Genomic DNA, 57671 nt, shown 5'->3' with positions numbered 1-57671 from the left:
TTCTACGGATACCGGGTACACGGTCCCTACGATCCGGCCAACGGCATGCGGTGCGATCCGAGCAAATTGCTGCTCGACCCGTACGGCAAGGCTTTTCACGGCGAGTTCGACGGTGACGCATCGCTGTTCTCCTATCCGTTGCCCGGCACCGACCCCTCGACGACCGAGGAGATCCCCGTCTACGACCCCGGAACACCGGAGTCGGTGGACGCCGATCAGCCACCCGCCTCCGACGAGGCCGCGGAGGTCGGGGGACCGTTGAGCGTGGGCGACGAGGCGGACGTCGCGACTTCCGCAGGAGACGACGCGGGCGACGCCCCGGCCGAGACGCTGAGCACCACTGGCGACGACACCGATTCGGCTGCAACGGAAGTCGACGACCCGGCGGTCGACGGCAACACCGATGACGCGACAGACGACGACACCACCGCCGACGAGGTGACCGCGCCCGACGTGGTGATCGAGACGGTGGATCCACCGGTGGCACACGAGGAGATCGTCGAACCCGAGCCCGCCATCCCGCCGACGCCGGAATACCACGACCCCGAGCCGAGTCCATCGATGCCGCAACTCGATTCGCTCGGTCACACGATGCTGTCGGTGGTCATCAACCCGTTCTTCGACTGGCAGAACGATCGCGCGCCACGCCTGCCCTACCATCAGACCGTCATCTACGAAGCCCACGTCAAGGGGATGACGGCGACCCATCCGGGCATCCCGGAGAACCTCCGCGGCACCTACGCGGGCCTGTCACATCCGGTGATCATCGACCATCTCAAGTCGCTGGGTGTCACCGCCATCGAACTGATGCCGGTCCATCAGTTCATGCAGGACTTCGTGCTGCTCGATCAGGGGCTGCGAAACTACTGGGGGTACAACACCTTCGGGTTCTTCGCCCCGCATGCCGACTACGCCTCGAATCACGCACAGCCGGGCAGCGCGGTGACCGAGTTCAAGGCGATGGTACGGGCGTTCCACAAAGCCGGCATCGAGGTGATCCTCGACGTGGTGTACAACCACACCGCCGAAGGCAACCACCTCGGCCCCACCATCGCATTCCGCGGGATCGACAACGCCGCCTACTACCGCCTCGTCGACGGCAACGCCGAGATGTACATGGACTACACCGGAACCGGCAACAGCCTCAACGGACGTCATCCGCATACCCTGCAGCTGATCATGGACTCGCTGCGATACTGGGTGCTGGAGATGCACGTCGACGGTTTCCGCTTCGACCTGGCGTCGACACTGGCCCGAGAACTGCACGACGTCGACCGCCTGTCGGCGTTCTTCGATCTCGTGCAGCAGGATCCGGTGGTCAGTCAGGTCAAGCTCATCGCCGAGCCGTGGGACGTCGGGGAGGGCGGCTATCAGGTCGGCAACTTCCCACCGCTGTGGACCGAGTGGAACGGCAAGTACCGTGACACCGTCCGCGACTACTGGCGGGGTGAGCCGGCCACCCTGGGCGAGTTCGCCTCCCGCCTGACCGGATCATCGGATCTGTACGAGGCCACCGGACGCCGACCACTGGCCAGCATCAACTTCGTCATCGCCCACGACGGCTTCACGCTGCGGGACCTGGTGTCATACAACGAGAAACACAATGAGGCCAACGGTGAGGGCAATCGCGACGGAGAGAGCCACAACCGATCCTGGAACTGTGGTGTGGAGGGACCCACCGACGATCCGGAAATCCTCGAGTTGCGCGCCCGGCAGCAACGCAACATCCTGGCCACCCTGTTCCTGTCGCAGGGCACGCCGATGCTCGCCCACGGCGACGAGATCGGCCGAACCCAGTTGGGCAACAACAACGTCTACTGCCAGGACAGTGAATTGTCGTGGATGGACTGGAGTCTCGCGGAGGAGAACGCGGACCTGCTCGAATTCACCCGGCGGGCGATCGCGTTGCGGACGGCCCATCCGGTGTTCCGGCGCCGCCGGTTCTTCGCCGGCAAACCCATCCGCTGGGGTCATCAGTCGCTCGACATCGCTTGGCTGACGCCGTCGGGTCAGGAGATGACCACCGCCGACTGGGACAGCGGATTCGGCAAGAGTCTCGCAGTCTTCCTCAACGGCAACGGGATTGCAGAGAAGGACGAGCGGGGTGAGCGGATCCTCGATGACCACTTCGTGATCTGCCTCAACGCCCACTACGAGGACATCGAGTTCACCCTGCCTTCGATCCTGCGCCCCGGCTGGCACGGCGTACTCAACACCGCCAGCCCGACCGGCGTGTCGGATCTGGAGTCGGTCGGCGGCGGAAGCAGGTTCGCGGTGCGTGCCCGATCACTCGTCGTCCTGCGAAACAAACGCTGATCGATGGTCACGCGCCCGGAACCGATCGCCACCTACCGTGTCCAACTGACGCCCGATTTCGGGTTCGCCGACGTCGTCGGAATCCTCGAGCACATCGCCGACCTCGGCGTCAGTCACGTGTACCTGTCACCGATCGGCACGGCGATGCCCGGCTCGACGCACGGCTACGACTGGGTTCCACCACCCCAGGTGGCACCGGAACTCGGTGGGCGCGAGGGGCTTCGGGCACTACGGGCGGCCGCGTCGGTACTCGGGCTCGGAATCATCATCGATATCGTCCCCAATCACACCGGAGTTGCGGTGGCCCTGCGCAATCCGTGGTTCGCCGATCTGCTGCGCCACGGCCCGGGATCACGCTATGCGACGTACTTCGACGCCGATTTCTCCTCCGACAACGGCGCCGACGGGGCACTCGCACTTCCGGTGCTCGCCTCCGACGGCGACCTGACACCGCTGACCGTCGACGCCCACGGCATCCTGCGATATCACGACCACGCCTTCCCCACCGCCCCCGGCACCCTGGGCGGAACACCCGAAGAAGTGCATGCGCGCCAACACTATCGGCTCGTCCCGTGGGACTCGGGCCTCATCGGGTACCGACGGTTCTTCACCGTCAACGAACTCGCCGGTCTCCGCCAGGAGGACCCCGCGGTGTACGACGCCACGCATGCGTGGCTTCGGGATCTCCTCGATGCCGATCTGATCGACGGTGTCCGCGTCGATCATCCCGATGGCCTGTGGGATCCGATGGGTTACCTCGAACGCCTCCGCGGCGAGATCGGCGCCGATCGACTGCTCTACATCGAGAAGATCCTCGCCGCCGACGAGGCACTCGAGCCGACGCTGCCCGTCGACGGCACCACCGGCTACGACCAGTTGCGGGTCATCGAGGCGCTGTTCACCGCCCCGTCGGGCATCGTCGAACTCAGCGAGATCCACGAACACGTCACCGGGGTGGCCGGTGATGCCCGTTGGCTGCATGCGACCGAACGCAGTCGCAAGATCACCACCCTGCAGACCATGTTTCCCGCCGAGCACCGACGTCTCGTTCGTGCCCTCACCCATTCCGATCCGAGTGTCGATGCGGCGTCGGTGGCCGATGCGGTCGGCGAACTCATCGCCGACCTCGGCGTCTATCGCGCCGACTATCCGTCGTTGCGGTCCCGCCTGGTCACCGCGGCCGACGCGATCGTCGCCCGCCGCCCGGACCTCGCCGACTCGATGGCGCTGATCATCCGCACCACCGAAACCCCGGGTGCGGCGACGTCGAGGTTGGCCCAGACCTGTGGTGCGGTCACCGCCAAGAGCGTCGAGGACAGCCTGTTCTATCGCACCGCCCGGCTGGTGTCCGCACAGGAGGTGGGCGCCGATCCCGCCGATCCGGCGTTGTCCCTGCACGATTTCCACCGGCACAACGTGATCCGTGCGCGGCAGTGGCCCCGCGCCATGACCGCGAGCTCCACCCACGACACCAAGCGTGGCGAGGATGTCCGTGCACGCGTCGCGCTGCTGGCTCAGGTCCCGGAGCGATGGTCGATGACCATCCGCCGGATCTGGGCCGCGACCCCGCCTCCCGACGACTTCACCGGATACTTCCTGCTGCAGAACATCCTCGGCGTCTGGCCGACCGACGGCGCGGTGACCGATGAACTGCGGACCCGACTCGTCGACTACGCCCGCAAGGCGTCACGCGAGGCCGCTCTGAAAACCACCTGGACCGAGGTCGACGAGCAGTTCGAGTCGGCGCTGTCCACCTGGATCGACACGATCACCACCGGCGAGCCCGCCGAGGTGATCACCGGGCTGGTCTCCCGGCTGGCGCCGGCGTGGGAACAGGAGTCCTTGGCGCGCAAGGCCATCGCCCTTCTCGGCCCCGGAGTGCCGGACATCTATCAGGGCACCGAGTGGTTCGAGGACTCACTGGTCGACCCCGACAATCGACGCCCCGTGGACTACCGCCGCTCGACCGACCACCCCAAGGTCCGACTCGTACAGGCCGCGCTCGGTGTCCGGTCGACCCATGCCGCCGCGTTCGGACCGGATGGCGACTACCGGCCGATCCTGGCCGAGGGCCCGGCATCGGACCACGTGGTCGCGTTCGGCCGCGGTGTCACCGGGGAGGTCGACCCTCGCGTGATCGTCGCGACGAGTCGATTCACCCACAGTCTGCTGCCACCCGACGGCGCCAAGACGATGCTGACACTGCCGCCGGGCGACTGGCTCGATGCGGTGTCGGGCGCCACCCACTCCGGCTCGGTCAGCGTCGCAGATCTCCGTGCCGTCGCGCCGGTGGCGATCCTGACCCGCTGATCGTCCCTGACCCGTTGCTCGTCGCTGACCCCTTGCTCGTCGCTGACCCGTTACTCGCCGCTGACCCGTTGCTCGCCGGCCGCGGCGCGCCCTCTACCCGGCCGGGGTCGGGGCAGGCGTCTCGGTCGGGGCAGGTGCCGGTGCGCTCGAGCTCGGCGTGGATTGCCCCGGCAGGGACTGCGACGGATCGACGACGCCACTCTTCTCACTTCCGGGCGGCCCGCTGAAGTCCGACACCAGCCAATTGCCGTCGACCTTCTGGAGGTCGAGGATGAAGATCATCAGGCGGGTCTCGCCGTTCGGGATCTGCGCCGAGCGTGCGGTCACCTCGGCCATCACCGTGGTCTTGGCGCTGTCGGTGTCGAACGACGCCACCGACGACGACACGATTTTTGAGGTCGCCTCGATGGCGAGGGCCTGACTGTTCTGCTCGGTGGCGGCGCGATCCTGTTCCAATCGGGACCGCAGCGCCCCGGTCGACAACGGACCCAGGATCTCCTTGTATTTGTCGGTGTTGCCCGGGTTGATCGTCGTCACCAGCCGCGTCACGAACTGCTCGGACACCTGCTTGGACGCGTCAAAAGCCTTGAGTCGCTGTTGATCCGAGTAATACAACCACCCGAGTACCGCCACCCCCGCGATCAGGGCGACCACCACGATCGCCCCGAGCACGCGCAGCAGCGAGCGCGAGGACAAGGTAATCGAGAATTCCTTGCCCTTGCCCTTGCTCGTGTCCCGGTCGGCGGGCGCCGACGACGGGACCGTGTCGGCAATCGAGGTCTCGAGGTCATCGGCGGCAACGTCCTCATCGACGGCCTCGGCCGCCGCCTCGGCGCCCTCGGCGACCGGCGACGTCCGCTTGGCCTTGGCGGTCTTGGACCGCGGAACGGGTTTACCCTGCGCCTTCGTCAGGGATGCCGTCGCCTTCGAGACCTGCTGTGTCGACGAGCCGTCGGCGTCACCGGTGTCGGCGTCACTGGTGGTGGTGTCGATGGTGGGGTCCCCGTCGTTGTTCTCGCCGTCGTTCTTCTCGCCTGTCATGCACAGCTTTCCGTCCGCACGATGGATGTCACTCGTCTGCCAATTACTTGTCCAGCGGAACCGTGCGCGCATTCGGGTCGTAGTTCGGTGGCGGCCCGGCGGTGTCGTCACCCGGCGGTCGCGGTGCGTTCGCCGAGCCACGGATCTGCTGGTTGGGATCCTCGGTGACACAGTACAGATTCGTCGGAACGGTGAGTTCGAGGATCTTGGTCGGCCGCGTCGGCGTGATCGGGTAGTCGCAGTAGGGCCGCGGATAAATCGACCCGAATGCCCACCAGGCACCGTCGTGGAACATGGTCAGGCTCTTGATCGATGCGTCCCGGATCGAGGGCAGCAGATTGACGATCGCCGGCGCCCGCAGCGCACCCTGATGGGCGATGTCGCGGAACTGGCCGAGCAGATCGGTGAGCGGGTCCTGCATCTCGTTGAATGACCCGGTGAGACTGGTCAGTTGCTGCGGGCCCTTGCCCAGCAAGGTGCGGATCTCCCGGTCGGAGGCCACCGCGGCGTTGACGATCTCGCTGGCGGCGTTGACGGTGCCGGCGAGGTCCGGCTGGATCTGTGCCGTCGTCTGCAAGATCGTGCCGGTCTGTTGGATCAGCTTGGTGGTCTGGGGCAGCACCCGGTACAGGTCGGCGAAGATGGTGCCGCCCGCGTCGAAAAGCACACGCAGATCATTGGTCTCGCTGTCGGGGTTGAGGGCGACGTCGAGGTTGTCGACGACGGCGGTCAACTGTGCCGGGTCGATCTGGTCGATCACCCCCAGCGAGGTCTCCAGCAACCGCGGGAACGGCACCGTCGTCTGCGTCTGATTGACGTTGATGGTGTCCCCGTCGGCCAGATACGGGCCGTCGGCGGTGGCCGGCTGGAAGTCGACGTACTGCTCACCCGCGGCCGAGAGTCCCAGCGCCGCAACGATCGTGTTGCGGTTGATCTTCACGTCGTCATCGATGGACACCTTCACCTGCACCGAATCCGGTTGCACGTGAATGGATTCGATGTCACCGATCTCCACTCCGCGCAGGGTGACCCGCGAGGTGTCCTGCAGACCGCCGGAGACCGGGAAGTTGATCGTGAGGCCGTAGTGCCCCTGGAAAGGCTGCCACCGCAGAGCGCCGAAGGCCAGGTAGGACAGCCCCAGCAACATCACCCCGATGAGGGCGAGGTTGCCCAGCAGCACCGAGTGCTTACGGAGAAAACCGAAGATCCCGCTCATCCGCAGCACCCCTGTGTGGCGGTGAGCCGGGCGATCAGACGTTGCAGCGTCTGCTGCAGCGACTGACCGGCCGAGTCGAGATCGCCGAGTTCGGGAAGTCTACTGGCCGAATCGAATCCGGCGCCCGGATTGAGGTAGTACACCTTCGCCGACAGTGCCGCCGCACTGGAACTGGTCGCCTTCACCCACTTCGGGGTCAATGCCGCGAGGTTGTCGGCGAGACCGCCGAGCGTCGGTGCGGCGGTGTTCAACTGGGCCAGGACGTTGGCGAGATGATCGACCAATTCGATCAGGTTCTGACGATCGTTGGTGAGGAAGTCGTTGGTCGCCGCCGTGACGGTGTTGGTCTTGTCCAGCGTCGTCAGGATGAGCTGCATCTGATCGTTGATGACGTTGAAGGCCGGTGCCAACTTGTTGATCGACGCCATGATCTGGGCGCGGCCGTCGGCCAACTCGGTGGTGAGGACCCGCGTGTTGGCCATCGACCGGTCGACGGCCGCGGCGTTCTGGTTCAGCTTCACGATCGCGGTGGTCATCCCCTCGATGGCGCCGTTGAGCTCCTGCGGGTCATCGGGACTCGTCGAGACGGCCGCACTGAGCTCGGTGAGGATCTGTTGGGTCGACCCGAGCGATCCACTGTCGACGAGTCCACTGATGCTGATCAAGAGGTCCTCCACCGTCGCGGCCGCCGACCGTGGGCCGGTGAGGGTGTCCCCGTCGGCCATGTAGCGGCCCTGCGCCGCCGCGGGCGGCAGCAACGCGACGAAGACGTCACCGAGCGGAGTCGCCTGGCGCAGTTCGGCTCCGGTGCCGACCGGGACCTTGGCGCTGGTGCTCACCTCCATCGTCACGATGGCCTGGTAGTTGTCGGCGCGGATCCCGGTGACCTGACCGACGTCACTGCCGTAGAGCTTCACCTTGGCCCGGGTCGGCAGGTTGAGCGCGTTGTCGAAACTCGCGGTCAACTCGATGGTCTCGCCGAGGTTACCCGGTGCGGGCAGTGGGATCTGTTCGACGGTGAGGCCGGGAAGGACACCGCAACCCGACACCGCCAGCATCGCCGCGACGATGCCGGCGAGCAGGGAATTTCGGGCCCAGCGACGGGGACGCGCGACGTCGGGCGACCAGAGACGGCGGCTCATTTGCTCAACTCCAGAAGCCCGTTGAAGATCCCCAGGTCCGGACCGAAGTCCTGGAGCTGGCCGGTCTGACATCCGTTCTTCTGCAGATTGATGGCCCGGCAGAACTGGGACAGCAGCTGGGTGTCGATCAGCGACTTGTCCAACAGCACCTGGGCGCGCCAGGCCCCCTGCTCCGCCGACACCGAATTGCTCAGGTTCTGGAACAGCAGCGGCCCGAGGTCGATGGTCTCGACCACCTGTCGGGAGAAGTCGCTGAGGTTCTCGGCGAGTGCAGCCAACCGCGCCGACGATGCGCTGATGGTCCCGCTGTTGTTGCGCAGGAATTCCGAGGTGTTGAGCAGCGCCTGGTTGAGGTCGCCGAGGGTGGCCACGAGACCCGGCGACTGCCGACCCAGCATCTCGCTCACGTCGTTGATGGAACTCGAGAACGCCTTCATCTTGGGATAGTTCGCGACCAATGCGGCGGTGAGTGTCTGCACCGACTTGATGATGTCGACGAGGCCGTCACCGTTGCCGGAAACGATCTGCGAGGCACTCCCCAACTGGTCGATGGCCTCTTGCAGGCGTTGCCCGTTGCCCTCGGTGATGCCGGTGGTGATGTCCATCAGGTCGGCCACCGGGCCTTTGCCGGGGGCATCGCCGGACAGCGAGGTGACCAGCTTGTCGACGGCGTCGAACAGATCACCGGCCGAGACGGGGCTCAGGCCCTCCTTGCGCATCACCGCACCGTCGGCGAGTTTCGGGCCACCGGTGTAGGCGGGGGTGAGTTCGATGTGACGGGTCGTCACGATCGAGGTGTTGACGATCGCGGCCTGCGCATCGGCCGGGATCGGCACGTCCTTGTCGACGGTGAAGGTCACCTTGACGCGGCTGCCCTGCTGTTCGATCTTGGTGATCTGGCCGACCGGCATGCCCAGCACCGCAACGTCATTGCTGGTGTAGAGACCCGCTGTGTTGGGAAAGTAGGCGCTGATCTCGATGGCCTGATCGGCCGCGACGGTCCAGCTCGCCGGGATCAGCGAGCATCCCGACAGCGCGCCGACGGCGACGAGGATCATCGCGATCAGGGTCGCCGGGCGCCGACGTGCGGCGCCGTCCGCGCTCACGCCCGTCTGAACTGTGTCGGTCAGCATCCGTCCACCACCCGGGCCAGGCAGAGCCAGTTGTCCGGGAAGATGCCCCAGGGCAGATAGCCGTTGGCGTAGGGGCCGTCTCCGATCACGTTGTTGGTCAGGCGCGCGGTCACCGGCAACACCTCGAGCATCTTGCGCAGGTTGTCGCGGTTCTTCTCCAGGCCCTGCGAGATGGTGTTGAGGTTGGCCATGATGGGCGCGAACTGGTTGGCGTTGTCGGCGGCGACGAGTTGGGCCTGCTCGGTGATCTGGGCGATGCCGTCGAGCAGTTGGGTCACCAGCGCCTGCCGGGCCACGATCTTCTGCGCCAGCTGTGCCCCCTGCCCGACGATCACCGCGAGTTGGGTCTGGGAGTCCTCGACGATCGAGGTGACCGATTTGGTGTCGGCGACCAGCTGATTGATCTGGTCCTTGCGGTTGGTGATGATCTCCGACATCTGGGTGAGCGCATCGAGGGTGGGTTTGGTGACCGCCGGAGCACCCGCGAGTTGGGTGTTCAGCGTTTTGATGCTTTGCGCGAAGTCCTCGTCGTTCACCCCCTGCAGGATCGGGGTGCCCTCCTCGATGGTCTTGTTCAGGTCATAGGGCACGCGCGTTTCCGTGATCACCCCGTTCTGTGCGAGGTCCGGCGAATTACCCAGGGACACATCGATGTAGCGCTGCCCGAGGAGCGTGGACATCTTGATCTCGGCGGACCCGTTGGCGGTCACCACGACGTCGTTGTCGACCTTCATCACGATGTGGACGTGATTGCCGGCGAGTTCGGTGCTGGCGACCTCACCCTTGTCGATGCCGGCGACGCGAATCTTGTCACCGGGCCGGATTCCGCCGGCCTGGGCGAAATCTGCGGTGTAGGTCTTCTTCCCGAGGTCGGCCTCACCGATCCCGGTGATCGCAAGGATCACCACGACGATGACGATCGCACCGCCGAGGCCGTACCAGAGTCGGCGGTTGCGGTCGAAGCTGCGGCGCATGCGGCTTCTCATCGGCACACCACCGAGTGTTGGGTGCCGCCGATCTTGTTGATGATCCCGGGCGGGAACAGCACGTCGCCGATCGCGATGTCGAGGTCACAGGCGTAGATGTTCAGGTAGGCGCCCTCTCCGAGAACCAGCGGGAAGTGTCCGAGGAAGATCGGCAGGTTGGTGGCCAGTCCGTCGAGTTTGGCGCCCTCCCCGATCAGGGTGGCGGTCGCCTGATTGGCCGAGGTCGCCGCCGCCGCGAGGTTGCCACTGGTCTGCGTCAGCACATCGGCGAATCCGGATGCGGTCTGGCCGATCTGGGTGACCGCGGTGCCCAGTGCCGACGAGTTGGAATTGAGGTTGGCGATCACATTCTTGAGGCTGTCGATCAGCGTGCTGACCTGGTCACCTTGACGGGAGAGGTCACGCAGCACCCCGCTGAGATTGTCGATGATCGCGCCGATGACGACGTCACGGTTGGACATGTCCGAGGCGAACTTGCCGACCTGGGCCACGGTGTAGGACAGCGACACCGTGTCGCCCTGGAAGGCCTGGACCAGACCATTGGACAGGTCGTTGATCTGCTCGGGCGTCAGCGTCTCGAACACCGGCTGGAATCCGGCGAGGAGTTTGGTGACGTCGAAGGAGTCCTCCGACGGCTGCTTCAGTGTCGACCCCACCGGCAGCGGCTGTGCGTCCCCGTCGGCGAGACTGAGTGCGAGGTAGCGCTGGCCGATCAGGTTCTGGTAGCGGATGGCCGCCTTGGTGGTGGTGTACATCGGCTGATCGGTCTGGACCTCGAAGGTCACTTTGGCGCGGCCGTCGTCGAGGTCGATCGAACTGACCCGGCCCACCCGCACTCCGGCCATGCGCACGTCGTCACCACTGGCGAGGCCGGAGGCGTCGCGGAAGTAGGTGGTGTATCCGTGGGTGTCGCCGGGCACCGAGCGTTCCAGCGTCGAATAGATGATGTAGGTCAGCAGCAACGCGATGATCGCGAACAGCGAGAAGCCGATCAACGGTTTGCGGATGGTGGTAGCGCCCGCGCTCATCGCCCGCCTCCGGTCTCGGTGGACACCGTCTGCACCAGCGGCCCGAGCATCAGCGTGTCGGCGGCGGTCGGCGTGCGATTCAGCGCGGCGCTCAGGGTCCGGTTGTCGGCGGCGGTGGTGACCGAGGCCGGGAAGGTCATCTGACGCATCCCACCCTGCGGGTACACCATCAACGGACCGGAACTCGTCGGGCCGGTACCGGTGCCGGGACCGACGCACCCCGGGCCACGGGTCTGGCCGTACGGTCCACCGTTGTACACCGGGCAGTTCTGTCGCGTATAGCGTTGGAAGGCCGAGAAACTCACTCCGATGTTGAGCTGAGGGTGGCCGTTCACACCGGTGAACACGGTCAGCACCCGGGCCGCCAAATTGTTCAACGCGGTCAGGGCATAGGGCAGCGAATTCGGCTCGTAGACGGCCGCACCGAGCATCCGGTTCGCGTCGGCGACGACCGCCTTGCCGGCATCACCGTTGGCGGCGAACAGCGCCTGGATCTGGTCGGTCAATCCCTGCCCGGCCGACAGGATCGCCGTCAGATTGTCGCGGTTCTCGGTGACCGTCATCGCCGGGATCACGCTGCGGCCCAGGGTGTCGAGCAATTCGGGCGCCGATTCCGACAGGCCGCGCACGGAGTTGTCGAAGTTCTCGAATCCCGACGGCGCTCCGGGCGGGAACTGCGCGTTGAGGGTCTTGAAGTAGTTGTCGAGGACGCCGACGAACAGCCCGAAGGTCTGGCCGCCGCCGTTGAGGGCGTCGGCGATGGTGCCGAGGACACCGGCGAGCTGTTCGGGTGGGACCGCCTGCAGCAATGTGCGCAGCTGATTCTGCGCGTCCTGCAGTTTGATGGTGGGCAGTGACGCGTCGGCGGGGATCGACGCACCGGAGGACAGGTGATCCGACGACGCAGTGGCCGGCGGCACGAGTTCCACCGAGTTCACACCGAACAGATTCGACGGGACGGTGCGGGCGGTGACATTGGCCGGGATGCCCTCGGCCTGCTCGGGCAGCACGTCGATGTCGACCTGGCGAAGCGCGATGCCTTTGGCGCCCGTCTCGTCGGAGGCCGCTACGCCTTTCACCTGACCGACGATGAATCCGTTGTACCGGACGTCGGCCCCGGTGGTCAGCCCGTCGCCGACGTCGGTGAGCTTGGCCGAGACCGACACCGTCGAGGTGAACACGCCCTGGTATCGCATGAACAGCAGCACGAAGACGATGACGAGCACGATCAGGAACGCCAGCCCACGCAGCAGGTACTGCACGAGCGAGGGGTTGCGGCCATCGGTGGCGATCAGCATCGGTTCCCCCTCATCCCGAGATCTTGATGCCGGGCGATGTTCCCCAGAACACCAGCGTCATGACCAGATTCGCGAAGACGATCACGATGATCGCCAACCGGATCGCATGTCCCGCGGCGACCCCCACCCCCTCGGGTCCGCCCGAGGCGAAGTACCCGTAATAGCACTGGATGAAGGTCGTCAGCAGCACGAAGACCGCGACCTTGATGAAGGAGTACAGCATGTCGGTGGACAGGATGAACGAGTCGAAGTAGGCGAGATAGTCGCCGGCACCCTTACCACTCTGCAGCTGGTACATCACCTGGCAGGCAATGTAGTTGGCGGCCAGCGAGACCGAGTAGAGCGGGACGATCGCGAGCACCGCGGCCGACATCCGGGTGGTCACCAGGTACGGCAGCGGACGGATCGCGATCGATTCGAGAGCGTCGATCTCCTCACTGATGCGCATCGATCCCAGCTGGGCGGTGAAACGACATCCCGATTGGGCGGTGAAGGCGGTCGCGGCGAGCAGCGGGGCGATCTCGCGGGTGGTGGCGAAGGCCGAGAGGCCGCCGGTCACCGGCGAGATACCCAGCAGGTTCAGCGCCGTGTAGCCCTCGATGCCGACGGTCGCGCCGCCCATCACGCCGAGGATCACCATCACGCCGACGGTGCCGCCGCCGACCACGATCGCGCCGTTGCCCCAGGCGACGTCGGCCAGCAGCCGCCACACCTCCTTGCGGTAGTGGGTGAACGCGATCGGCACCGCGCCGATCGAGCGCACCAGGAAGGTGATGAGGTGGCCCATCTGGACCAGCGCGTCGCGCGGACCCTCGTAGACGACCTTGGTGGCCGCGAGCGGCCGCAGCACGGGAGGTACATACCGGGAGGCGGCCATGTCACACCACCTTCGCCGGGACGAGGATGGCGAACAGCTGGGTGAGGACGACGTTGACGGTGAACAGCAGCAGCACCGAGTTGACGACGGCGGCGTTCACCGAGTTCGCCACGCCCGCCGGACCACCCTTGGTGTTGAGGCCGCGGTCGCAGGCGACCACGGCCACTATCGCACCGAAGATCACCGACTTGGCCAGCGCGAACGACAGGTCCGAGACCCCGGCGAAGGACGCAAAGGTACCGGTGTAGCTGCCCGGGGTGCCGCCCTGGAAGTACACGTTGAAGACGTAGCCGGTGATGAATCCGACGAAGCAGACGAAGCCGCAGAGCAGGAAGCTGACGACCATGGTCGCGAGCAGTCGCGGGGAGATGAGGCGTTGTACGGGATTGACACCCATCACGCGCATCGCGTCGATCTCGTCGCGGATCGTCCGGGAGCCGAGGTCGGCGGCGATCGCCGACCCGACCGCACCGGCGAGCAGCAGCGAGGTCACCAGCGGCGCACCCTGCCGGATGACGCCCAGGCCGGTGGCCGCACCGGAGAACGATGTCGCGCCGATCTGTCCGGCGATGTTGCTGACCTGAATCGAGACGATGACGCCGATGGGGATGGCCACCAGGAACGTCGGGAAGACAGAGGTGCTGGACATGAACGCGCATTGGCGGATGAACTCGCCGAAGGGGAACCGCCGCTTGACGATGTCCTCGATGAGGACCTTGAAGACGTCGACGAACATGGCGAGCTGACGACCGAAGGTGTCGAAGCTGGCGACGACGTGGTCATGAAACCACGAGGACGCCATCCCCCGCCGCTTCGGCGGCGCCTCCTCGCTGTGCGGCGAGGCCTGCGTCTCTGTGCTCAATACCCGTCCCTGCATCGTCCGAATACCATCGCGCCCCCCATGGCAGGCGTGGCCCGCGGTAATATACAGCACACTGCGCCGCGCTTATTCAGTTGGTCACAGCACTCCTGGCCTGCGTTGATCCGCCGAACCCAATACCTTGAAGCGGGTGAACGAACAACTGTCCGATCGCCCGGCGAGCTGTCACCCTCATGTGGACGACGTCACAATAACTGGGACGGACGACCACAGTCATCCGAAACACACGAAACGTCCCGACAGATTTGTGTCAGGGTTCGTCTCGTCGCCGTTCGCTCCCCCGCCCGTTCCGGCCGACATCCGCGTCTGGGCACCGGCCGCCGACCGGCTGGCCGCGGTATTCACCGGGCCGGAGGCCGGTACGAATGCCGGCTCACCGCCGCGCGTGGAGGTGCCGATGGTGCCCGACGGGCACGGGTGGTTCCGGATGGATGCGTCGTCGGTGGCCGGACTCGACACGGCGGGCATCGACACGACCGGCCTGCGGTACGGCTTCCTCGTCGACGATGCGACGACACCCATCCCCGACCCGCGCTCGACCCGGCTGCCCGACGGGGTGCACGGCCTGTCGGCGTTGCACGTCGTCGACGAGTCGATCTGGCATGACACGCAGTGGGCGGGGCGCAGCGTCCGCGGGGCGGTGATCTATGAGATGCATGTGGGTACGTTCACGTCGGACGGCACCCTGGACTCGGCCATCGACCGGCTCGATCACCTGGTGGAATTGGGCGTCGACTTCGTCGAACCGTTGCCGGTGAACGCCTTCAACGGCACCCACAACTGGGGCTATGATGGCGTCGGCTGGTATGCGGTGCAGGAGAGTTACGGCGGCCCCGACGCCTTCGCCCGATTCGTCGACGCCTGCCATACCCGCGGCCTCGGGGTGGTCCTCGATGTCGTCTACAACCACCTGGGACCGTCCGGGAATTACCTGCCGGACTTCGGGCCTTATCTGGGTGCCGGATCGACCGGGTGGGGCGCCTCGCTGAACCTCGACGGCCCCGACTCGGACGAGGTGCGCCGCTACATCCTGGGCAATGCCCTGCGCTGGTTCAGCGAGTTCCACGTCGACGCGCTGCGACTCGACGCGGTGCACGCACTCGTCGACCATCGTGCCGTTCCACTTCTCGAGGCCCTCGCGATCTCCACCGATGCCCTGAGTGAGGAACTGGGACGGCCGCTGTCGCTGATCGCCGAGTCCGATCTCAACGATCCCCGGATGATCCTGCCGCGCTCGGCGGGCGGGTACGGCTTGACCGCGCAGTGGGACGACGACATCCACCACGCCATCCATACGACCGTCTCCGGCGAACGGCAGGGCTACTACGCCGACTTCGGCAGCTACGCCGCACTCGCAAAGGTGCTGCGGGGCGGCTTCTTTCATGACGGCACGTATTCATCGTTCCGGCGCCGACACCACGGCCGGCCGATCCCCGACTCGGTTCCGACCACCGCGCTGGTCGCCTACACCTGCGATCACGACCAGATCGGCAATCGCGCGATCGGGGACCGCCCGACCGCATACCTCGACGGCGGGCAACTCGCCATCAAGGCGGCGCTGGTGCTGTTGTCCCCGTACACCCCCATGCTGTTCATGGGCGAGGAGTGGGCGGCCGACACCCCGTTCCAGTTCTTCACCTCTCATCCCGAACCCGAACTCGGCGAGGCCACCCGCAACGGGCGCAAGTCGGAGTTCGCCGAACACGGGTGGAATGTCGACGACGTCCCCGACCCACAGGACCCGCAGACCTTTCTGCGCTCGAAGCTCGACTGGTCCGAACTCGACCGGGATTCCCATGCCCGGATGTTGCGGTTCTATCGGGCGTTGATCGCGCTGCGAAAGCAGGAACCGACCTTCGCCCGCGACGACTTCGCCTCGGTGCGAATCGACTTCGACGAGCAGGCCGGCTGGTTCGCGATGCATCGCGAGCCCGACTGGTCGGTGGTGGCGGTACTCGCCGACCACGAGGTGAGGGTGCCGATCAGCCTGCATCCGGTGTTGTCGTGGGAGGAGCCGACAGTGACCGACGAGGGGCTCGGCAGCGCCGGACACAACGTGATCGTCGGCAGGCGCACGCCGGCGCCGTGACGCCGACGGCCGGGATCAGGTCAGGTACCGATACGCCGGCGAATCCGGTTCGAGCCGTTCGCAATTGAGTCGCGAGCGGGCCATCCGATCCATCAGGCCGGCCAGTCCGTCGGGGCTGCCGAGTTGCACGCCGACCAACGCTGCGCCGGTTTCCCTGTTGTTGCGTTTGACGTACTCGAACAGGGTGATGTCGTCGTCGGGTCCGAGGACCTCGTCGAGGAAGCGCCGCAGGGCCCCGGGTTCCTGGGGGAAATCGACGAGGAAGTAGTGCTTGAGACCGCGGTGCACCAGGGATCGTTCGATGATCTCGCCGTACCGCGACACGTCGTTGTTACCCCCGGAGACCAGGCAGACGACCGTCGCTCCGGCAGGCAGGTTCAGCTTCGCCAGACCGGTGACCGCCAGTGCTCCGGCGGGCTCGGCGATGATGCCCTCGTTCTGGTACAGATCGAGCATCGTCGAACAGATCGCACCCTCGTCGACGTGGGTGATATGCGCGGCACCTGGCCGCAGCGTCACCGGCTCGTCCGGGAGCACCGGGACCTTCGGCGCGGGGCCCAGCAACGGATGCGCGGTCGCCGACGACCCCAGATCCGCCATCACCCGATAGCCGAGGGCACCGATCCGCTTGACCGATGCACCGTCGACGAACGGGTCGATCTCGTCGAGGGTCACCGGTCCCCCGCCGGCCAGCGCGGCGGCCAGCGACACCGCACCGGTCGGTTCGACGCCGACGATCGTGCTCGACTCCGAGATCGTGTGCAGGTAGGTGGCGATCCCGGCCAGGCAGCCCCCACCGCCGACCGGGGTGACCATGACGTCGGGCGCGCCGCCGAGTTGCTCGACGATCTCCTTGGCGATGGTGCCCTGCCCGGCGGCGGTGCGCGGATCGTCGAAGGCGTGGATCCAGGTCGCACCAGTGCTCAGCACGTCACCCTGCGCGGCGGCCGCCGCCGCGTCGTAGGTGTCACCCACCGCATGCAGCTCCACGAATTCCCCACCGTGCCAGAGGATCCGGTCGCGCTTCTGCTTGGGTGTGGTGGTCGGTACGTAGATCCGGCCACGCACCTGCATGGACCGGCACGCGAAGGCGACGCCCTGGGCGTGGTTACCGGCGCTGGCCGCCACGACTCCCCGCGCGCGTTCGTCGTCGGACAGTTGCGCCATCACGTTGTAGGCGCCGCGAATCTTGTACGAGCGCACCGTTTGCAGGTCCTCACGTTTGAGAAAGACCTGCGCGCCGACCAGATCACTCAGCCGCGGGGCCGGTTCGAGCGGGGTGCGCGACACCGCCGGGGCGATCCGCTCGGCGGCCGCGTCGATCGACGCAACCGACAGGCCGGGGCCGGACGGGGCTGCTCCGGAGGCGGCTGTTCCGGATGTGGAAAGGGTGTCGCGCGACGTACTCACGCACTCCATGATCTCACTGGGCGCGACGACCCGTGCGCGCGGCGGGTCCCGGGAGACCCTGGCATCTCACCTCGCGGCGTGCCTACACTCGCAGTGGGTAACGTCCGTCACACCCCGCGAGGAGCCCGCATGCGACTGCGTCACCGGAACCGAGTTCTTCGCCGAGCTGCGCTCGCCGTCGCGGCCGGAGCGATCGCGCTGACCACCATCGTCGCGACGGGCACCACGACCGCACAAGCGGCACCGCCGTGCCCGGGGGCCTCGCCGGCCCGGTTGGTCGGGACGGTGCCGGGCGCAGCACTGGAGGGACTGACCGTCGACGGCCGCGGGCGGCTCTACACCACCGACCTCATCAGCGGGCAGGTGTTCCGACTCGACGCCCCGGGATCTCGCGCGGTACCGATCGCGCGGGTGCCGGCCGGCGGCGCGGGTGCGCTCGCCTGGACCCCCGACGGCACCCTTCTCGTCGGGTACGGCGCGGATCCGCGCGTCATCGTCGGCGACGCGCTCCGGCCGGGCGCCATCGCGCGCCTGAACACCGCCACCAACCTGCTGCGGCCGTGGGTCGGCGGACTGTCGGCGGCCGACGGCATGGCCGTCGCGGGCAACGGCGTCGTCTACGCCACCAACGACTTCGGGAATTTGATCGGGCGGGTGTCCCCCACCGGCGCGGTCAACCCGACGTGGGGTTCGCTGCCGAGCGCCAACGGCGCGGTCCTCGGCCGGGGCGACAGGTGGTTGTATGTCTCGCGGACGTTCACCAATCCGGGGGTGAGCCGCATCTCGACGGCCAATCCCCGCGTGGTGCAGAGTCTTCTCACCCTGGGCGGCGGCGATGCCCTGGCGGCGCCCGACGGTCTCACGCTCGACTCGAAGGAACGGCCGATCGTGCCGTTCAACGCCGCCGGACAGATCGTGCGGGTGACCGCACCGGGCGCCTATTGCGTACTGGCGCAAGGACTTCCACTCTCGAGCGTAGTCAGTTACGGCGGCGGGAACCGCGGCTTCTCGGCGGGGCGACTGTTCCGGGCCGGCTTCGACGGCCGGATCTATGAGATCCCGGCCGGGTTCGATCCGTCCGCACCCATGCCCCTCGCCGCCCGGTAACGCCCGATCCACCACGTGGAGACCAGAACGACGCCCGACACCCAGGCGGCGGTCTGCATCGAGGTGAACACGGCCAGGCTCAGCACTACGGCGAGCACGGCGGCGGCGACGGCCTGCACCTTGTAGACCGGCCAGTCGGTCCCGGCGATGTCGATGGTGGGCACCGCGCCCCGCGTTCGGGGCTGCATGGTCTCGATCATCGCTGTCATCGACACTCCCAGAACATCAGACTTCGGTTACCTTCACAGCCGATATTAGCATCGTCGGCAAGAATGTTTCGGCCAGCCGAAACCTTTCCCGGGCGTGGTGTTCACTGTCCACGGCGCAGAGTGTCGAGGAGTTCGTGATACGGGCCGACCAGATAGGCGGTGTCCTCGGCGCAACCGGTCGTCGCGGCGCGGATGCAGGATCGCACCGGTGTGGCGATCGATGGCGATGACCCGGGTGAGGGTGGGCAGCTACGCCATCGAGATACCGTCGAGGGTGCTGCCGCGCCGCACGAAGACCCCACCGACCATGAAGGAGCGTTGCCCCACCGAGAAGGTCGAGATCACCTGCAACCCCAGTGCCGCGCCGATGAACCAGGGTGCGGCCAGTTCGACGGTGGAGCGGACGTTCTCGAAACCGAAGCGGTGGGCGACGGCGGAACCGAGGGTGTGGTCGAAGACCCGGAGCACGACGGGCACACCCCGTTCGGCCGACGTGTTGCCCCACCGCTCGCCGAGTGACTCGCGGGCGATGATTCCGGTCTCGATGTTGATCATGTCGTCATGGGTGAGCACCGCGACCGCACGCGCCCGGCCGATCCGGGCGTCCTCGAGGGTCTGACGCAGGGTGGCGTCCCGAAGATGACCGGCACGTCGGCCGCGGCGGCGGTCGCCAGGAAGCGATTGTCGGTGCTCGACTCGATCGCGACCACATCGTGGCCGGCCGCCCGCAGATCGGTCGCCACCCGAATGCCAAAGGAGCCCAAACCCACGACGATGACGTGCTCGCGCATCTCCCGGGCACGACGTTTGCCCGCGGATTGCCCGATGCGCCGTGACAGCAGGACGTCGGCGACGAAGGCCATCAGCACCGCGGTCGTCGTCACACCGGCAAACATCAGGCCGATGGAGAACAGCCGCAGCCAGACCGGCTGATCGACGAAACTGAAGTCGCCGTAGCCGACGGTCGCAATGGTCTCGGTGGAGAAGTACAGCGCGTCGACAAAGCTCATCCCCGGCTTGTGATAGGTGAAACGCAAGAGCAGGGTGGCGCCCAGCAGCAGTGTGAACGACACCCCGAGTGCGCGGAACAGGTTCGGATTCACATCCTCGAGGAAACCGCGCAGCGCGCCGACCCCACGCACCGGCAACGGCGGTGGCCGCCGACGGGCCGGATTCGGTCTTTCCCATGAGATCCCGGCGACCGCGAGATCGTCTGAGGTTCCGATGACGGCCACACGATCGCCGACGCCGACGTCGAGATCGCGACCCGGGCAACACACCACGCTTTCCGCGGCGTCGTCCCCGCCGGCGATCACCGCCACCGGGGCCAGGTCGCCGTACAGGTCACGCAGCGTGCCTGCGGAGGGCGTGTCGGTGACGGCCATGATGAACTCGGTGCCGGCGGCGGAGATGGAATGGGTGGTCCGCGACAGGCATGCCTCGACGACCGACGGCGCGGCGAGTTCGGCCACGTCGAGCACCGCGCCCGGTCCGTTGCCCGCCGTCACCGCCGCGCGCAACACCTGATTGGACATGTTCACCACGACGCGCGCCGTCGTGCTGTGCTGCCGGGCCAGCAGCGCGAACTCCAGATTGACCGCGTCGTCGGATCCGGCGCACACCACCGCCGTGGCCGTGGCGATGTCGGCGGTGGACAGATCCGCCGGGGTGGCCACGGTGACGACGCGCACGCCGCCGCTCGAGATCTCCTCGGCGATGCGGACACTCAGCGCGTCGTCGCCGTGCACGATGATGTGACCGGGCATCTGATGAGGGTAATCAGCGCGCGGCCACCGCGCCGGTCGGCTACTGCCCCAGGCAGCTGGGGCCGAGCAGTGCCTTCAGATCACCCATCAGCGCCGAACTCGGCGTCACCCGCAGCGACTCGGTGAGGCGCAGCAGCGTGGACCGCTCGTCGCTGACCAGGGTGACGTGCACATCCGCGGTCCCGGGATGCCGGGTCAACACCTGCTTGAGCGCCTGCACCCGGTCCGGGGTGCACATCCGCGCCGGCAAGGTCAGAGCCACCGGCTTCGACGCCCCGGCCGCGGCGAGATCGGGAACGGCGAGATCATTGGCGCTGATCATCGTCGAATCGTCACGCTGGTTGACCCGCGCCCTGATGAGCACGATGTTGTCCGGCGCGATGTCCATTCCGTATGCCGCGAACGCCCGCGGGAAGAAGTAGACCTCGACACCACCGACCATGTCCTCGAGGGTGACCGCGGCCCACGGCTCACCCTTCTTGTTCACCCTCCGGGTGACCGCGGAGATGATGCCGCCGATCGTGATCTGCGCACCGTCGCCGACATTGCCCTCGAGCAACTGTGTGATCGAGGTGTCGGTCTGCGCGGCGATCGCGTGTTCGACGCTCGCGAGGGGATGCCCGGACACGTAGAGCCCCAACATCTCCCGCTCGAGGGTGAGCTTGTGCTTGGTGTCCCACTCCTGATCGGGCACCTTGACCGCGAACACCTCGGCGAGCGAATCGGATGCGTCGTCGTCGCCACCGCCGAACAGATCGAACTGTCCGATCGCCTCGGCCTTCTTGGTGCCGATCACCGATTCCACGGCCTCGGCGTGGATCAGGAACAGACCCTTGCGCGGATGCTCGAGCGAGTCGAAGGCGCCGGCCTTGATCAGCGATTCGGAGACCTTCTTGTTGCAGGCGGTGACGTCGATCTTGTTGAGGTAGTCGGAGAAGCTGGTGAACTTCCCCTTCTCCTCACGCGCCGCCAGGATCGAGGAGACGACGCCGGAGCCGACGTTGCGGATGGCGGCCAGACCGAACCGGATGTCGGTACCGACGGCGGCGAAGTTGCGTTGCGACTCGTTGACGTCCGGCGGCAGCACCGTGATGCCGAGTTTGCGGCAGTCGGCCAGATAGATGGCGGCCTTGTCCTTGTCGTCGCCGACCGAGGTGAGCAGACCCGCCATGTACTCGGCCGGATAGTTGGCCTTGAGGTAGGCGGTCCAGAACGACACCAGGCCGTAGCCGGCGGCGTGCGACTTGTTGAACGCGTACCCGGCGAACGGCAGCACCGTGTCCCACAGCGCGGTGATCGCGGCCTGGGAGAACCCGTTGTTGCGCATTCCGTCGGCGAAGCCGTCGTAGGCCTCGTCGAGGATCTCCTTCTTCTTCTTACCCATCGCGCGGCGCAGCAGGTCGGCCTGTCCGAGCGAGTAGCCGGCCACCTTCTGCGCGATCTGCATGATCTGCTCTTGGTAGACGATCAGGCCGTAGGTCTCGGCGAGGATCTCCTTGAGCGGTTCCTCGAGTTCGGGATGGATCGGCCGGATCTCCTGCAGACCGTTCTTGCGTTTGGCGTAGTCGGTGTGCGCGTTGACGCCCATCGGGCCGGGCCGGTACAGCGCGAGCACCGCGACGATGTCCTCGAACCCGGTGGGCTGCATCATCTTCAGCAGTTCACGCATGGCCGCGCCGTCGAGCTGGAACACGCCGAGGGTGTCACCGCGGGCGAGCAGTTCGTAGGTCTTGGGGTCTTCGAGTGGGAGGGTGTCGAGGTCGAGGTCGATACCGCGGTTGAGGGTGATGTTCTCCAGGGCGTCACCGATGACGGTGAGGTTGCGCAGCCCGAGGAAGTCCATCTTCAGCAGGCCGATGGCCTCGCACGACGGGTAATCCCACCCGGTGATGATGGCGCCGTCCTGCGCACGCTTCCACACCGGGATCGCGTCGGTGAGCGGTTCGGAGGACATGATCACCGCGCAGGCGTGCACACCCGCGTTGCGGATCAGTCCCTCCAGACCCAGTGCGGTGTCGTAGATCTTCTTGACGTCCGGGTCGGTCTCGATGAGCGTGCGGACCTCGGTGGCCTCGTTGAACCGCTCGTGTTCGGGATTGGTGATACCCCAAACCGGGATGTCCTTGGCCATGATGGGCGGCGGCAGCGCCTTGGTGATGCGGTCGGCGATGGCGAACCCGGGCTGGCCGAACTGGACGCGGGCGGAGTCCTTGATGGCGGCCTTGGTTTTGATGGTGCCGAAGGTGATGACTTGGGCCACCTTGTCGCTGCCCCACCGGTCGGTGGCATAGCGCACCATCTCGCCGCGGCGGCGGTCGTCGAAGTCGATGTCGATGTCGGGCATCGACACGCGTTCGGGGTTGAGGAATCGCTCGAACAGCAGTCCGTGCGGAATCGGATCGATGTTGGTGATGCCCAACGCCCACGCCACCAGCGAGCCGGCCGCCGACCCACGACCCGGGCCGACGCGGATGCCGACCTCGTGGGCATGCTTGATGAGGTCGCCGACGACGAGGAAGTAGGCGGGGAATCCCATCTGGATGATGACGTCGAGTTCGTAGTTCGCGCGGCGCTGGTAGTCCTCCGGCACCGTCTGCCCACCGAAGCGTCGTTCGGCCAGTCCCTTGGCCACTTCCTTGCGCAGCCAGGTCTGCTGTGACTCCCCGTCGGGGACGGGGAAGACCGGCATGCGGTCGCGGTGGGTGAACACGTCGGCGTAGCTCTCGACCCGCTCACCGATCTCGACGGTCGCGTCACATGCACCCGGGACCACCGAATCCCATTGTGCGCGCATCTCTTCGGCGGACTTGAGGTAGTAGCCGTCGCCGTCGAACTTGAATCGGGTGGGATCGGAGAGGGTCTTGCCGGTCTGCACGCACAGCAACGCCTCGTGGCTGGCGGCGTGCGCCTTGGTGACGTAGTGGCAGTCGTTGGTGACGATGGGCTGGATGCCCAGCTTGCGGCCCACCTCGAGGAGTCCGTCACGCACCCGGCGTTCGATCTCCAGACCGTGCTCCATCAACTCGAGATAGAAGTTCTCCTTGCCGAAGATCTCCTGCCACTTGGCCGCGGCCTCGAGTGCCTCCCGTTCCTGCCCGAGTCGCAGACGGGTCTGCACCTCCCCGGACGGGCAGCCGGTGGTGGCGATGATGCCCTCGGCGTACTCGGCGATCAGATCCGCATCCATCCGGGCCCACTTGCCAAGCTGTCCCTCGATGGAGGCCAGCGACGACAGTTTGAACAGGTTGCGCAGACCGGTGGCGTTGGCGGCGACCATCGTCATGTGGGTGTAGGCGCCCGATCCGGAGACGTCGTCGTCCTTCTGGTCGCGGGTACCCCATTGCACGCGCTTGGTGGTGAACCGCGACTCCGGCGCGATGTAGGCCTCGATGCCGATGATCGGCGTGATGTCGTTCTTGATCGCGGTGTTGTAGAACTCGCTGGCGCCGAACATGTTGCCGTGGTCGGTCATGCCGATGGCGGTCATCCCGAGGCGTTTGGCCTCGGCGAACAGCGGCGCCACCTTCGCGGCACCGTCGAGCATGGAGTACTCGGTGTGGTTGTGCAGGTGAACAAACGAGTCGGCCACGGGACGCTTCTCACCTCGGTGTTTCTCGACTGGTCGGATGGGGCGTCACCAACTGTAGGCGCAACCACCGACAGCCGACGCCGGGCACGCCGCATGTGGCTGGTGAGGCGATCACGCGTGTGTCGGGCCCGGTGTGTCGTACCCGGCGTGTCGTACCCGAGCGTCGTACCCGGAGCGTGGCCTCAGCCGGCCCGCAACACGTCCAGGGCGTGCTGCAGGTCGGCCGGATACGGACTGGTGAACTCGACATACCGACCGTCCGCGGGATGCGCGAAGCCCAGCGACCGGGCATGCAGCCACTGACGCTCCAGCCCGAGCCGGGCGGCCAGGGTCGGGTCGGCGCCATAGGTGAGGTCGCCGCAGCACGGATGGTGCAGCGCCGAGAAGTGCACCCGGATCTGGTGGGTGCGTCCGGTCTCGAGATGGATGTCGAGCAGCGATGCGGCCGCGAACATCTCGATGGTGTCGTAGTGGGTGATGCTGGGTTTGCCGGCCGCGGTGACGGCGAACTTCCAGTCGTTGCCGCGGTGGCGGCCGATCGGGGCGTCGATGGTGCCCTCCGGCGGATCGAGGTGCCCCTGGACCAGCGCGTGATACCCCTTGTCCACCTCCCGGTCCCGGAACGCCCGTTTGAGCAGCGAGTAGGCCCGTTCGGAGACGGCGACGACCATCAATCCGGAGGTGCCGACGTCGAGCCGGGACACGATGCCCTGGCGTTCGGCGGCACCCGAGGTGGAGATCCGGAATCCGGCGGCCTCGAGGGCACCGACGACGGTGGGACCGCTCCAGCCCAGTGAGGGATGCGCGGCCACCCCGACCGGCTTGTCGACGACGATGATGTCGGAATCGTGGTAGATGACCTCGAGATCCTCGACGGGGGTCGGCTCCACCCGCAGCGGTTCGGCGGGTTCGGGCAACAGCACGTCGAGAAGGCTGCCCGCGGTCAGTTTGTGCGACTTGCCGACCGCGACACCGTCGACGGTGATGTCACCGTCGTCGGCGAGACGCCCGGCGACGGTACGCGAGAGTCCGAGGATGCGGGCCACCCCGGCGTCGGTGCGCATGCCGGCCACGCCGTCGGGAATCGGGAGGGTCCGTGACTCACGCATCGGTGGCTTGCCGATCCTCGGTGCCGTCGCCCTCGGTGTCGTCGCCCTCGGTGTCGCCATGACGCGCCGCCCACCCGGATCGTGAGCCGTCGTAGTCGAATCCCAGCAGCGACAGGACGACCAGCAGGATCGCGCCGCAGACGACCGCGGAGTCGGCGACGTTGAACACCGGCCACCAGCCCACCGAGACGAAGTCGACGACGTGGCCGCGCAGCGGTCCGGGGGCCCGGAAGATGCGGTCGATCAGGTTGCCCAGCGCACCCCCGAGGACCAGCCCGAGTCCGAGCATCCACCAGCCCGAGCGGAGTCGCCTGCTGTAGCGGATGATCACCACGACCACTACCAGCGCGACAACGGTGAGCACCCAGGTGTAGCCGGACGCCATCGAGAAGGCCGCACCGCTGTTGCGGACCAGGCGCAGGGTGACGACGTCACCGATGATCGACACCGGGTCACCGGGGGTGAGCAGCGACACCGCGAGTGTCTTGGTCAGGATGTCCAGGGCGATGACGCAGCCGGCGATCACGGCGAGAATCCCGAGGACCCGGCCACCACGGGTGGGCTCGGTCGGCCCGGTCGCCACAGGAGTGCCGCTCCCCGGATCGTCGGCGCCGTCATCCGACGACGCGGTGACCTCGGGTGCGTCGATCTCCCGTCCGCCCGCCGAGGGCTCCTCACGCGCTGCTTCATCCACCCGACCATCATCCCTGATGCGTGCAATACGCTGACTGCCGTGTCCCTGACGTCCGATTCCACCGCGTTATCGACGCGCCATCAGCCGGTGTCCCGCCATCGATCGGTATCCATCCGCACGCGCTCGTCGATGGTCGCCGCCTGCGCCGCGACGTGCGGTCTGCTCCTCGCCGCGTGTGGCTCCGATACCGACACCCCGGCGTCGGCGACCCCGGCGGTGCCGAGCGGGCCATGCGTGTCGGCGGCCACCGCCGCGAGTATGGCGACGCAGATCCCGATTCCGTCGGCATCGGTGACACTCACCTCGCCGGGCACCGGGCCCCTCCGCGCCGCGAGCGCCGCCCCCGACCTCGCCTCGGCGCAGCAGGTCACCCTCTCTACCACCTCCACCGAGTCGTCGACGACGGCACAGACGACGCAGTCCCTCGACACACCGCTGACGGCGCGTTTCGGATGCGACGCACTCGATCGGCTGACCGCGGTGCTCGGCGCCCCGACGTCGGCGCAGCCGGAACTCGGCGGTCAGTTGCCGCCGGTCGCCGGCAGCGTTGCCGAGATTGGTGTCGGTCCCGGTCTGGCCCCGCTGTCGTTGCGTCTGGCCCCGACCGATCCGTCGTCGGAATCGGCGCGACGCGCCGTCGAACAGTCGCTGGTCCAGTCGTTGCAGAACGCGATCACACTGCCCACCGATCCCATCGGTGTCGGCGCCACGTGGCGCACCGAACGCACCCTCTCCTCGGCGGCGACCGTCGTGCAGACCATCGAGGCGCGGCTGACGCGGTGGGAGGGTGACCGTCTGACGGTGTCCTTCACCGCCGACGAGTCACCGGTCAATTCGGTGTTCACCATTCCCGGCGGCGATGCGACCCTGACCATCGACCGGTATTCCTACACCGGTTCCGGCGAGGTGACGATCGATCTGACCCGCGGGCTGCCCGTCGCGGGAAAGGCCGAGTATCGCGGGGCGCGCGAGCTCGTCGGCGCCGACGCGAATCAGCCGCTGCTGCAGACGTTTGGGTTCACCATGGCCTGGAAGTCGCCCTGACGACGTCGGCGCGGCCCCCTGGACCACTCCTGTAGGGCATACGACGATGGCCACCGATCCCTTCCGGATCGGTGGCCATCGTCGTCGGTCGGGGCCGCGCGGTCAGTTGGGTGCGCGGCTGGTGGTGGTGCGGCGGGTGCTCGTCGACGGGCACATCGCGCTGGTGACACCATTGCTGGTGATCAGCGGGCAGACGAAGCTCGACGCCAGCTTCCAGCGACCGTTGTCGTAGACGATCTGGGCATCGATGTCCTGGGGTGCCTGATCGGGCAGTTTCACGGTCGCGCGCACCGTCGCGCGGTTAGGTCCGTCGACGGTGACCGGGCCCTTGAGGGTGTAGGTCACGTCCGGGTTCTGCCGGCGCGCCTCGACCAGCTTGTCGAAGACGGACGGGTCCTTCTGCGAATTCTGGACCAGGACAACCTTCTGCGCGTTCGGCACCTGCGGGTCGAGCGCGGTGTCGAGCATCTGGTTCAGCGTGGCCACCGACGGCGGCGAATCCGGATTGGTGACATCGCTGCCGTCGGACGCCGCCGAACTGCTGGTCGCGGGGATGGTGGGGATGTCATCGGAACCGTCATCGCTGCCACAGGCGGCGAGGCCGGCGGTGACCGCGGCGGCGATCATGACCGCACCTACGAACTTCGGAAACTTCAACGAACTCCCTCACTGGTCTTCGGGTCTGGGCATCTGTTCGGATGCACGGCGCCGGGACTCCCCGCCCCGCGCGCCGCGACGAGTTCTCCCCACTATGCCAAACAGGATCGGGCATGAGCGCCAACCCCGGCCCAATCCGGCGTCACCGGTCACCGACCGGGTGCCCCGCATCGAGGTCGGTCCTCGACTCCACTCCGCAACGGTTGACGCCACCCGGGGGTTCCGGGGACCCTTGTGATCCATGGCACCTTCGCAGGCCCACGCCCGCATCGCCCTGATCACCACCGGCGGCACGGTCGCCTCGCAGACGACGGCAGACGGGGCCGTGCCGACGTTGTCGGCCGATGATCTGATGGGTGTCGCCGAGGTGCCGGGCGCCGTCGGCAGTGACGCCGACGCGGTCACGGAACCGCAGGTGAGCGCCGTCGACGTGGTCGCCGTCGACCTGATGGCGAAGGATTCGTCGGCACTGACCCCGGCCGATCAGTTCCGGATCGTCTCGGCCATCGCCGATGCCCTCGCCGACGACGCGGTGGACGGCGTGGTGGTCACCCACGGCACCGACACGATGGAGGAGACCGCCTTTCTCGCCGACCTGTTCGCGGCCGATCCGCGGCCGGTGGTGTTCACCGGCGCCCAGTATCCGGCCGATTCCCCGGATTCCGACGGCCCGGAGAACATCGCCGCGGCGTTGGCCCACGCGGCAGACCCGGCGAGCCGCGGTCACGGGGTCGGCATCCTCCTCGGTGGGCAGCTCGTCGCGGCGCGTGGTGCGTTCAAGGCGTCCACGGTCGACCTCGACGCGTTCGACTCGGTGCATGACGGGTTGCCACGACCGCTGCTGACCGGTCCGGTGCCGAGTGGCCGGTTGGCGCGGGTGGACACCTACAGCCTGTATCCGGGTGTCTCCCCCGGCATCATCGCCGCGGCCGTCGCACAGCATGCGGGTGGCATCGTGTTGGCCGGGACCGGTTCGGGCAACACCCATCCCGACATCACGGCCGAGGTGGATCTGGCGCGCCGACGCGGCGTGGTCGTCGTCGTGTCCACCCGGGTTCCGTTCGGCCCGGTCGTGCCCACCTATGGCGGCGGTGGCGGCGCCGTCGATCTGGAGCGGGCCGGCGCGATCGTCTCCCGGTGGCTGCGTCCGCCGCAGGCCCGGATGGCGCTGTTGGCACTACTCGGCACCGGCTGCGATCAGGACGAGGTGGCCGACTTCTTCTCGGCATCCGAACCGCGTGACTGGCCGGCCTGAGTCGCCGTCGGCGGCCACGCGAGACTGTCGAGCGGATCGGCCGGTTGCAGGTTTGCGTCCGACTCGGTGAACGTGCGGACCGGTCCGGGTCCGGTGGCCCGCGTCTCGAAGCGCACCGTCACCACCCCGTGACCGGCACCCTGCACCCACCCGTGCCCGTGGTCTGGGTGCACCACGTCGCGGCCGGTTGCCCAATGGTGTTGCTCCCCAGCCGGATTCGCGCTCGTGCGGTTTCCGGTGGGGACGTCGAGGCCGAGGGAATCGGTGTGCACCGGATCGATGTCGCCTGAGTCGGGGTCGACCGAATCGGGATCGACCACAGGGGTGTCGCCCGGATCGAGGTAGGCAGAACTGATGGCGCCGGCCGTGACCGCGGCGTCGCCGAAGAGTGCGTACTGCTCGATGTCGCTCAGTCCGGAGTACCCGACGCCGACGAGCCGGATCGGGCCGATCGCCTCCGGATCGAGGGCCAGTCGCTGAGCGATGGCGACCAGCGCGTCGAGGTCGCTGGTGGCGGCAGGAAGGGTGGAACTGCGGGTGAGGACGGACATGTCGGAGCGTTTGAGTTTCAGGACCACGGTGCGGGCCCCGCGACCGTCCGCGACGAGCCGCCGATGGGCGTCGGCGGCCGCGCGGGCGATCGCCGGCCGCAGGGCGGGCAGGGTCACGATGTCGTCGGCGAATGTCGATTCCGCCGAGATCTGTTTCGCCGCAGCACGTTCGGTGACGGGGCGGTCGTCAATGCCCTGGGCCAGGCGATGCAGCGCCGGCCCGACGGTCGACCCGAGCACCGAGGCCACCTCGACCTCGGACAGTGCGGCGAAGTCACCGATGGTGGCAATCCCCAAGCGCGCCAGCCGGTCTCCGGATACCGGGCCGATGCCCCAGAGTTTGCGCACCGGAAGTGCGTGCAGGAACTCGAGTTCGCCGGATGGTCCGATGACCATCACGCCGTCGGGTTTGGCCATCCCCGATGCGATTTTGGCGATCTGCTTGCCCGACCCGAAGCCGACCGAGGCCGCCAGCCCCACCTCATCTCGGATGCGGCGCCGGATGGACTCCGCGAACTCCTGTGCAGCGGCACCACTTTCGCCACTGAGCTCGGACGGTTCGGCGAATGCCTCGTCGAAGGACAGCATCTCGATCACACCCACCGCTTCGCGGACGATCGCGAAGATCCGTTCGCTCACCGCGCGGTAGACGCTGCCGCGTGGCGGCAACACCACCGCGGTCGCGCCGACCAGTCGGCGGGCCTGGTGCATCGGCATCGCCGATCGTGCGCCGTAGGCACGGGCGGCGTAGCTCGCGCCGGCCACGACTCCGCGTCCGCCGGTACCGCCGACGAGGACGGGCCGCCCGGCGAGGGTGGGCCGGGTGAGTTGTTCCACCGAGGCGAAGAAGGCATCCATGTCCAGGTGCATCACCCAGCGGGCACTGCGTTCCCCCTCTCCGGAGGGAGCGGATCGATCGGACACCTCACCAGCGTAGGCAGTGCCGGATGAGGCGGCCGCCCCGCGGGTCACCCGACGACGAAGACCGGGATCTGGTGGGCGTGGGCGCGGATCTGAGCGGTGGTGGCGTCGACGCCGACTCCATCGGGCAGGAAACGGCCGACTTCCCAGCCCCACTTGTCCAGGTAGCGGCGGATGATCGCCGGGCGCGCGGAATCGGGCACCTCGGTGAGGTGGGCGGCACGAGTGCGACGACCGCGACGCAACTCGACCGCCCCGTTGACCCGCACGTTGCGCACCCATTGGGTCTGACCCCGTACCGAGACCAGGTACTGCGCGCCGTCGATGGTCAACGGGTTGACCGGGATTCGCTGCGGCGTGCCGGTCTTCCGTCCGAGGACGGTCAGGGTCTGCGCGCCGGCGAGATTCACGCCGCGATCGGCGAACCATCGGACGATGGCGTTGAAGCGGACATCGAGGCCCTGAGGTGCGCGGTAGTGGGTGTCGGACATGTCGGCCCTTTCGTCGAGGCGGAATCGAGAGCAGTGCTCTCTATTTCAGAATCCATCATGCCGGCCAGAAAATCAAGAGCACCGCTCTCATTCATGGCACGATGGTCGTCATGCCCCCTGCCGACACTCCTCCGTCCCGCGCGACCACATCGCGTTCCCGTGCACAGAATCGACAGGTCATGGAGTCCGAGATACTGCGGCTCGGGCGTGAGCATCTGCGCACCCACGGAGCCGCGGGGCTCTCGCTGCGCGCGATCGCCCGGGAACTCGGCGTGGTCTCCTCGGCGGTCTATCGCTATGTGCCCAGTCGCGACGAGTTGCTCACGCTGCTGCTCGTCGAGGGGTACACCGACCTCGGCGAGGCGGTCGACGCCGCCGCCGATGCCGCCGAACCGACGGATTCCTACGTCCGAATCCTGGCCGTCGCCAACGCGATTCGTTCCTGGGCGATCAACGACCCGGCCCGGTGGGCGCTGCTGTACGGCAGCCCGGTACCCGGCTACGCCGCCCCCGCCGACCGCACCGTCGCGCCCGGTACCAGGGTGATCGCTCGCCTGCTCGCCGAACTCGCCGACGCACATGCCGCCGAAGGGACCACCGATCTCCGGACCTCCCTGCCCGCCGAACTGTCCACCGACCTCGACGCCATCCGCACCGAGTTCGACAGCACACTGCCCGACGACGTCCTGCTGGCCGGAACACTGTTGTGGTCCACCGTGATCGGCGCGACCTCGTTGGAGGTCTTCGGCCAGTACGGCACCGACACCTTCGCCGCCCCGGAGCAGTTGTTCGGCGCACAGGTCGACACCGTGCTGTCGGTGATCCTGCGTCGGGACTGATCCGAGCCCGCCCCTCCGACGTTGACAGCGCCCTACCCGTCATTGACAGCGCCCTACCCGTCATTGACAGCGCCCTACCCGTCATTGACAGCGCTCAACCCGTCGTTGACAGCGCCCTACCCGTCGTTGACGCGCTTGGCGAAGCGCCGTCAACGTGGGCGCGAGCGCTGTCAGGGAGATTCAGAGCGCTGTCAGTGACATTCAGAGCGCTCTCAACGACCGTGCCGGCGATCAGCTTCCGGCGGGCGCCTTCACCACATCGGCGCTGACGCCGTCGCCGAGTGCGATCGCTCCGACAGCACCGTCAACGTCGACGTCGAAGCGGACCGCGAGAACCTCACCGGCGATCAGCTCGGCATGACGCCGGGCCCATTCGGCACGCCCGGCGGGTACCACCAGACGGATCTCGATGCGGTCGGAGACGTCGAGTCCCAACGTCTTTCGCGCATCCTGCAGTTCCCGCACGCGGTCCTTGGCCCAGCCCTCAGATTCGAGTTCCTCGGTCACCGCGGTGTCGAGCACCACCAGGCCACCGCCACCGGGCAGTTCGGCCGTCGAATCCGGCTCCACCGCAACCAGTTTGCGTGTGTACTCACCGGGCTGCAGATCGATTCCGTCGGCCGAGACCACCTCGGTGCCATCGGCGGCCGATGACACGGTCCAGTTGCCCGCCTTGACCGCCTTGATCACCCGTTGTACATCCTTGCCCAAACGGGGTCCGGCCGCGCGGGCGTTCACCACCAGTTCGTGACGTCCGTAGGCGTCGGCGTCGGTGGACAACTGCACCGACTTCACATTCATCTCGTCGGCGATGAGATCGGTGAACGGGGTGAGTTGCTCAGCCGTCGGCGACGCGATCGTCAACCCCGGCAACGGAAGTCGCACCCGCAGCTGGTTGGCCTTGCGGATACTCGACGCCGTCGAACACACCGCCTGCACCTCGTCCATCGCCGACACCAACGCGGTATCGCCGGGCAGTTCGTCGGCACTCGGCCAGTCGGTGAGGTGCACCGACCGTCCGCCGGTCAGCCCGCGCCAAATCGCCTCGGTGGCCAGCGGCAGCAGCGGCGCCGCCAGCCGGGAGGCCACCTCGAGCACCGTGTAGAGCGTGTCGAAGGCGTCCGCATCGGCGTCCTGCCCCGCCCAGAACCGCGCCCGGGACCGACGGACGTACCAGTTGGTCAGCGACTCGACGAACTCGCGGAACGACTCACACGCCCCGGCGATGTCATAGGTGTCGAGCGCCGTGGTCATGTCGTCGCGGGTGACCGCCAGCTTGGCCAGGATGTAGCGGTCGAGCACGTTGGTCGAGTCGGTCCGCCAGGTGGCCGGCCGCTCGGCGTAGAGCTGCAGGAAACTGTAGGCATTCCACAGCGGCAGCAGCGCCTGACGGACTCCCTCGCGGATTCCCTTCTCGGTGACCACCAGGTTGCCGCCCCGCAGCACCGGCGAGGCCATCAGGAACCAGCGCATCGCATCGGAGCCATCGCGGTCGAAGACCTCGTTGACGTCGGGGTAGTTGCGCTTGGACTTGCTCATCTTTTGGCCGTCGTCGCCGAGCACGATGCCGTGCGCGATCACGCTCTTGAACGCGGGCCGGTCGAACAGGGCCGTCGCCAGTACGTGCAGGTTGTAGAACCAGCCGCGGGTCTGACCGTTGTACTCGACGATGAAGTCACCCGGGTTGTGCGGCAGCGCACCGGAATCGGCGTCACCGTCGAACCAGTCGGCGTTCTGGAACGGGTAGTGCACCTGCGCATACGGCATCGATCCGGACTCGAACCAGCAGTCGAGTACCTCGGGGACGCGGCGCATCGTCGACTCACCGGTCGGATCATCGGGATTGGGCCGGGTCAGCTCGTCGATGTAGGGACGATGCAGATTGTCCGGTCGCACCCCGAAATCCCGCTCGAGCTCGTCGAGTGAGCCGTAGACATCGGTCCGCGGATACTCCGGATTGTCCGACACCCAGACCGGGATCGGCGCACCCCAGAAGCGATTTCGGCTGATGTTCCAGTCCCGCGCACCCTCGAGCCACTTGCCGAACTGACCGTCCCGGATGTGTTCGGGCGCCCAGGTGATCTGCTTGTTGAGCTCGAGCATCCGTTCCTTGATCGGCGCCACGGCCACGAACCACGACGGCACGGCCATGTAGATCAACGGCTTTCCTGATCGCCACGAATGCGGATAGGAGTGCTCGATCGTCTCGTGCCGCAGGATCTTGCCCACACCCTTGAGGTCTTTGATGATCACCGGATTCGCATCGAAGACCATCAGGCCTTCGTACGGTGGCACCTGCGCGGTGAATCGGCCGCCCGGATCCAGTGGCTGCACCACCTCGATGCCGTTGGCCGTGGCCAGTTCCATGTCCTCTTCGCCGAAAGCCGGTGCCAGATGCACGATTCCGGTGCCGCTGTCGGTGGTGACGTAGTCGCCCAACAGGATCCGGTGCGCATTCGGATGGCCGGCGAAGAAGTCGAACGGCGGCGTGTAGTGCAGATCGGCGAGGTCGGCTCCCCGGTAGGTGCCCAGGGTCTCGGAATCACCGAACTCCTTGGCGTAGGCACCCACCAGCGCCTCGGCAAGCAGGTATTCCTGCCCGTCGGCCGCCCTGAGGTGGACGTAGGTGACATCCGGATTGACGGCGATGGCGAGGTTGCTCGGCAGTGTCCACGGGGTGGTCGTCCAGATGAGGGCGTTCACACCGTCGAGTGCGGTATGCGGACCGTCGGGGACGACCAGCGGCATGCGCACGGTGACCGCCGGGTCCTGCCGCATCCGGTAGGCGTCGTCGAGCTTGGATTCTTGATTGCTCAGCGGTGTCTGCTCGTACCAGGAGTACGGCAGCACGCGATGACCCTGATAGATCAGGCCCTTGTCCCACAGCCGCCGGAAGGCCCACATGACCGACTCCATGAAGTCGATGTCGAGGGTCTTGTAATCGTTGTCGAAGTCCACCCAGCGGGCCTGCCGGGTCACGTAATCGCGCCATTCACCGGTGTAGCGCAGTACCGAATCGCGACAGTAGTCGTTGAACTTCTCGACGCCCATGGTCTCGATCTCCGACTTGTCGGTGATCCCGAGTTGGCGTTCGGCCTCGAGTTCGGCGGGTAGACCGTGGGTGTCCCAGCCGAAGCGGCGCTCCACCTTCTTGCCGAGCATCGTCTGGTACCGCGGTACCACATCCTTGACGTAGCCGGTCAGCAGATGTCCGTAGTGGGGCAGGCCGTTGGCGAACGGCGGGCCGTCGTAGAAGACGAACTCGGGGGCGTCGGCGCGGTTGGTGATCGACGCACGGAAGGTGTCGTCGGCATCCCAGTAGGCCAGGACCCGTTCTTCGACCGTGGGGAACGACGGTGCTCCGCGCTCGCCGTCGGTCATGTCGACGACGGGGTACACGTGGGTGTCGGGGGACGAACTGGCGTCGCTCATACGAAGGTCTCCTCGTGCCATCACTGCTCATTCGGCACGGGGACGCATCATCTGCGCGGTACCACCCCGCTTGCATCGGCAGACACCGATGCCACTCGGCACCCGCGGGACCGCCGATGGGCGACCGTCGCGGATCAACAAGGCTGTGACGGGCCAACCCGCCTGGTTCTACTGAGGGCGGACATTGCCGGACCGGGTGGGCCCGGTCATACCCCGTTCTTCCAGGTGCTCCCCGGTGATGGCCGGATCGATGCAGCACTCAGTGTAGCCGCCGAGGGCGGCCGAGGACCAAATCGTTTGTGGGCCCGCTGCCGCTCCCCCGCAGCGACTCAGGACAGTGGCGGGCGCCAATTCGGATCGAGCGGATCGAACGTACGGCGCGGGGACGGATCCTCACGATCATCGTCGGCGTCGGAGGTCGCCTGAGGCGGCTGTGACGCTGTCCGTGTCGGGTCGGGCGTGCCGGACGCCGGTGTGGCGGGAGCCGAACCCTGCCCCGGTGCCTCGGCTGGTGGTGGGACGTCGGCGGGTGTCCGGCCGCTGACGATGTCGTCGGCGCCCACGGATCGCAGGTAGTCGGCGTAGCCACGTTCGGCGGTCGACGGTGCAGCCACGGTCGGATGCGACTGCGGAGCGATCGTCGGATGATCGACCATGTCGGGGTCGGACGTTGGATCCTCGGCCGACGGGCGTGGGGTCACCACGCCCTTCCAGAGTGCCGCTCGCTCGCCCTCTGTCGAGGTCGGTACACCTCCGGCGGGGCCGGGATACGGCGGCGACGAGCCGGCGGGCCCGTCTGCGTGAGCGGTCTGGGCCGATGCCGATCCGGCATCATCGGTACTCGTGGGATCGACGGCGGCCTCGTCGCCGGCAGGGTGGGTACCCGCCTCGTCGACGGCAGCGTCCTCATCGGTCCCGAAGCCGAACCCGCCACCCCGATCGGGCTCGGGCTTGCTCCGGCGCCCCGACCACACGATGTCGGCGACCAGGAAGATCAGTCCGACCAGACACACCACGATGCACGCGACCGCGAGCCACAGTGTGCCCGTGATCAAACCGACGACGAGCAGGACGAAACCGACGAGCGTGGCCGCCAGGGCCAGGGTCAGCATGTCATGTGCTCACGTCGCCGGCGATCAGCTCTGCGAGTAGTTGCTGAACCCACCATTGCCCGGATCCGTGGAGAACGACTGGTCGACGGGGCGTCCACTCTCCACCGGTGCGGCGCTGCCGCGCTGCTGCAACTCCTCGAGTTGCGATTCCAGGTAGGTCTTCAGGCGGGTGCGGTACTCGCGTTCGAACACCTTGAGCTGTTCGATGCGGCCTTCGAGCACGCCACGCTGCTGGTTGATGGTGCCCATGATCTCGGCGTGCTTGCGCTCGGCATCGGACTGCAGGGCGTCGGCACGCTCCTGGGCCTGACGCACCTGCGCCTCCGAACGGGTCTGCGCGTCGGCGAGGATCGCCTCGGATCGCTGCCGGGCATCGGTCAGGGTGGCCTCGGACTTGCTCTGCGCGTCGGCGACCATCGAGTCGGCTCGCTGACGGGCGTCCGACAGCAGGGCGTCGGCCTCCTGTCGCGACGATCCGGTCAGACGGTCGGCCGTCTCCTGCGCCAGGGCCAGAACCTTGGCGGCCCGGACATGGGCGTCGCCGTCGACGGGTGCGCCGGCCGGTGCGGCAGCGGCCACCGGGGCCGGGGCGGGCTCGGGCTCGGGCTTGGACATCGAGAAGACCTGCGTGTGGTCCTCCGACGGTGCCGGAGCGGCGGCGACCGCACCCGACTTGGCGTCGGCGAGTTCGCCTTCGAGTTCCTCGACGCGTTGCTTCAGATCAGAGTTCTCATCGATCAGACGCGCGAGTTCCGCCTCGACGAAGTCGAGAAATTGATCTACCTCGTCCTCGTTGTAGCCGCGTTTACCGATAGGCGGTTTGCTGAACGCGACGTTGTGCACATCAGCTGGTGTCAGCCGCATGTCGGTCCCCTCAATGTCGTTTGAGATTATGTGTTGTTGACGGTCGAAAACTGTGCCCAGTACAGAGTGTCACTGATCATTCATACCAGTCAAAATCTGTAACTGGCGTCTTATCCTGTCACACCTGAACCGATCGTTGTAGATCATCGACGTCGTCTCGCAACCAAACAGTCATCTAACTATGACATCCATGTCCGTCGAAATGGCCCACTACCGGCAGACACGTACCCGATGGCGCTCCTACATTCAGACCGGCATGCCGAGCGCGGCCAGGGCCGCCGATGTCCGGAACGAGCCCACGAATTGCATCGCGATGACGACAACGATCAGCACGATCATCAGGGACAGATCCAGCCGCACCGGTCCGAGGGGAATCGGCGGAATGATGCGTCGCAGGAGTTTGATCGGGGGGTCGGTGAGGGTGAAGGTCACCTCGATGACCACCACGACGATTCCGGTCGGTCGCCATTCCCGCGCGAAACTGCGCACCAGTTCCACGATGAGCCGGGCCAGGAGCAGCAACCAGTAGACGAACAGAACGTAGTAGAGGATTTCGAACAGCATCGCCACTTCTCAAGAGTGCCTGACGCCGCGCGCCCGCGGTCGCACCGGTATGACCCGGCACGTCTCCGCGGGCGCGACGACGACGATCGGATGGGATGGCCCGAGCCCGCCGAAGGGTGGGCGATTGGGCCGATTTGCGCAGTTCAGGACTGATTGTAGAAGCCGGTTTCGGCGATCTTGCGCCGATCCTCGGCCGAGACGTCGATGTCGGCGGGCGAGAGCAAAAACACCTTGGTGGCGACCTTGTCGAACGAACCGCGCAACGCGAACGCGAGTCCGGCGGCGAAGTCGACGAGTCGCTTGGCGTCGTCGTTGCTCATGTTGACCAGGTCCATGATCACCGGGTTGCCGTCGCGGAAGCGCTCGCCGATCGTGCGCGCCTCGCCATAGTCGGACGGGCGCAGCGTGGTGATCTTGTGCAGCGGTCCGTCGGCGAACACCCGCTCGAGTTCTCCGCGTGATTCGACGCCGCGGGGCCCGCTCGCAGCGCGCAACGTCGCGCTGCTCGACCGCTGCAGCGGCTCGAGCCGGGCCGGACGCACACGCTCCGGACCGTGCTCGACGGCCGCCCGGACACTGCCCGCGTAGGCGTATTCCGGTGCCGCGGCGTAGCCGGCCTCGAATTCGTATCCGGCCGCGGCGTAGCGGCGTTCCTCGCCGTATCCGTCGCGCTCCCGGAAGCCCACCTCGCGGAACTCCCCGTAGCCTTCTCCGGCGACCTCGTCGCGGTAGGAGACGTCGCCGTAGTACTCGTCGCGGTAGGACCGCTCCCGCGGCACCGCCCGCACCGGTCCGGGGCCCGGCTCGTCGAGGTAATCGTCCTCGTACTCGCTCGGAGGCACCATGCCGAAATATGCCTTGAATTTCTGCATCGTGGTCATGTGCGGGGGCCTCTCTGTCGTCCGACGCTTAGAGCGGTGTTGCAGGTGGTGCCGGTGGGTGTTGTTGTTCTCGTTGGTTCTCGTGTGACCAATGTGATTACTGAGAGAGTATCGGCCGAGAACCCATGATCGCGGTACCGACACGCACGCATGTCGAGCCGTATTCGATCGCGATCTCCATGTCCCCGCTCATCCCGGCGGACAGCTCACCGGCCTGCGGGTGATCGGCGAGAAAACCCTCCCGGACCTCGGACATCCGCTCCATCCACTGCCGGTGAGAACCGTCGACGGGCGTGATCACCATGAGCCCACGCAGCCTCAGGGACGGCTCCGCGGCGATGGTCTCGGCCAGGGCCGGCAGGTCTGCGATCTCGACACCACCGCGCGTCGGGTCACCGTCGAGACTCACCTGGGCGAACACGCCGAGCGGCACGTCGCGCACGTGCTCGTCAAGTGCTTGTTCGGCCGCCCGGCCCAGATGCCCGACGAGCTTGTCGCGATCGACCGAATGCACCGAACGCGCCCACCGCGCAACGGTCTTCGCCTTCTTGGTCTGCACGCTGCCGATCATGTCGAACACCGCCCGACGAGTCGGTACGGCGTCGCCGAGTTCGGCGATCTTGCGGCTTGCCTCCGGTTCCCGGGACTCGCCGAAGGCCCGCTCCCCCAGCTCGATCAGCCGCATCACGTCGGATGCCGGGAAGAACTTGGTGACCACCAGCAGTTCGACGTCGCCCACCGGGCGACCGGCCGCGGCGACCGCGGCGTCGAGCCGCTCACGCACGGCCGCGAGTCGCCCGGCGAGTTCGTCCGCGCGCGGATCGCTCACGACCCGGCCACCGGGCCGCCGGCGTCCTCGTCGGGATCGACGCCGGGATCAATCCAGATCACCGACGCCAACCGGCCGGTGGGGGCGCCACGTCGATGGCTGAACAACTCGGTGTCGGAGATGGTGCAGCGCGGATCCTGCGCCACCGCACCGACCCCGACGGCGAGGAGTTGCCGACGAATCCCGGCGCGCAGGTCGAGGCCCGCGGTTCCCTGACGGGTTCGACAGGCACTGCCCGGGAGGTGTTCCTCGACGTCGCGCTGCATCGCCTCGGGGACCTCGTAGCGTTCACCGCTCGCCGCCGGCCCGAGGAACGCCCCGATGCGTTCGGGACGCGCGCCGAGCCGGATCATCATCCGCAGCGTCGCCGGGATGATCCCGATCCGCGCACCCACCCGCCCGGCGTGCACACCGGCGATCACACCGGCCTCGTCGTCGCTGAGCAGTACCGGCACGCAGTCGGCGCTCAGGACGGCCAGCGCCACACCGGGGACCGTCGTGACGAGCGCGTCGGTCGCCGGCACACGGATCGACGGTCCGACCCGCTCGGCCTCGGCGGATCCAAGCGTCTGCTCGTCAATGACCGTGACGTTGCGACTGTGGATCTGCTCCATCCAGACCACCGACGACTCATCGACACCGATCTGCTCGGCGAGGCGTCGCCGGTTGACCGCCACGGCCGAGGGGTCGTCGCCGACATGATCACCGAGATTGAAGCTGTCATACGGCGCACGCGAGACGCCGCCGGCGCGGGTGGTCACCACGCGCCGGACCCGCGCACCACCGGAAACCGGTGAGTTCATCTCACCGCTTCATGAAGGACGGAACATCGACGTCGTCGTCGTCGAGGGTCACATTGTTGCGGCGGGGCCGCTCGGGGGCGGCGTTGGAGGCGAAGGGATCGCCCTGCCCGGCCGGGAGGTCACCGAAGAGCGGATCGCTCCTGGTGGGGGTCGAAACGGTACCGGCGGTGGCCGACCCGACCGCCGACTTCCCGGCGGCGGCCGTGGGTGCGTCGGTCCGTTTGCGCGGTGCCCCGCCGTCGAACCCGGCCGCGATCACCGTCACCCGGACCTCGTCACCGAGGTTGTCGTCGATCACGGTGCCGAAGATGATGTTGGCGTCCTCGTGGGCCGCCTCCTGCACCTGGGTCGCCGCGTTGTGGATCTCGAACAGGCCCAGGTCGCTACCGCCGGCGATCGAGATGAGCACGCCGCGTGCGCCTTCCATCGAGGCCTCGAGAAGCGGCGAGTTGATCGCCGACTCCGCGGCCTTCTTGGCACGATCCTCACCGCGGGACGAACCGATACCCATCAGCGCGCTGCCCGCGTCACTCATCACGCCCTTGACGTCGGCGAAGTCGACGTTGATCAGACCGGGGGTGGTGATCAGGTCGGTGATGCCCTGCACACCGTTGAGCAGCACCTCGTCGGCGCTGCGGAAGGCGTCCATCAGGCTGACCTGGGCGTCGCCGAGCTGCAGCAGACGATCATTCGGAATGACGATCAGGGTGTCGCAGGATTCGCGCAGTGCGGTGATGCCGGCCTCGGCCTGATTGCCACGCCGCTTACCCTCGAAGCCGAACGGGCGGGTCACCACGCCGACGGTCAGCGCGCCCAGCTTGCGCGCGATCGCGGCCACCACCGGCGCGCCGCCGGTTCCGGTGCCGCCGCCCTCACCCGCGGTCACGAATACCATGTCGGCACCCTTGAGTAGCTCCTCGATCTCGTCGCGGGCATCCTCGGCCGCGCGACGACCCACCTCGGGGTCGGCACCGGCGCCGAGACCGCGGGTGGAATCACGTCCGACGTCGAGCTTGACGTCGGCGTCGCTCATCAACAGCGCCTGCGCGTCGGTGTTGATGGCGATGAACTCAACGCCCTTGAGGCCCTGCTCGATCATCCGGTTGACGGCGTTGACGCCGCCGCCGCCGATGCCGACGACCTTGATCACGGCCAGGTAGTTGTGCGGTGGCGTCATGACGCTCGCCTTCCTTCTCGGGGCAAAACCCTAAACCTCAACCATAGATCTAGAGTTATGTCAAGTAGTGGTGTTGGTGACGACGCTAGGCACCGGTGCGCCCCAGACCCGGGAGGCGCCTCGGCGTGTCGCCAAATACCCGCCGATATGTCGGAAAGAGGCGCGCGGACGGCCGAATCGCCGCGGCTGTCGCGCCGCCACCTGAGGTGGCGCGCCCCCACCGAGATGGCGTGCCCTTACCGGTATGTCGGAAAGGCGGGAGCGGAGACGTTGAACTGCGTGGCGTCGCGGGTCAACAGATAACTGAGCGTGCGCGCCTTCTCCGCACCCTGGGAATCGTCACCCCACACCACATTCCGATTTCCGGTCAGCTCCAGGTGGATGTCCACCGGCGAGGAGGCCGTGACACTGACCACCTGCTTGGACAACGACGGCGGCAGCCCGGCCACCACCGCCAGCGCGGCCCGCGTGGTGGGGTCGGCCGGGCCCGGTGTCGCGGTGTGGAAAACGGGCAGCTTCTTGATGTCCGGCGGCGCCGAGGCCGCGGGATAGGTGAGGTAGCCGACCCCCGACCGATCGAGGACGTGGAGCTTGTCCTCCTCGGTGACCACCGCGACCGGGACCCGCTCGGTGATGGTGATCTCCAGGGTCGACGGGTAACTGCGTTGCACGCGAGCCGATTCCACCGACGGGATCGCGGCGATCCGCCGTGCCGCAGCACCGGTGTCGACCTGCAGCAACGGGGTTCCCGACGGCACTGCGGCCGCGGCGAGCACCTGAGCACCCGGCACCGTCCGGGTACCGCTGATCTCGGTGCCGCGCACCGACATCAGCGGTGTCAGATACGCGACGAGCACCATCCCGACGATCACGACGGCCGCCACCACACCGCCCAGCAGGATCCGGGATCGGCGACGCCGTGGCAGCCGGGGCCTCACGGTTCCGCCGGTTCGGGGCTCGCCGGTTCGGGGCCCGCCTCTTCTGGGCCCGCTTGTTCTGGGGCCGCCTTATGCGAATCGTCCAGCACAGCAAGGATTTCCGGGCCCTGCATGGTGATGTCCCCGGCACCCAGCGTCAGCACGATGTCCCCGGGCAGCACCGCAGCGGCCACCGTCTGCGCCAGCGAGGACAGGTCCGCCACGAACGTCGCCGGACGCGACATCCGCTCCACGATCATCCGCCCGCTCACACCGGGGATCGGGTCCTCGCGCGCCCCGTAGACGTCGGCGACGACGACCACGTCGGCCAGATCGAGTGCCGCGGCGAACTGATCGGCGAATTCCTCGGTGCGCGAATACAGATGAGGCTGGAAAACGGCGATGACGCGTCGCTCGACGCCGGGATCGGCGTCGACGATTGCGCGCGCGGCGGTGAGCACCGCGGCCACCTCGGTGGGATGGTGTGCGTAGTCGTCGAAGACCTCGACCCCGCGAGCGCGGCCCTTGAACTCGAACCGCCGACGCACCCCGGAGAAGGCCTCGATGCCGTCGATCACCCCGGGAAGATCGGCGCCGGCGCACACCGCACCGATCGTCGCCCCGATGGCATTACGCGCCATGTGAATACCGGGCAGCGTCAACGACATTCGGCGGGTTTCGGCGACGCCGGTGACCGGCGGCGCGAACCGGACCTCGACATCGCTGCCCGCGGTCGTCGGCGTCCACGACTGCACGCTCGCCACCATCGACACACCGTCGGGCACCGCCACACCGTCGGTGCCGTATCCCAGCACCGACACTCCCTGGGCGGCCAGCGTCGCCGCGCACCGCTGCGCCAACGCCCGCGCGCCGGGATCGTCGAGGCACACCACCAGGACGCCGCCGTCAACGATCCGGGCCACGAAGGCGTCGAACACCGCGACGTAGCGCTCGACCGTACCGAAATAGTCGAGGTGATCGGACTCGATGTTGGTGATCACGACGATGTCGGGCGTGTACTCCAGCAGCGAACCATCGCTCTCGTCGGCCTCGGCCACGAACACCGCACCACTGCCGTGATGGGCGTTGGTGCCCGACTCGTTCAGCTCACCACCGATCGCGAAAGACGGATCGACACCGCAATGCTGCAGGGCCACCACGGCCATCGACGTCGTCGACGTCTTCCCGTGCGTGCCCGCGACGAGGACCGTGCGGTACCCGACCATCAACTCGGCCAGCACATGCGGGCGCAGCAGGATCGGGATACCCCGGGACCGGGCCACGACGAGTTCGGGATTGGTCTTGGGGATGGCTGCATGGGTGGTCACCACCACCGACGGCCCGCCCGGGATCAGATCGAGCGCCGACGGGTCGTGTCCCACCTGGATGTGGGCGCCCCGCGCACGCAGGGCGAGCACACCCCGGCTGCTCTTGGCGTCCGAGCCGGACACCGCCGCACCCCGCGCGAGCAGGATTCGCGCCAGCCCGGACATGCCGGCACCGCCGATACCGACCATGTGCACCCGCCGCAGGTGGGCCGGCAGCGTTCCGGCTCCCGATTGCGTCGCCTCGCCGGTCACCGACTCACCTCCACCCACTCGTTCCGATGCATAATTGTTCACTGCTCCGGAGCCGAACCCGGCGAGCGAAACGCGTGTGCCAAGTGTCCGCGGTGATCGCCGGCCCGGAACTGCGCCGCCAACTCCAGCGCCGCCCGCGCCACCTCGACCGCCGCATCCCGATGGCCGGTGCCCGCGGCCGCCGCCGACATCGCCGCCAACCGCGCCCGATCACCGAGCAACGCCGGGATCTCCCGTTCCACCCACTCGGTGGTGAGATCGTCGTTGTCGACCAGGATTCCCCCACCGGCCTCGACCACCGGGAGAGCGTTGAGTCGCTGTTCACCGTTGCCGTGCGGGAGCGGCACGTACACCGCGGGCAGCCCGGTGGCCGACACCTCGGCCACCGTCATCGCCCCCGACCGGCAGATCGCCAGGTCGGCGGCGGCATACGCCAGATCCATCCGCTTGAGATAGCCGACACCCTGATACGGCGGTGCGCCCGCCGGGGTCGCCGGATCGATCGAATTCTTGGGTCCGTAGGCGTGCAGCACGCCGATGCCGGCACTGCCCAACGCCCCGGCGGCAGCCTCGACCGCCTTGTTGAGCTGTTGGGCTCCCTGCGACCCACCGAACACCAGAAGTGTCGGTGCCTCCTCGTTGAGACCGAAGTAGTGCCGGGCCTTGGCCCGCAACGCGGCCCGGTCGAGTTCGGCGATCTGGCCCCGCACCGGGATTCCGACGACGCGGGCGTTCTCCAGCCCGGACCCGTCGACCGCGGCGAGCACCACATCGGCGAAGCGGGCGCCGACCTTGTTCGCGATACCGGCCGACGCGTTGGCCTCGTGAATGACGATCGGCAGTCTCTTCTTGGCACGCAGATGGGTCTGCGCCGCGAGGTACGCCGGGATCGACACATACCCGCCGAATCCGACGACGACGTCGGCCTGGACCGAGGCGAGCACCTTGCGTGCCGCGGCCACCGACCGGGCCAGCCGCGCCGGCGTCTTGGCCAACTCCAGGCCGGGCTTGCGGGGCAACGGCACCGGCGGGATCAGGGCCAACTCGTACCCGCGGTCGGGGACCAGGGTGGTCTCCAGGCCCCGGCGGGTACCGAGCGCGGTGATCCGGACCCGCGGATCGAGCCGCCGGACGGCATCGGCCACGGCCAGCGCCGGCTCGATGTGTCCGGCGGTGCCGCCACCGGCCACCACCACCGACAGCGGGCGACCGCTGCCATCCGCCTGCTCAGGCGACTCCATCGCTTCCTCTCCGTGTGAGCCGAGGTCCGGCTCGTCGTCCGAGTGCATCACTGCACGTCATGCGGGCCGCGCCCCACCACGGTTCGCCGCGGCACCGGTCACCGAGGACGGTTCGCCCCGGCCCGATTCATGCCGGGGCACACCCGGCCCGCGCCTCGCCCGGGTCATCGGGTCCGGTCACCGTCGGGCTGGGCGACCGTTGTGCCCCCGCGGCTCCGACCTCATCGGCGCACCCGCATATCGCGTTCTCGACGGGCCACCACCGGCGCGGGTGGCGCCGGGCGTCGGTGCGCCACGATACCGAGCAGGAGAATACCTGCCGGGCGACGTCGGCGGCGCAGCCGGTGACGGTGCCATCGGTGACGCGTCACCGCGCCCGCCGGGCCACACGCGTCGCCAGCCCGATCGGGCCGGTTCGGCCGGTCCGGCGGTCGTCGGTCGCCCTCGGCGTGCCGGCGCGGCCCCGGATCGTCGGCCGTCGAGGCGGTCACGCAGCACCTCCGCCCGGGACGGCTGGTAGGCCACCGGCCTGGGCAGACGGAACAACCGGCCGAAGCGACGGGTGGGCGGCGAGGACAGCGCCACGACCGCCTCGGGTTCGTGGCGGGCCGCATTCGCCAACAACCCGAGCATCGCGAGCACCGTCAGCGTCGACGTGCCACCGGCCGACAACAGCGGCAACTGGATACCGGTCACCGGCAGCAGCCCGATCACGTAGCCGATGTTGATCAACGCCTGAGCGGTGATCAACACGGTGATGGTGGCGGTCATCAGACGCAGGAACGGGTCGGTGCAGCGATGCGCGATCCGGAAACCGACGAACGCCAGGATGACGAACAGCATCACCACCAGCAGCCCGCCGATCAGGCCGAGTTCCTCACCGATGATCGCGAAGATGAAGTCGTTGTGGGCGTTCGGCAGGTAGTTCCACTTGGCCCGGCTCTGACCGAGACCGACCCCGAAGACGCCGCCGTTGGCCAGGGCGTAGGTGGCCTGGCGCGCCTGGTAACCGGCGCCCTGCGGGTCGTCAATGCCGCCGAGGAAGCTCATCACACGCTGCGATCGGTAACCCTCGACCAGGGCCAGCAGGATGGCGATGGCGATGCCGGTGACCGCGAAGGCACTGAACACCTTGATCGGCAGGCCGGCGAACCACAGCAGGGTGCCGACGATGATGGCGATCGTGATGGTGGTCGACAGGTTGGGTTCGAGGATGATCAGCAGACAGATCAGCACACCGACCGGCAACAGTGGTATCAGCAGCTCGCGCAACGGTGCATGTTCCCGGCGGCGCGAAGCCAACAGATGGGCCCCCCACACGCACAGCGCCACCTTGACCAGTTCCGACGGCTGAACCGACAACCCCGAGATCACGAACCAACGCCGCGCACCCTGGCTCAGCGTGCCGATCCCGGGGATCAGCACGAGCGCCAGCAGGATGGTGGTGACGATCATCAACGGTGCCGCGACACGACGCAGCAACCGCACCGGCAGGCGCAACGTGAAGTAGAAGACGACCAGGCCCAACAGCGCGAACACCACCTGGGTCGCGAAGAGCCCGTAGGCCGAGCCGTCCTGCGAGTATCCCTCGACCGACGATGCCGAGAGCACCATCACCAGTCCGAACACGGTCAGCAGCAATGCCAGCGTGAGGACCAGGTGATACGACGCCAACGGTCGGCCGAGCAGGCTCCGCACACCCTCGCCAATGGTGCCGACGACCGAGCTCAGCGACCCGGTCACCGTCGTCGGGGATTTCGCGTTCCGGGCACGCGCGGATCGGCCGGACTTCTTCGCCGCGCCCCCCGAACCCGCCCGGGCATCCCGGTCCTGATCGGTCGTGTCCCGGTCGGCCCCGTCCCGCTTACCCGGCGTGGACTCGTCGGCCGCAGGGTCCGCGGGCACCGTGTCGTCCGGAGACGACGTCGGTGCCTTCGACTTCTCGGCGGGTCCTGCCTTCGACGCGGCGCCGGTATCTGTGCCGGTGTCGGTCCGCGGGGTCATGGGCGCGTCGGCTCGTGGGTACCGGCTGTCGGTGCCGATCCGGCCAAGGACCGGGCCGCCACGGCAAACGCGTCACCGCGCCGTCCGTAGCCGGCGAACATGTCCAGCGACGCCGCGGCCGGTGCGAGCAGAATCGCCTCGGGCCTGGCGGCTGCGCTATCACGGGGCCTATCGGCTGCGCTATCACGGGGCCTATCGGCTGCGCTATCACGGGGCCTATCGGCCAGGGCCCAGGCGACCTCGACGGCCCGGTCCATCACCGCGACGGCGGCGTCGGACGGGGTCGCCGGTCGAGAGGTCGGGGCCCCGGGAAGGTCGGATGCCGTGGGCAGATCGAATCCCGCGGGAAGGGAGAACTCGCGCTGTACCGTCACGCAGCCATCGTCCCCTGTGAACACTGTGACTGTTGGGACTTCTGGGGCGTGTCGCGCGATAGCCTCGACGATCAGATCCCGATCCTGACCGATCACGACGACCCCGTCGAGGCGGGAGCCGACAGCGGTGAGCATCTCCGCCAGGGAGGCCCCCTTCAGCAGTCCCCCGGCGATCAGGACCACGCGCCGGTGCGCGGCGACCGCGGCCTGTGCGGCATGCGGATTGGTTGCCTTGGAGTCGTCGACGAAGTCGATACCCGCGCGGGTGGCCACGACCTCGCCGCGGTGCGCGGCGGGCCGGAAAGCGCCAAGAGCAGCGCCAATGGACGCCGCGTCGACTCCGATGGCCCGCGCCAGCGCCGCCGCCGCCAATGCATCGGACTGTCCGGACGGCCCGGGCGGCGCGATGGTCGCGACGTCGGCGAGCACGACCCCGTCATCGCCGGGGACGTCGCCCTCGAGCGCGAAGGCCCGGTCGATCAGGTGTCCGTCCCGGATGCCCAGCTCACCGGGCCGCGGCTCGGCGAGCGTGAATCCGACCCGTCGGCCGGACACCGGCATGCTCGCGGCAACCGCGTTGTCGAGGCCGACCACGCCGACCGTCCCGTGCAAGGCGATCTGCTTGGCCTGCGCGTAGGCGTCGAACGATCCGTGCCAATCGAGATGATCGTCGGCGACGTTGAGCACCACCCCGGCCGCCGGTGCGATCGACGGCGCCCAGTGCAGTTGAAACGACGACAACTCGGCGCAGAGCACCTCCACGGGGCGCTCGGCGCGCATCGCGTCGAGTACCGGCAACCCGATGTTGCCGCAGGCGGCCGCGCCTCGACCGGAGGCGGCCACGATCTCGGTGAGCATCGAGGTGGTGGTGGTTTTGCCGTTGGTGCCGGTCACCACGAGCCAGGTCCGCGACGGTCCGTAGATCTGCGCGGCGTCCAGACGCCACGCGAGTTCGACCTCACCCCAGACGGGAACACCGGCGGCCAGCGCGGCTGCGGGCACCGCATGGGTGGGTGCGAACCCGGGCGAGACCACAACGAGATCGGTTCGTGCAGTCCAGTCGGCGTCGGCGAGCAGAGCAGTGATCGAGATCAGTGTGGCGCCACGCTCGACGATCGCCGCGGCCCCGGCAATCGGGGGGTCGGCGGTCGGGGCGTCGCCGGTCGGGGTGTCCACATCGTCGCGAACCCGGTCGTCGGCGATCCGTACCCGTGCGCCGAGGGCGAGAAGGTGATCGGCCGCCGACATCCCGGCGGTCCCGCCACCGGCGACGACCACCGATCGTCCCGGCAACCACGTCGCCGGATCATCGAGGTCATCCGCGCGCGGCGCGTCGGCGTCTGCGTGGTCACTCATCGGGTCCGCCTCAGCCACTGACCGTGAGGAACTCGCCGTAGAACAGCGACAGCCCCAACGCGCAGGCGATCGCGGTCAGCAGCCAGAACCGGATGATGACCGTGGTCTCGGCCCACCCCCCGAGTTCGAAATGGTGATGGAACGGCGCCATCCGGAACACCCGCCGTCCGGTCGTGCGGAAGAACGCGATCTGGATGACGACCGACACGATCTCGGCGACGAACAATGCTCCGATGACCACCGCGAGGAGTTCGGTGCGTGTGGTGATCGACAGGCCGGCCAGCATGCCACCGAGGGCCAACGACCCGGTGTCACCCATGAAGATCTTGGCGGGCGCGGCATTCCACCAGAGGAATCCCAGGCAGGCGCCACCCCCGGCGACCGCGATCAACGCCAGATCCAGCGGATCACGCACGTTGTAGCAGCCCTTGGGGATGTCGTTGGCCGGCTTGGCGCCGCCGGAGCAGGCGTTGACGAACTGGAAGAAGGCGACGAGCACATACGAGCCCAGCACCATGGCCATCGATCCGGCGGCCAACCCGTCGAGTCCGTCGGTGAAGTTCACCGCATTCGACCACGCGGCCACCACCAGCCACACGAAGATCACGAAGGCCACCGAGACCATCGAGATGACGTCGATGTCCCGCACGTAGGACAGGTACGGTCCCGCCGGCGTCAGACCGGCGTCGTTGCGGAACTGCAGGACCAGGACGCCGAACAAGATCGCCGCGATGAACTGCCCGATCGACTTGGCGGTCTTGTTGAGACCGAGATTGCGGTGTTTGTGGATCTTGATGAAGTCGTCGAGGAATCCGACGATACCCAGGGCGGTCGCCAAGCCCAGGACGAGCAGACCGGAGGCACTGGGCCCGGCGTCGGAGTCCATGAAGACCCCGGCGAGGTGGGCGCCGAAGTAGCCGGCCCACAGCGCGATCAGGATCGCGACACCGCCCATCGACGGGGTGCCGCGTTTGGTCTGGTGGCTCTTGGGGCCCTCGACGCGGATCTCCTGCCCGAAGCCCTGGCGCGAGAAGAGTCGGATCAGCAACGGGGTGAGCATGATCGACACCGCCACCGCGATCGCACCCGCGATGAGGATCTGGGTCACCTGACGGACCTCGCCTTCATTCGTTGTTCGTTACCGTTCATCGGACTCGTCCGAATCATCTTGTGCCGCACGGATGGTGACCTCGTGGCCGAGATCTCGCCAGCGCTGCGCCACGGTCTCGGGGGACAGCTCGGGGACGGCCAGCAGCACGGTGTCACCGGCGTGTGGTGTCCACGCCTGTTCGGCGACGACGAGGTCGAGGGCCTCCTCGACGTCCTCGGCCAATCGCGCCTCGTCACCCCACGACCCTTCCATCACCGCACCCTGGTGCAGCGCCCGCACGGCCCGGGACGAGGCACCGACACACAGCACCTTGTCGACTGCCAGCCGGACGGCCTGCCGCCCGAGGAGGTCATGCTCGACGACGTGCTCATTCGCCGAGCGCACCGGACCGTCGGCCTCGTCGGTGCGCAGCTCGCCGAGGATCGCCCACGTGCGTTCGGCGTCGGCCCGGTCCGGTTGCACCCCGGGCGGGGCACCGCGCGACACGCGTCGGGCGCCGTCGGCCGACTCGACGAGGGTACGCAACAACCTGGCGACGTCGCGGGTCCGCGCCGATGTCGGCGCGGCGAGAATCGTGATCACCTCACTCACCGGGCACCCCCGGTGCTGCGGCCGCCACGGCGGCCAGGGCCTCGGCGACGACCACACGGTCATCGAAGGGGTGCTTGACCCCGTTGATCTCCTGGCCCACCTCGTGGCCCTTGCCGGCCACCAGCACGATGTCACCGGGCCGGGCCCAGCCGATCGCCGCCTCGATCGCGGCCCGGCGGTCGCCGATCTCCCGTTCCTGCGCCCCCGCGGGCCGCTCATCGGAGGGCACCTCGGCCAGGCCCGCAAGCATCGCCGACCGGATCGTCGCCGGATCCTCGGTCCGGGGATTGTCGTCGGTGATGATCACCAGATCGGCGCCACGTGCGGCGACGGCACCCATCACCGGGCGTTTGCCGTGATCGCGGTCCCCGCCCGCGCCGACGACCACCGCAATACGGCCGGTGGCCTGCCCACGCAGCGTCGACAGCACCGCCTCGAGGGCGCCGGGCTTGTGGGCGTAGTCGACGATCGCGAGGAAGGGCTGCCCGGCGTCGACTCGTTCGAGGCGCCCCGGCACCGACACCGACTGCATCGCCTTCGCGGCCTGCGAGGCGCTGACCCCCGCGGCCACGGCCACCGCGACCGCGAGGGCGGCGTTGGCGACGTTGTAGCGACCCGGCAGCGGCACGCTGACCTCGGTGGCGATCCGCCCGGGACCGCGTAGTTCGACGCGTTGGGAACCGTCGGCGTCCACCGTCGACGGACCGGCATGCCAGGACGCCGGGACGTCGGTGGTGGCCACGGTGATCGGGGCGCTCGGCGCACCGGCCGCGGCGACCTCGGCCATCCGCCGTCCCCAGTCGTCGTCGACGCAGATCACCGACCGCACCGCGCGCACCGACGAACCGGAGGCGAACAGTCGTGCCTTCGCCTCGAAGTAGGCGCGCATCGTCGGATGGAAGTCGAGGTGGTCCTGCGAGAGGTTGGTGAAGGCACCGACCGCGAAGTGTGCCCCGTCGACGCGCCCGAGGGCCAGGGCATGGCTCGAGACCTCCATCACGACGGCGTCGACGCCACGTTCGACCATCGCCGCCAGCAGACCCTGCAGATTCGGCGCCTCGGGGGTGGTCAGTGAGCTGGGAACGGCGACACCGTCGACCCGTGTCTCGACGGTGCCGATCAGCCCGACGGAGTGTCCGGCGGCGAGCAACGCCGCCTCGACCATGTAGGAGGTGGTCGTCTTACCCGAGGTGCCGGTGATACCGATGAGCTTCAGCCGCTGCGACGGATTCCCGTAGACCCGTGAACTCACCGCGCCGAGCACGCTGCGCGGATCGTGGGCGACCAGGACCGCGTAGGTGGCCTCGGCGGGCGCCGAGCGGGCGATCTCGGCCCGTCCGGCGGCGTCGGTGAGCACCGCGGTGGCGCCACGCTCGATCGCCTCGGCGACGAATTGCGCACCGTGCGCCCGCGCGCCGGGGAGTGCCGCGAACAGATCACCGGGCTCGACGTCCTGTGCGCGCAGGCAGACCCCGGTGACGGCGGTCGATCCGGTGGCCGCGCCCACGAGGTCCAGGCGGGCGCCGGTGGACGCCGACAACACATTCACCTCGGTGGGTTCCACGTGACGCGGGCGACTCAGATCTGCCGCGCCACGGGTAGCCGACCGGCGACGGGAGGCGGACTCGCGACGAGATGCCATGGCGATAGATCCTCTCCTCTCCCCCTGCGGATGTCTCCGGCCGACCGATGACGGCCGCGGCGGGAGATGAACGCACTCACGATACCGTCAGGCATCGCCGTGTCCCGGGCGGGTCGCACGGCGTTGGTCAAACTGTTTGCGGGAGTCGTCGACGACGCGCCCGGCCGGTCAGGATGCCTGCAGAACCAACCTCGGGGTGGGCTGCGCGGACTGCGGAACGCGGTCGTGCTGCAGGATCCACGAGGCGATCGTGCCGAACAGCGGTGCCGCCGACTGGCCCCCGCTGCCGTCGGAACTGCGCCGCGGGTTGTCCAGCATGATCCCGACGACGAAGCGCGGATTGTCGGCCGGGGCGATGCCGGCGAAGGTGATGTTGTAGCTGGAGTTCGAGTAGCAGCCGCACGACGGGTCGACCTGCTGGGCGGTACCGGTCTTGCCGGACAGCTGATAGCCGGCGACGGCGCCCTTGGCCCCGGTACCGCTCTGCACGCCCATCGGGTCGTCCTGGAAGACGGCCCGGAACATGTCGCGCACGGTCCGCGCGGTGTCCGGCCGGACCACCTGCACACCCGCCGGCGTCGGCTCGGTCTCGGCGCCCTGCCCTTCCCGCTGCTCCGACATCAGTATCCGCGGCGGGATGCGCAACCCGTTGTTGGCGATGGCCTGATACATCCCGGTCATCTGCAGCAGCGTCATCGACAGGCCCTGACCGATCGGCAGGTTGGCGAACGAGCCACCCGACCACTGACTCAGTGCGGGCACCTCGCCACCGCTCTCGGCCGGCAGTCCGACACCGGTGAGCTTGCCGAGACCGAACCGGTTGACCATGTCGGCGAAACGTTCCTCACCGACCTGCTGGGCCAGCATCAGGGTGCCGACATTGGACGACTTCCCGAAGATCCCGGTGGTCGTGTAGGGGGCGACACCGTGAGTCCAGGCATCGTTGACGGTGACCCCCGACATCCGGATGCTGCCGGGAACCTGATGGACCTGATCGGGTGTGGTGAGACCGTACTCGAGGGCCGCCGACGCCGTGATGATCTTGTTCACCGAGCCGGGCTCGAACGGCGAGGTGACGGCCGGGTTGCCGAGATCGGCGTCGGGCTGTTCGGACAGCGGCGTCGAGGCGTTGAACGTCCCGTCGTTGGCCATCGCGAGCACCTCGCCGGTGCGAGAGTCGAGCACGACCGCCGACGCGGACTTGGCGCCGGAGAGTTGCTTGGCCTTGGACACCTCGCTCTGTACGAACCACTGGATGTCGGAGTCCAGCGTCAGTCGCACCGTCGCACCGTTGATCGCCGGGTGCACGTTGCGGGTGGACCCGGGGATGATCGCCCCGTCCGAACCGCGGTCATAGGTTCGTGAACCGTCGGTGCCGGCGAGGACGGAGTCCAGTGAGGCCTCCAACCCGATGAGGCCGTTGCCGTCGTAGTTGACGTCGCCGATCACGTTGGCCGCCAACGATCCACCGGGGTAGAGGCGGATGCTCTGCGGGTCCGCGCCGACCTCGGGGTAGTCGGCGATGATGCGGGAGGCGACCTCGGGGCTTACCGAGCGGGCGAGGTAGACGAAGGTCTCGTCGCCGGTGAGTTTCTTGCGCAGATCGTCGACGCTGATCGATCCGCCGAGCGCCTCGGAGACTCCGGTGGCGATCTGGTTCAGTCGCGTGTCGACATCGGGCAGGTCGGGGTTGTCGTGATGGGCCGCGCTGATGGCCGCGCGAACGGCCTTGGGCAGGAACGTCAGTGACCGTGCCTCGTCGGTGTAGGCCAGCGGCCGACCGTTGCGGTCGAGGATCGCGCCTCGCTTGGCGGTGAGCACCTGGGTGTACTCACGTTGCTGTGCGGCCTGCGCGGACAGTTCCGGCGCTTCGATGGTGTGCACCACCACCATCCGGATCGCGACGGCGATCACCGCGAGCAGCACCACCACACCGGCGATCCGGCTGCGGAGCACGAATGTCTCGGGACGCTTACCCGGACGCTTGGAACCGCGGGGCGGCTTTGGCGGGGTGACGCCGGCACCGCCCCTGCCGGAGGCAGGTCGTCCGGGTGCGGCGGGCGCGGTCGCACGTGTCGTCATGGTTGTCAATTGTCCACCGCGCTAACGGTTCTCCCCGGAATTTCCGCCCGGCGGGTTGCCGGTCGACGGCGCCGCGGAGGCCGGCGCGGAGGTGGGCAGCACGTTCGGCGCAGGTGCGCTGGGCGTTTGGCCCGATTCGACCGAACCACTCGGCATCGACGACGGGGCGGGTGTGGTGTTCGGTGCCGTCGTCGGAGTTGCCGGGGTGGATGGCGCCGGGGTGGATGCGGTGGGGGTCGTCGGGGCGCTCGTGGTCGCGGTGGTCGCCGCCGAACCCGACAGGCCGACCGAGTCGTCAACCTTGTTGGGATCGATCTGTGCGGTCGGGTTCGGTCGCGGATCCGGGTTGATGGTGCCCATGCGGGTGCCGGTGGCCGGGGTCGGATCACCGATGATCCGCACCTTGCCGTCCGGACCGAGCACCATGCGCGCCGGGTTCTGTGCGGGTACCAGACCGAGCGCAGATGCCTTGTCGGACAACTCCGGTGCCGAGTTGCCCGATTCGAAGGTGCGCTTGAGCGCGTCGGCGTGGTCGGCCAACGCCTGATTCTCGTTGCGCGCCAAGCCGATTTCGTAGGAGTCCTGCGCAGCCATCGTCGACAGCCACAGACTCGTACCCAGACCCAGTGCGAGCAACAGCAGCACCGGAACGACGAAGGGAACCCGGGACAGCCGCTGCGAGAGCGTGATTCGGCGATTCCCCACGCCACCCGCGGCGGCCTGCAGCCGTGCCGCACGTGCCACGTCGGCGTCGTCGGCGGCGCGTCGTCTGCTGTGGCGATCGATTGCGCGTTGGGCGGCCCGTGACCGCGTCGGACGGTCCGCGTCCGCACCGCTCCGGCGCCGCCGTGAGTTGCCGGACGACCTCTCGCGCACTGCGTCGACGTCGACGTCGTCCATCAGGGTCATGACGTCACCTCCTCGGCGATTCGCTCGATCGCTCGAACCCGTACCGGGGCCGAACGCGGATTACTCTCGAGTTCCGCATCGTCGGCGCGTTCCGCTCCGCGCGTGACGAGCCGGAAACGTGGTGCGGTTCCGGGCAATTCGACCGGGAGTCCGCGCGGTGAGGTGGACGTGGTGCGAAGTGCGAACTCCCGCTTGACAATCTTGTCCTCGAGCGACTGATAACTCATCACCACCACGCGTCCACCGACCCGGAGCGCCGCCAGTGCCGCCGGCAGTGCGTGGCGCAGAGCGTCGAGTTCGTGATTGACCTCGATCCGCAACGCCTGAAAGGTGCGTTTGGCCGGGTGCCCACCGGTTCGCCGGGTGGCTGCCGGGATGGTGGCGTAGAGCAACTCGACGAGTCGTCCGCTGGTGGTGAACGGTTCGCGTTCACGTTCGCGCAGCACCGCCGAGGCGATCTTTCCGGCGAAGCGTTCCTCGCCGTATTCCGAGAGGACCCTGGCGAGTTCGCCGTGTGAATAGGTGTTGAGGACGTCGGCGGCGGTGGGCCCGTCGGCGAGGGTCATCCGCATGTCCAGCGGGGCGTCGATGGCGTAGGCGAATCCCCGTTCGGCCTGGTCGAGTTGCATCGACGACACCCCGAGATCGAACAACGCGGCATCGATCCGGTCGACGCCCGCCGCGGACAGGACCGCGGGGATCTCGTCGAAACGGGCCTGGTGCAACGAGATCCGGTCGCCGAATGCGGACAGCCGATCGCCCGCGATGGCAAGCGCAGAGGAATCACGATCGATGCCGATCACCCGGGTATCGGGAAATTCGGTGAGAACGAGTTCGCTGTGACCTCCGGCGCCGAGCGTGGCATCGACGAAGATCGGTTGTGCCACAGTGGCATCGGAGAGCGCCGGCGCCGTCAGTTCGATGATGCGCCGAGCCATCACCGGGATGTGACCATGCTCGCCGGAGCGACGATTCGTGGCGGTTGCGCCGCTCTCGTCGTCATCCTGCGATGTCACCGTCGTGCCCCTTCGCGTGCGCCGGCCACGCCACCCGCGCAGGGCGATGTGGTCGGAATCGTTTCCTCGGCTACGGCGGCCACCGATGGTGCGGGGTCTCGTCCCGGTCGCGCACCTGGCGTTGGGGAAGTACGCCAGGGTCGGACCGGGACGAGGCCTCGAACCATCCGAAGCCCGGTGCATCTGTCCGGCACCCATGTTCTCGGCTACAGCACCGCGCTCAGCGATGAGGAGTTCGCCGCCGAGAAGTTCTCCTCGTGTTGGTTCTGGTAGTCACGCCATGCCTGCGCGTCCCAGATCTCCAGATGATCGAAACTGCCGATCACCACGCATTCCTTGGACAGTCCCGCGTACTGCCGATGCTCGGCCGCCAGGGTGATCCGGCCCTGGCCGTCGGGGCGTTGCTCGTCGGTGCTGGCGAAGAAGTACCGCTGGAATGCGCGCGCTTCGGGATCGTTACGCGACGCCTCCATCGTCCTCTCCGCGATCGCATCGAACTCTTCGGCTCGATACACCGACAGGCTGTGGTCCTGGCCTCGTGTGACCATCACCCCTCCTGCCAATGCGTCGCGAAACTTCGCGGGCAACGTGAGTCGCCCCTTGTCATCCAATTTGGGCGTGTAGGTACCGACAAATCGCACGGACACGTCGGCACCTCCCGCCCACTGGGTCCGACTCTCCGGTTCGCCTCACCCAGTGACGCCCACAGTACCCCACTTTCCACCACTTTCCACCCCCCCCGTCCCCACCACCGCCCCACTCTTCGATATATCCGCATGTCAAAAGCCATTTTCAGAACGCGACACACGGCGCGGCGCGGCGTCCGCGCCGGTCCCCGGCACCCGAATCGTGTGAATGGAGGTACGAAAAGTATCTACTGAGGCGCGATCGGGCGCCCAGTGGGGCGTGGTGGGGAGTCCGGTGGGGCACAGTGGGGCACCGGGTGGGGCGCGGTGGGGACGCGAGTGGAGCGCGGTGGGGACGCGGGTGGAAACCCGGTGATTTACGTGAGCGCCGGTGGGATGCGCGTGGTTTCGGGGAGGACCGACGCGACGGAGACGGCCGGTGAGCAACCGCGGGCCATCGGGCGGGAATCAACGGGTCCGTCCGGCCGGCAGGGTGAGCACACCGGGCTTGAGTACATACGACCGCGCAGGCGGTGATCGACGAGTTCACCCGCGCGGGTGGCTGCCACGGGCGCCGCGTCGGGGTGGTCGTCGGCGCCGGC

The 57671-nt window shown here is 67.8% G+C and carries 45 protein-coding genes and 1 pseudogene (1 of these 46 running past the window's edge); 7 read left to right on the top strand and 39 right to left on the bottom strand.

Going from position 1 to position 57671, the window contains the following annotated elements:
- Both glgX and treY read left to right on the top strand, forming a co-directional pair.
- A protein-coding gene (gene glgX, locus ACWDPV_RS16815; RefSeq protein ID WP_449743923.1) for a glycogen debranching protein GlgX crosses the window boundary here: on the top strand, positions 1-2316 show its 3' portion. 585 nt of this gene lie to the left of the window's left edge; 2316 of the gene's 2901 nt are visible here — the last part of the coding sequence; the start codon falls outside the window, past its left edge; it ends in the stop codon at positions 2314-2316.
- 3 nt (positions 2317-2319) lie between these two features.
- On the top strand, positions 2320-4626 hold the full coding sequence (treY, locus tag ACWDPV_RS16810) for a malto-oligosyltrehalose synthase (RefSeq protein ID WP_449743922.1): 2307 nt from the start codon (positions 2320-2322) through the stop codon (positions 4624-4626).
- A gap of 93 nt (positions 4627-4719) precedes the next feature.
- Here the strand turns inward: treY and ACWDPV_RS16805 are convergent, their stop codons facing one another.
- From ACWDPV_RS16805 to ACWDPV_RS16765, 9 genes are all read right to left on the bottom strand, one after another.
- Positions 4720-5667: a hypothetical protein gene (locus tag ACWDPV_RS16805; protein WP_449743921.1), complete on the bottom strand. Its 948-nt coding sequence runs from the start codon at positions 5665-5667 to the stop codon at positions 4720-4722.
- Between the two features lie 43 nt (positions 5668-5710).
- On the bottom strand, positions 5711-6883 hold the full coding sequence (locus tag ACWDPV_RS16800; protein ID WP_449743920.1) for an MlaD family protein: 1173 nt from the start codon (positions 6881-6883) through the stop codon (positions 5711-5713).
- Positions 6880-8025: an MlaD family protein gene (locus ACWDPV_RS16795; protein ID WP_449743919.1), complete on the bottom strand. Its 1146-nt coding sequence runs from the start codon at positions 8023-8025 to the stop codon at positions 6880-6882. The genes ACWDPV_RS16800 and ACWDPV_RS16795 overlap by 4 nt, the downstream gene beginning before the upstream one ends.
- Positions 8022-9083, bottom strand: coding sequence for an MCE family protein (locus tag ACWDPV_RS16790; RefSeq protein WP_449744016.1), 1062 nt, complete (start codon positions 9081-9083; stop codon positions 8022-8024). Before ACWDPV_RS16790 ends, ACWDPV_RS16795 begins: the two co-directional genes overlap by 4 nt.
- Before the next feature lie 68 nt (positions 9084-9151).
- The gene (locus ACWDPV_RS16785; protein ID WP_449744015.1) at positions 9152-10132 is read right to left on the bottom strand and encodes an MCE family protein; all 981 of its coding nucleotides are present in this window, start codon (positions 10130-10132) and stop codon (positions 9152-9154) included.
- A gap of 8 nt (positions 10133-10140) precedes the next feature.
- The gene (locus tag ACWDPV_RS16780; protein ID WP_449743918.1) at positions 10141-11172 is read right to left on the bottom strand and encodes an MlaD family protein; all 1032 of its coding nucleotides are present in this window, start codon (positions 11170-11172) and stop codon (positions 10141-10143) included.
- Positions 11169-12470 carry an MlaD family protein gene (locus ACWDPV_RS16775; protein WP_449743917.1) on the bottom strand — a complete coding sequence of 434 codons (1302 nt, stop codon included), beginning with the start codon at positions 12468-12470 and terminating at the stop codon, positions 11169-11171. Before ACWDPV_RS16775 ends, ACWDPV_RS16780 begins: the two co-directional genes overlap by 4 nt.
- 10 nt (positions 12471-12480) lie before the next feature.
- Positions 12481-13347, bottom strand: a complete 867-nt coding sequence (locus ACWDPV_RS16770) for an ABC transporter permease (protein ID WP_449743916.1) — start codon at positions 13345-13347, stop codon at positions 12481-12483.
- A gap of 1 nt (position 13348) precedes the next feature.
- Positions 13349-14149 carry an MlaE family ABC transporter permease gene (locus ACWDPV_RS16765; protein WP_449744014.1) on the bottom strand — a complete coding sequence of 267 codons (801 nt, stop codon included), beginning with the start codon at positions 14147-14149 and terminating at the stop codon, positions 13349-13351.
- A 325-nt stretch (positions 14150-14474) separates the two neighbouring features.
- On the opposite strand from ACWDPV_RS16765, the gene treZ reads away from it, so the two are divergent.
- Positions 14475-16316 (top strand): malto-oligosyltrehalose trehalohydrolase, encoded by a 1842-nt coding sequence (gene treZ / locus ACWDPV_RS16760; RefSeq protein WP_449743915.1) that lies wholly within the window; start codon positions 14475-14477, stop codon positions 16314-16316.
- A 15-nt stretch (positions 16317-16331) separates the two neighbouring features.
- Here treZ and ilvA read toward each other — a convergent pair whose 3' ends face one another.
- Positions 16332-17726, bottom strand: coding sequence for a threonine ammonia-lyase IlvA (ilvA, locus tag ACWDPV_RS16755; protein ID WP_449743914.1), 1395 nt, complete (start codon positions 17724-17726; stop codon positions 16332-16334).
- Positions 17727-17855: 129 nt separating this feature from the next.
- Between ilvA and ACWDPV_RS16750 the strand changes: the two genes are divergently transcribed.
- Positions 17856-18833, top strand: a complete 978-nt coding sequence (locus tag ACWDPV_RS16750) for an SMP-30/gluconolactonase/LRE family protein (RefSeq protein ID WP_449743913.1) — start codon at positions 17856-17858, stop codon at positions 18831-18833.
- Here the strand turns inward: ACWDPV_RS16750 and ACWDPV_RS16745 are convergent.
- The 5 genes and pseudogenes from ACWDPV_RS16745 to lspA all read right to left on the bottom strand — a co-directional run bounded on the left by ACWDPV_RS16745 (position 18776) and on the right by lspA (position 26089).
- Positions 18776-19042, bottom strand: coding sequence for a hypothetical protein (locus ACWDPV_RS16745; RefSeq protein WP_449743912.1), 267 nt, complete (start codon positions 19040-19042; stop codon positions 18776-18778). The two genes, ACWDPV_RS16750 and ACWDPV_RS16745, sit on opposite strands and share 58 nt — an antisense overlap.
- Before the next feature lie 101 nt (positions 19043-19143).
- Positions 19144-20808 (bottom strand): annotated as a pseudogene (locus tag ACWDPV_RS16740) (potassium channel family protein).
- A gap of 40 nt (positions 20809-20848) precedes the next feature.
- Entirely contained in the window at positions 20849-24397 is a 3549-nt protein-coding gene (dnaE, locus tag ACWDPV_RS16735) for a DNA polymerase III subunit alpha (protein ID WP_449743911.1), read from the bottom strand.
- A 182-nt stretch (positions 24398-24579) separates the two neighbouring features.
- Complete coding sequence (locus tag ACWDPV_RS16730) at positions 24580-25506, bottom strand: RluA family pseudouridine synthase (RefSeq protein WP_449743910.1); 927 nt, start codon at positions 25504-25506, stop codon at positions 24580-24582.
- Positions 25499-26089: a signal peptidase II gene (lspA, locus tag ACWDPV_RS16725; protein ID WP_449744013.1), complete on the bottom strand. Its 591-nt coding sequence runs from the start codon at positions 26087-26089 to the stop codon at positions 25499-25501. The genes ACWDPV_RS16730 and lspA overlap by 8 nt, the downstream gene beginning before the upstream one ends.
- 240 nt (positions 26090-26329) lie before the next feature.
- Between lspA and ACWDPV_RS16720 the strand changes: the two genes are divergently transcribed.
- Positions 26330-27244 (top strand): hypothetical protein, encoded by a 915-nt coding sequence (locus ACWDPV_RS16720; protein ID WP_449744012.1) that lies wholly within the window; start codon positions 26330-26332, stop codon positions 27242-27244.
- 102 nt (positions 27245-27346) lie between these two features.
- On the opposite strand, the gene ACWDPV_RS16715 is transcribed toward ACWDPV_RS16720, so the two are convergent.
- The gene (locus ACWDPV_RS16715; RefSeq protein WP_449743909.1) at positions 27347-27901 is read right to left on the bottom strand and encodes a hypothetical protein; all 555 of its coding nucleotides are present in this window, start codon (positions 27899-27901) and stop codon (positions 27347-27349) included.
- A gap of 241 nt (positions 27902-28142) precedes the next feature.
- On the opposite strand from ACWDPV_RS16715, the gene ACWDPV_RS16710 reads away from it, so the two are divergent.
- Positions 28143-29156: an asparaginase domain-containing protein gene (locus ACWDPV_RS16710; RefSeq protein WP_449743908.1), complete on the top strand. Its 1014-nt coding sequence runs from the start codon at positions 28143-28145 to the stop codon at positions 29154-29156.
- Here the strand turns inward: ACWDPV_RS16710 and ACWDPV_RS16705 are convergent.
- Both ACWDPV_RS16705 and ACWDPV_RS16700 read right to left on the bottom strand, forming a co-directional pair.
- On the bottom strand, positions 29099-30577 hold the full coding sequence (locus ACWDPV_RS16705; protein WP_449744011.1) for a DNA polymerase IV: 1479 nt from the start codon (positions 30575-30577) through the stop codon (positions 29099-29101). The genes ACWDPV_RS16710 and ACWDPV_RS16705 overlap by 58 nt on opposite strands.
- 98 nt (positions 30578-30675) lie before the next feature.
- On the bottom strand, positions 30676-31119 hold the full coding sequence (locus tag ACWDPV_RS16700) for a nitroreductase family deazaflavin-dependent oxidoreductase (RefSeq protein WP_449743907.1): 444 nt from the start codon (positions 31117-31119) through the stop codon (positions 30676-30678).
- Between the two features lie 110 nt (positions 31120-31229).
- On the opposite strand from ACWDPV_RS16700, the gene ACWDPV_RS16695 reads away from it, so the two are divergent.
- On the top strand, positions 31230-31958 hold the full coding sequence (locus tag ACWDPV_RS16695; protein WP_449743906.1) for a TetR/AcrR family transcriptional regulator: 729 nt from the start codon (positions 31230-31232) through the stop codon (positions 31956-31958).
- 231 nt (positions 31959-32189) lie between these two features.
- On the opposite strand, the gene ileS is transcribed toward ACWDPV_RS16695, so the two are convergent.
- From ileS to ACWDPV_RS16590, 21 genes are all read right to left on the bottom strand, one after another.
- Positions 32190-35390 (bottom strand): isoleucine--tRNA ligase, encoded by a 3201-nt coding sequence (ileS, locus tag ACWDPV_RS16690; RefSeq protein ID WP_449743905.1) that lies wholly within the window; start codon positions 35388-35390, stop codon positions 32190-32192.
- Positions 35391-35719: 329 nt separating this feature from the next.
- Positions 35720-36502 carry a hypothetical protein gene (locus tag ACWDPV_RS16685; RefSeq protein ID WP_449743904.1) on the bottom strand — a complete coding sequence of 261 codons (783 nt, stop codon included), beginning with the start codon at positions 36500-36502 and terminating at the stop codon, positions 35720-35722.
- A gap of 24 nt (positions 36503-36526) precedes the next feature.
- Complete coding sequence (gene wag31 / locus ACWDPV_RS16680) at positions 36527-37366, bottom strand: DivIVA-like cell division protein Wag31 (RefSeq protein WP_449743903.1); 840 nt, start codon at positions 37364-37366, stop codon at positions 36527-36529.
- Positions 37367-37612: 246 nt separating this feature from the next.
- Positions 37613-37930 carry a YggT family protein gene (locus ACWDPV_RS16675; RefSeq protein WP_425476124.1) on the bottom strand — a complete coding sequence of 106 codons (318 nt, stop codon included), beginning with the start codon at positions 37928-37930 and terminating at the stop codon, positions 37613-37615.
- A 143-nt stretch (positions 37931-38073) separates the two neighbouring features.
- Positions 38074-38811 (bottom strand): cell division protein SepF, encoded by a 738-nt coding sequence (locus ACWDPV_RS16670; RefSeq protein WP_348804076.1) that lies wholly within the window; start codon positions 38809-38811, stop codon positions 38074-38076.
- 97 nt (positions 38812-38908) lie between these two features.
- Positions 38909-39640 (bottom strand): YggS family pyridoxal phosphate-dependent enzyme, encoded by a 732-nt coding sequence (locus ACWDPV_RS16665; RefSeq protein ID WP_449743902.1) that lies wholly within the window; start codon positions 39638-39640, stop codon positions 38909-38911.
- Positions 39637-40443, bottom strand: a complete 807-nt coding sequence (gene pgeF, locus ACWDPV_RS16660; protein ID WP_449743901.1) for a peptidoglycan editing factor PgeF — start codon at positions 40441-40443, stop codon at positions 39637-39639. Before pgeF ends, ACWDPV_RS16665 begins: the two co-directional genes overlap by 4 nt.
- A gap of 1 nt (position 40444) precedes the next feature.
- Entirely contained in the window at positions 40445-41620 is a 1176-nt protein-coding gene (gene ftsZ, locus ACWDPV_RS16655; RefSeq protein WP_449743900.1) for a cell division protein FtsZ, read from the bottom strand.
- Positions 41621-41856: 236 nt separating this feature from the next.
- Positions 41857-42558, bottom strand: coding sequence for a cell division protein FtsQ/DivIB (locus ACWDPV_RS16650; RefSeq protein ID WP_449743899.1), 702 nt, complete (start codon positions 42556-42558; stop codon positions 41857-41859).
- The gene (gene murC, locus ACWDPV_RS16645; RefSeq protein ID WP_449743898.1) at positions 42555-44117 is read right to left on the bottom strand and encodes a UDP-N-acetylmuramate--L-alanine ligase; all 1563 of its coding nucleotides are present in this window, start codon (positions 44115-44117) and stop codon (positions 42555-42557) included. The genes ACWDPV_RS16650 and murC overlap by 4 nt, the downstream gene beginning before the upstream one ends.
- Before the next feature lie 38 nt (positions 44118-44155).
- Positions 44156-45358 carry an undecaprenyldiphospho-muramoylpentapeptide beta-N-acetylglucosaminyltransferase gene (murG, locus tag ACWDPV_RS16640; protein ID WP_449743897.1) on the bottom strand — a complete coding sequence of 401 codons (1203 nt, stop codon included), beginning with the start codon at positions 45356-45358 and terminating at the stop codon, positions 44156-44158.
- A 177-nt stretch (positions 45359-45535) separates the two neighbouring features.
- Positions 45536-47362 (bottom strand): putative lipid II flippase FtsW, encoded by a 1827-nt coding sequence (ftsW, locus tag ACWDPV_RS16635; protein WP_449743896.1) that lies wholly within the window; start codon positions 47360-47362, stop codon positions 45536-45538.
- Positions 47359-49092 (bottom strand): UDP-N-acetylmuramoyl-L-alanine--D-glutamate ligase, encoded by a 1734-nt coding sequence (murD, locus tag ACWDPV_RS16630; RefSeq protein WP_449743895.1) that lies wholly within the window; start codon positions 49090-49092, stop codon positions 47359-47361. The genes ftsW and murD overlap by 4 nt, the downstream gene beginning before the upstream one ends.
- 10 nt (positions 49093-49102) lie before the next feature.
- Entirely contained in the window at positions 49103-50200 is a 1098-nt protein-coding gene (gene mraY, locus ACWDPV_RS16625; protein ID WP_348804087.1) for a phospho-N-acetylmuramoyl-pentapeptide-transferase, read from the bottom strand.
- Between the two features lie 30 nt (positions 50201-50230).
- Positions 50231-50794, bottom strand: coding sequence for a UDP-N-acetylmuramoyl-tripeptide--D-alanyl-D-alanine ligase (locus ACWDPV_RS16620; protein ID WP_449743894.1), 564 nt, complete (start codon positions 50792-50794; stop codon positions 50231-50233).
- Positions 50787-52436: a UDP-N-acetylmuramoyl-L-alanyl-D-glutamate--2,6-diaminopimelate ligase gene (locus ACWDPV_RS16615; RefSeq protein ID WP_449743893.1), complete on the bottom strand. Its 1650-nt coding sequence runs from the start codon at positions 52434-52436 to the stop codon at positions 50787-50789. The genes ACWDPV_RS16620 and ACWDPV_RS16615 overlap by 8 nt, the downstream gene beginning before the upstream one ends.
- Positions 52437-52604: 168 nt before the next feature.
- Positions 52605-54518 carry a peptidoglycan D,D-transpeptidase FtsI family protein gene (locus tag ACWDPV_RS16610; protein ID WP_449743892.1) on the bottom strand — a complete coding sequence of 638 codons (1914 nt, stop codon included), beginning with the start codon at positions 54516-54518 and terminating at the stop codon, positions 52605-52607.
- Positions 54519-54539: 21 nt separating this feature from the next.
- Complete coding sequence (locus tag ACWDPV_RS16605; protein WP_449743891.1) at positions 54540-55427, bottom strand: hypothetical protein; 888 nt, start codon at positions 55425-55427, stop codon at positions 54540-54542.
- Entirely contained in the window at positions 55424-56365 is a 942-nt protein-coding gene (gene rsmH / locus ACWDPV_RS16600) for a 16S rRNA (cytosine(1402)-N(4))-methyltransferase RsmH (protein WP_449744010.1), read from the bottom strand. The genes ACWDPV_RS16605 and rsmH overlap by 4 nt, the downstream gene beginning before the upstream one ends.
- A gap of 284 nt (positions 56366-56649) precedes the next feature.
- Positions 56650-57090: a division/cell wall cluster transcriptional repressor MraZ gene (gene mraZ, locus ACWDPV_RS16595; RefSeq protein WP_348804093.1), complete on the bottom strand. Its 441-nt coding sequence runs from the start codon at positions 57088-57090 to the stop codon at positions 56650-56652.
- A gap of 356 nt (positions 57091-57446) precedes the next feature.
- The coding region (locus ACWDPV_RS16590) for a hypothetical protein (RefSeq protein ID WP_449743890.1) at positions 57447-57671 on the bottom strand (225 nt) is incomplete at its 5' end.

It is taken from the genome of Gordonia sp. NPDC003504 (assembly GCF_053587995.1).
The sequence above is the reverse complement of the archived record's forward strand: the minus strand, read 5'-3'. Positions and strand labels throughout refer to the sequence as shown.

What these genes read in the sequence shown, in the direction of transcription:
- treY (WP_449743922.1), top strand. Translation starts at nt 2,320, where the DNA reads ATGGTCACGCGCCCGGAACCGATCGCCACCTACCGTGTCCAACTGACG.
- ACWDPV_RS16805 (WP_449743921.1), bottom strand. Translation starts at nt 5,667, where the DNA reads ATGACAGGCGAGAAGAACGACGGCGAGAACAACGACGGGGACCCCACC.
- ACWDPV_RS16800 (WP_449743920.1), bottom strand. Translation starts at nt 6,883, where the DNA reads ATGAGCGGGATCTTCGGTTTTCTCCGTAAGCACTCGGTGCTGCTGGGC.
- ACWDPV_RS16795 (WP_449743919.1), bottom strand. Translation starts at nt 8,025, where the DNA reads ATGAGCCGCCGTCTCTGGTCGCCCGACGTCGCGCGTCCCCGTCGCTGG.
- ACWDPV_RS16790 (WP_449744016.1), bottom strand. Translation starts at nt 9,083, where the DNA reads ATGATCCTCGTCGCCGTCGGCGCGCTGTCGGGATGCTCGCTGATCCCG.
- ACWDPV_RS16785 (WP_449744015.1), bottom strand. Translation starts at nt 10,132, where the DNA reads ATGCGCCGCAGCTTCGACCGCAACCGCCGACTCTGGTACGGCCTCGGC.
- ACWDPV_RS16780 (WP_449743918.1), bottom strand. Translation starts at nt 11,172, where the DNA reads ATGAGCGCGGGCGCTACCACCATCCGCAAACCGTTGATCGGCTTCTCG.
- ACWDPV_RS16775 (WP_449743917.1), bottom strand. Translation starts at nt 12,470, where the DNA reads ATGCTGATCGCCACCGATGGCCGCAACCCCTCGCTCGTGCAGTACCTG.
- ACWDPV_RS16770 (WP_449743916.1), bottom strand. Translation starts at nt 13,347, where the DNA reads ATGGCCGCCTCCCGGTATGTACCTCCCGTGCTGCGGCCGCTCGCGGCC.
- ACWDPV_RS16765 (WP_449744014.1), bottom strand. Translation starts at nt 14,149, where the DNA reads ATGGCGTCCTCGTGGTTTCATGACCACGTCGTCGCCAGCTTCGACACC.
- ACWDPV_RS16750 (WP_449743913.1), top strand. Translation starts at nt 17,856, where the DNA reads ATGCGACTGCGTCACCGGAACCGAGTTCTTCGCCGAGCTGCGCTCGCC.
- ACWDPV_RS16745 (WP_449743912.1), bottom strand. Translation starts at nt 19,042, where the DNA reads ATGACAGCGATGATCGAGACCATGCAGCCCCGAACGCGGGGCGCGGTG.
- ACWDPV_RS16730 (WP_449743910.1), bottom strand. Translation starts at nt 25,506, where the DNA reads ATGCGTGAGTCACGGACCCTCCCGATTCCCGACGGCGTGGCCGGCATG.
- ACWDPV_RS16720 (WP_449744012.1), top strand. Translation starts at nt 26,330, where the DNA reads ATGGTCGCCGCCTGCGCCGCGACGTGCGGTCTGCTCCTCGCCGCGTGT.
- ACWDPV_RS16710 (WP_449743908.1), top strand. Translation starts at nt 28,143, where the DNA reads ATGGCACCTTCGCAGGCCCACGCCCGCATCGCCCTGATCACCACCGGC.
- ACWDPV_RS16705 (WP_449744011.1), bottom strand. Translation starts at nt 30,577, where the DNA reads ATGCACCTGGACATGGATGCCTTCTTCGCCTCGGTGGAACAACTCACC.
- ACWDPV_RS16700 (WP_449743907.1), bottom strand. Translation starts at nt 31,119, where the DNA reads ATGTCCGACACCCACTACCGCGCACCTCAGGGCCTCGATGTCCGCTTC.
- ACWDPV_RS16695 (WP_449743906.1), top strand. Translation starts at nt 31,230, where the DNA reads ATGCCCCCTGCCGACACTCCTCCGTCCCGCGCGACCACATCGCGTTCC.
- ileS (WP_449743905.1), bottom strand. Translation starts at nt 35,390, where the DNA reads ATGAGCGACGCCAGTTCGTCCCCCGACACCCACGTGTACCCCGTCGTC.
- ACWDPV_RS16685 (WP_449743904.1), bottom strand. Translation starts at nt 36,502, where the DNA reads ATGCTGACCCTGGCCCTGGCGGCCACGCTCGTCGGTTTCGTCCTGCTC.
- wag31 (WP_449743903.1), bottom strand. Translation starts at nt 37,366, where the DNA reads ATGCGGCTGACACCAGCTGATGTGCACAACGTCGCGTTCAGCAAACCG.
- ACWDPV_RS16675 (WP_425476124.1), bottom strand. Translation starts at nt 37,930, where the DNA reads ATGCTGTTCGAAATCCTCTACTACGTTCTGTTCGTCTACTGGTTGCTG.
- ACWDPV_RS16670 (WP_348804076.1), bottom strand. Translation starts at nt 38,811, where the DNA reads ATGACCACGATGCAGAAATTCAAGGCATATTTCGGCATGGTGCCTCCG.
- pgeF (WP_449743901.1), bottom strand. Translation starts at nt 40,443, where the DNA reads ATGAACTCACCGGTTTCCGGTGGTGCGCGGGTCCGGCGCGTGGTGACC.
- ftsZ (WP_449743900.1), bottom strand. Translation starts at nt 41,620, where the DNA reads ATGACGCCACCGCACAACTACCTGGCCGTGATCAAGGTCGTCGGCATC.
- murG (WP_449743897.1), bottom strand. Translation starts at nt 45,358, where the DNA reads ATGGAGTCGCCTGAGCAGGCGGATGGCAGCGGTCGCCCGCTGTCGGTG.
- ftsW (WP_449743896.1), bottom strand. Translation starts at nt 47,362, where the DNA reads ATGACCCCGCGGACCGACACCGGCACAGATACCGGCGCCGCGTCGAAG.
- murD (WP_449743895.1), bottom strand. Translation starts at nt 49,092, where the DNA reads ATGAGTGACCACGCAGACGCCGACGCGCCGCGCGCGGATGACCTCGAT.
- ACWDPV_RS16615 (WP_449743893.1), bottom strand. Translation starts at nt 52,436, where the DNA reads ATGGCATCTCGTCGCGAGTCCGCCTCCCGTCGCCGGTCGGCTACCCGT.
- ACWDPV_RS16610 (WP_449743892.1), bottom strand. Translation starts at nt 54,518, where the DNA reads ATGACGACACGTGCGACCGCGCCCGCCGCACCCGGACGACCTGCCTCC.
- ACWDPV_RS16605 (WP_449743891.1), bottom strand. Translation starts at nt 55,427, where the DNA reads ATGACCCTGATGGACGACGTCGACGTCGACGCAGTGCGCGAGAGGTCG.
- rsmH (WP_449744010.1), bottom strand. Translation starts at nt 56,365, where the DNA reads ATGGCTCGGCGCATCATCGAACTGACGGCGCCGGCGCTCTCCGATGCC.